At 70.1% G+C, this 55,539-nt stretch carries 64 protein-coding genes and 1 tRNA gene (1 of these 65 only partly in view); 34 read left to right on the top strand and 31 right to left on the bottom strand.

Features of this window, described 5'->3' with window-relative positions; translation table 11 throughout:
* A protein-coding gene (locus VHA73_11960; protein HVX18738.1) for a serine hydrolase domain-containing protein crosses the window boundary here: on the bottom strand, window positions 1–455 show its start. Its footprint begins 700 nt before the window's first position; only the first 455 of its 1,155 coding nucleotides appear in the window; its start codon is at window positions 453–455; its stop codon lies off the left edge, out of view.
* Between the two features lie 104 nt (window positions 456–559).
* Between VHA73_11960 and VHA73_11955 the strand changes: the two genes are divergently transcribed.
* The gene (locus VHA73_11955) at window positions 560–709 is read left to right on the top strand and encodes a hypothetical protein (GenBank protein ID HVX18737.1); all 150 of its coding nucleotides are present in this window, start codon (window positions 560–562) and stop codon (window positions 707–709) included.
* A gap of 37 nt (window positions 710–746) precedes the next feature.
* On the opposite strand, the gene VHA73_11950 is transcribed toward VHA73_11955, so the two are convergent.
* The 4 genes from VHA73_11950 to ahpC all read right to left on the bottom strand — a co-directional run bounded on the left by VHA73_11950 (window position 747) and on the right by ahpC (window position 5,338).
* Window positions 747–1,931 carry a cytochrome P450 gene (locus VHA73_11950; protein HVX18736.1) on the bottom strand — a complete coding sequence of 395 codons (1,185 nt, stop codon included), beginning with the start codon at window positions 1,929–1,931 and terminating at the stop codon, window positions 747–749.
* A gap of 189 nt (window positions 1,932–2,120) precedes the next feature.
* On the bottom strand, window positions 2,121–3,074 hold the full coding sequence (locus VHA73_11945) for a LysR substrate-binding domain-containing protein (protein ID HVX18735.1): 954 nt from the start codon (window positions 3,072–3,074) through the stop codon (window positions 2,121–2,123).
* On the bottom strand, window positions 3,058–4,665 hold the full coding sequence (gene ahpF / locus VHA73_11940) for an alkyl hydroperoxide reductase subunit F (GenBank protein ID HVX18734.1): 1,608 nt from the start codon (window positions 4,663–4,665) through the stop codon (window positions 3,058–3,060). The genes VHA73_11945 and ahpF overlap by 17 nt, the downstream gene beginning before the upstream one ends.
* A gap of 109 nt (window positions 4,666–4,774) precedes the next feature.
* On the bottom strand, window positions 4,775–5,338 hold the full coding sequence (ahpC, locus tag VHA73_11935) for an alkyl hydroperoxide reductase subunit C (GenBank protein ID HVX18733.1): 564 nt from the start codon (window positions 5,336–5,338) through the stop codon (window positions 4,775–4,777).
* Between the two features lie 149 nt (window positions 5,339–5,487).
* Between ahpC and VHA73_11930 the strand changes: the two genes are divergently transcribed.
* Genes VHA73_11930 through VHA73_11920 form a run of 3 tightly spaced genes read left to right on the top strand, consistent with a single transcriptional unit; the run spans window position 5,488 to window position 7,097 of the window.
* Window positions 5,488–6,000 carry a flavin reductase family protein gene (locus VHA73_11930; GenBank protein HVX18732.1) on the top strand — a complete coding sequence of 171 codons (513 nt, stop codon included), beginning with the start codon at window positions 5,488–5,490 and terminating at the stop codon, window positions 5,998–6,000.
* A 23-nt stretch (window positions 6,001–6,023) separates the two neighbouring features.
* Complete coding sequence (locus VHA73_11925) at window positions 6,024–6,704, top strand: nitroreductase family protein (GenBank protein ID HVX18731.1); 681 nt, start codon at window positions 6,024–6,026, stop codon at window positions 6,702–6,704.
* Between the two features lie 54 nt (window positions 6,705–6,758).
* Complete coding sequence (locus VHA73_11920; GenBank protein ID HVX18730.1) at window positions 6,759–7,097, top strand: hypothetical protein; 339 nt, start codon at window positions 6,759–6,761, stop codon at window positions 7,095–7,097.
* Here VHA73_11920 and VHA73_11915 read toward each other — a convergent pair.
* Window positions 7,018–8,016 carry a sigma-70 family RNA polymerase sigma factor gene (locus tag VHA73_11915; protein HVX18729.1) on the bottom strand — a complete coding sequence of 333 codons (999 nt, stop codon included), beginning with the start codon at window positions 8,014–8,016 and terminating at the stop codon, window positions 7,018–7,020. The genes VHA73_11920 and VHA73_11915 overlap by 80 nt on opposite strands.
* 101 nt (window positions 8,017–8,117) lie before the next feature.
* Between VHA73_11915 and VHA73_11910 the strand changes: the two genes are divergently transcribed.
* Entirely contained in the window at window positions 8,118–9,740 is a 1,623-nt protein-coding gene (locus VHA73_11910) for an alkaline phosphatase family protein (GenBank protein ID HVX18728.1), read from the top strand.
* A gap of 60 nt (window positions 9,741–9,800) precedes the next feature.
* Here VHA73_11910 and VHA73_11905 read toward each other — a convergent pair whose 3' ends face one another.
* Window positions 9,801–11,906: a CocE/NonD family hydrolase gene (locus VHA73_11905; protein ID HVX18727.1), complete on the bottom strand. Its 2,106-nt coding sequence runs from the start codon at window positions 11,904–11,906 to the stop codon at window positions 9,801–9,803.
* Window positions 11,907–12,061: 155 nt separating this feature from the next.
* Between VHA73_11905 and VHA73_11900 the strand changes: the two genes are divergently transcribed.
* Window positions 12,062–13,489: an AlkA N-terminal domain-containing protein gene (locus VHA73_11900; protein HVX18726.1), complete on the top strand. Its 1,428-nt coding sequence runs from the start codon at window positions 12,062–12,064 to the stop codon at window positions 13,487–13,489.
* A 150-nt stretch (window positions 13,490–13,639) separates the two neighbouring features.
* Here VHA73_11900 and VHA73_11895 read toward each other — a convergent pair whose 3' ends face one another.
* The gene (locus VHA73_11895) at window positions 13,640–14,266 is read right to left on the bottom strand and encodes a TetR/AcrR family transcriptional regulator (GenBank protein HVX18725.1); all 627 of its coding nucleotides are present in this window, start codon (window positions 14,264–14,266) and stop codon (window positions 13,640–13,642) included.
* A gap of 175 nt (window positions 14,267–14,441) precedes the next feature.
* On the opposite strand from VHA73_11895, the gene VHA73_11890 reads away from it, so the two are divergent.
* From VHA73_11890 to VHA73_11865, 6 genes are all read left to right on the top strand, one after another.
* Complete coding sequence (locus VHA73_11890; GenBank protein ID HVX18724.1) at window positions 14,442–15,686, top strand: amidohydrolase family protein; 1,245 nt, start codon at window positions 14,442–14,444, stop codon at window positions 15,684–15,686.
* Window positions 15,687–15,762: 76 nt separating this feature from the next.
* Window positions 15,763–16,545 (top strand): acetoacetate decarboxylase family protein, encoded by a 783-nt coding sequence (locus tag VHA73_11885; GenBank protein ID HVX18723.1) that lies wholly within the window; start codon window positions 15,763–15,765, stop codon window positions 16,543–16,545.
* A complete protein-coding gene (locus VHA73_11880; protein HVX18722.1) occupies window positions 16,545–17,441 on the top strand; it encodes an SDR family NAD(P)-dependent oxidoreductase in 897 nt (298 codons plus the stop codon). The genes VHA73_11885 and VHA73_11880 overlap by 1 nt, the downstream gene beginning before the upstream one ends.
* A 1-nt stretch (window position 17,442) precedes the next feature.
* Complete coding sequence (locus tag VHA73_11875) at window positions 17,443–18,714, top strand: amidohydrolase family protein (protein ID HVX18721.1); 1,272 nt, start codon at window positions 17,443–17,445, stop codon at window positions 18,712–18,714.
* Window position 18,715: 1 nt separating this feature from the next.
* On the top strand, window positions 18,716–19,927 hold the full coding sequence (locus tag VHA73_11870) for a cytochrome P450 (GenBank protein ID HVX18720.1): 1,212 nt from the start codon (window positions 18,716–18,718) through the stop codon (window positions 19,925–19,927).
* A gap of 253 nt (window positions 19,928–20,180) precedes the next feature.
* Window positions 20,181–20,771: a hypothetical protein gene (locus VHA73_11865; GenBank protein HVX18719.1), complete on the top strand. Its 591-nt coding sequence runs from the start codon at window positions 20,181–20,183 to the stop codon at window positions 20,769–20,771.
* A gap of 74 nt (window positions 20,772–20,845) precedes the next feature.
* On the opposite strand, the gene VHA73_11860 is transcribed toward VHA73_11865, so the two are convergent.
* Window positions 20,846–21,259 carry a VOC family protein gene (locus VHA73_11860; GenBank protein HVX18718.1) on the bottom strand — a complete coding sequence of 138 codons (414 nt, stop codon included), beginning with the start codon at window positions 21,257–21,259 and terminating at the stop codon, window positions 20,846–20,848.
* Between the two features lie 223 nt (window positions 21,260–21,482).
* Window positions 21,483–21,770 (bottom strand): EthD family reductase, encoded by a 288-nt coding sequence (locus VHA73_11855; protein HVX18717.1) that lies wholly within the window; start codon window positions 21,768–21,770, stop codon window positions 21,483–21,485.
* A gap of 118 nt (window positions 21,771–21,888) precedes the next feature.
* Here VHA73_11855 and VHA73_11850 point away from each other — a divergent pair, with 118 nt between their 5' ends.
* On the top strand, window positions 21,889–22,512 hold the full coding sequence (locus VHA73_11850) for a TMEM175 family protein (GenBank protein HVX18716.1): 624 nt from the start codon (window positions 21,889–21,891) through the stop codon (window positions 22,510–22,512).
* 149 nt (window positions 22,513–22,661) lie between these two features.
* Window positions 22,662–23,543: an aldo/keto reductase gene (locus tag VHA73_11845; GenBank protein ID HVX18715.1), complete on the top strand. Its 882-nt coding sequence runs from the start codon at window positions 22,662–22,664 to the stop codon at window positions 23,541–23,543.
* Between the two features lie 84 nt (window positions 23,544–23,627).
* Here the strand turns inward: VHA73_11845 and VHA73_11840 are convergent, their stop codons facing one another.
* From VHA73_11840 to VHA73_11805, 8 genes are read right to left on the bottom strand one after another with little or no spacing between them, the layout of a single operon-like run.
* On the bottom strand, window positions 23,628–24,812 hold the full coding sequence (locus VHA73_11840) for a cytochrome P450 (GenBank protein HVX18714.1): 1,185 nt from the start codon (window positions 24,810–24,812) through the stop codon (window positions 23,628–23,630).
* Window positions 24,813–24,836: 24 nt separating this feature from the next.
* A complete protein-coding gene (locus VHA73_11835) occupies window positions 24,837–26,024 on the bottom strand; it encodes an acyl-CoA dehydrogenase family protein (protein HVX18713.1) in 1,188 nt (395 codons plus the stop codon).
* 2 nt (window positions 26,025–26,026) lie between these two features.
* Window positions 26,027–26,419 (bottom strand): VOC family protein, encoded by a 393-nt coding sequence (locus VHA73_11830; GenBank protein HVX18712.1) that lies wholly within the window; start codon window positions 26,417–26,419, stop codon window positions 26,027–26,029.
* A gap of 3 nt (window positions 26,420–26,422) precedes the next feature.
* Entirely contained in the window at window positions 26,423–26,842 is a 420-nt protein-coding gene (locus VHA73_11825; protein ID HVX18711.1) for a nuclear transport factor 2 family protein, read from the bottom strand.
* 10 nt (window positions 26,843–26,852) lie between these two features.
* Window positions 26,853–27,284, bottom strand: coding sequence for a nuclear transport factor 2 family protein (locus VHA73_11820; GenBank protein HVX18710.1), 432 nt, complete (start codon window positions 27,282–27,284; stop codon window positions 26,853–26,855).
* Window positions 27,281–27,697 (bottom strand): nuclear transport factor 2 family protein, encoded by a 417-nt coding sequence (locus VHA73_11815; GenBank protein ID HVX18709.1) that lies wholly within the window; start codon window positions 27,695–27,697, stop codon window positions 27,281–27,283. The genes VHA73_11820 and VHA73_11815 overlap by 4 nt, the downstream gene beginning before the upstream one ends.
* A 13-nt stretch (window positions 27,698–27,710) precedes the next feature.
* Window positions 27,711–28,406, bottom strand: a complete 696-nt coding sequence (locus VHA73_11810; protein HVX18708.1) for a GntR family transcriptional regulator — start codon at window positions 28,404–28,406, stop codon at window positions 27,711–27,713.
* A complete protein-coding gene (locus VHA73_11805) occupies window positions 28,403–29,062 on the bottom strand; it encodes a carboxymuconolactone decarboxylase family protein (protein ID HVX18707.1) in 660 nt (219 codons plus the stop codon). The genes VHA73_11810 and VHA73_11805 overlap by 4 nt, the downstream gene beginning before the upstream one ends.
* A 122-nt stretch (window positions 29,063–29,184) precedes the next feature.
* Here VHA73_11805 and VHA73_11800 point away from each other — a divergent pair, with 122 nt between their 5' ends.
* Complete coding sequence (locus VHA73_11800; GenBank protein HVX18706.1) at window positions 29,185–29,760, top strand: VOC family protein; 576 nt, start codon at window positions 29,185–29,187, stop codon at window positions 29,758–29,760.
* A 52-nt stretch (window positions 29,761–29,812) separates the two neighbouring features.
* Here the strand turns inward: VHA73_11800 and VHA73_11795 are convergent, their stop codons facing one another.
* Window positions 29,813–30,907 carry a hypothetical protein gene (locus VHA73_11795; protein ID HVX18705.1) on the bottom strand — a complete coding sequence of 365 codons (1,095 nt, stop codon included), beginning with the start codon at window positions 30,905–30,907 and terminating at the stop codon, window positions 29,813–29,815.
* A 222-nt stretch (window positions 30,908–31,129) separates the two neighbouring features.
* Here VHA73_11795 and VHA73_11790 point away from each other — a divergent pair, with 222 nt between their 5' ends.
* Window positions 31,130–31,525 carry a DUF427 domain-containing protein gene (locus VHA73_11790; GenBank protein ID HVX18704.1) on the top strand — a complete coding sequence of 132 codons (396 nt, stop codon included), beginning with the start codon at window positions 31,130–31,132 and terminating at the stop codon, window positions 31,523–31,525.
* Window positions 31,526–31,547: 22 nt separating this feature from the next.
* Here VHA73_11790 and VHA73_11785 read toward each other — a convergent pair whose 3' ends face one another.
* The gene (locus VHA73_11785; GenBank protein ID HVX18703.1) at window positions 31,548–31,751 is read right to left on the bottom strand and encodes a hypothetical protein; all 204 of its coding nucleotides are present in this window, start codon (window positions 31,749–31,751) and stop codon (window positions 31,548–31,550) included.
* A gap of 115 nt (window positions 31,752–31,866) precedes the next feature.
* Between VHA73_11785 and VHA73_11780 the strand changes: the two genes are divergently transcribed.
* On the top strand, window positions 31,867–32,556 hold the full coding sequence (locus VHA73_11780) for a response regulator transcription factor (GenBank protein ID HVX18702.1): 690 nt from the start codon (window positions 31,867–31,869) through the stop codon (window positions 32,554–32,556).
* A 10-nt stretch (window positions 32,557–32,566) separates the two neighbouring features.
* Window positions 32,567–33,688, top strand: a complete 1,122-nt coding sequence (locus tag VHA73_11775; protein HVX18701.1) for a HAMP domain-containing sensor histidine kinase — start codon at window positions 32,567–32,569, stop codon at window positions 33,686–33,688.
* Here the strand turns inward: VHA73_11775 and vanX are convergent.
* The 3 genes from vanX to VHA73_11760 are packed head-to-tail and all read right to left on the bottom strand — an operon-like array spanning window position 33,681 to window position 36,333.
* On the bottom strand, window positions 33,681–34,289 hold the full coding sequence (gene vanX, locus VHA73_11770) for a D-Ala-D-Ala dipeptidase VanX (GenBank protein ID HVX18700.1): 609 nt from the start codon (window positions 34,287–34,289) through the stop codon (window positions 33,681–33,683). The genes VHA73_11775 and vanX overlap by 8 nt on opposite strands.
* Entirely contained in the window at window positions 34,286–35,338 is a 1,053-nt protein-coding gene (vanA, locus tag VHA73_11765) for a D-alanine--(R)-lactate ligase (protein HVX18699.1), read from the bottom strand. The genes vanX and vanA overlap by 4 nt, the downstream gene beginning before the upstream one ends.
* Entirely contained in the window at window positions 35,326–36,333 is a 1,008-nt protein-coding gene (locus tag VHA73_11760) for an NAD(P)-dependent oxidoreductase (GenBank protein ID HVX18698.1), read from the bottom strand. The genes vanA and VHA73_11760 overlap by 13 nt, the downstream gene beginning before the upstream one ends.
* A gap of 289 nt (window positions 36,334–36,622) precedes the next feature.
* Between VHA73_11760 and VHA73_11755 the strand changes: the two genes are divergently transcribed.
* Both VHA73_11755 and VHA73_11750 read left to right on the top strand, forming a co-directional pair.
* On the top strand, window positions 36,623–38,110 hold the full coding sequence (locus VHA73_11755; protein ID HVX18697.1) for a site-specific DNA-methyltransferase: 1,488 nt from the start codon (window positions 36,623–36,625) through the stop codon (window positions 38,108–38,110).
* A 154-nt stretch (window positions 38,111–38,264) separates the two neighbouring features.
* Window positions 38,265–38,765 (top strand): GNAT family N-acetyltransferase, encoded by a 501-nt coding sequence (locus VHA73_11750; protein HVX18696.1) that lies wholly within the window; start codon window positions 38,265–38,267, stop codon window positions 38,763–38,765.
* Between the two features lie 548 nt (window positions 38,766–39,313).
* On the opposite strand, the gene VHA73_11745 is transcribed toward VHA73_11750, so the two are convergent.
* The 3 genes from VHA73_11745 to VHA73_11735 form a co-directional block, all read right to left on the bottom strand.
* Window positions 39,314–39,715 (bottom strand): hypothetical protein, encoded by a 402-nt coding sequence (locus VHA73_11745; protein HVX18695.1) that lies wholly within the window; start codon window positions 39,713–39,715, stop codon window positions 39,314–39,316.
* An 8-nt stretch (window positions 39,716–39,723) separates the two neighbouring features.
* Complete coding sequence (locus VHA73_11740; protein HVX18694.1) at window positions 39,724–40,713, bottom strand: hypothetical protein; 990 nt, start codon at window positions 40,711–40,713, stop codon at window positions 39,724–39,726.
* 74 nt (window positions 40,714–40,787) lie between these two features.
* Entirely contained in the window at window positions 40,788–41,189 is a 402-nt protein-coding gene (locus tag VHA73_11735) for a nuclear transport factor 2 family protein (GenBank protein HVX18693.1), read from the bottom strand.
* Window positions 41,190–41,370: 181 nt separating this feature from the next.
* Between VHA73_11735 and VHA73_11730 the strand changes: the two genes are divergently transcribed.
* On the top strand, window positions 41,371–44,307 hold the full coding sequence (locus VHA73_11730; protein HVX18692.1) for an AAA family ATPase: 2,937 nt from the start codon (window positions 41,371–41,373) through the stop codon (window positions 44,305–44,307).
* Window positions 44,308–44,320: 13 nt separating this feature from the next.
* Here VHA73_11730 and VHA73_11725 read toward each other — a convergent pair whose 3' ends face one another.
* A complete protein-coding gene (locus VHA73_11725; protein HVX18691.1) occupies window positions 44,321–45,352 on the bottom strand; it encodes a YHYH protein in 1,032 nt (343 codons plus the stop codon).
* 132 nt (window positions 45,353–45,484) lie between these two features.
* On the opposite strand from VHA73_11725, the gene VHA73_11720 reads away from it, so the two are divergent.
* The 9 genes from VHA73_11720 to VHA73_11680 all read left to right on the top strand — a co-directional run bounded on the left by VHA73_11720 (window position 45,485) and on the right by VHA73_11680 (window position 49,703).
* Window positions 45,485–45,787 (top strand): hypothetical protein, encoded by a 303-nt coding sequence (locus VHA73_11720; GenBank protein HVX18690.1) that lies wholly within the window; start codon window positions 45,485–45,487, stop codon window positions 45,785–45,787.
* A complete protein-coding gene (locus VHA73_11715; protein ID HVX18689.1) occupies window positions 45,784–46,017 on the top strand; it encodes a hypothetical protein in 234 nt (77 codons plus the stop codon). The genes VHA73_11720 and VHA73_11715 overlap by 4 nt, the downstream gene beginning before the upstream one ends.
* A gap of 336 nt (window positions 46,018–46,353) precedes the next feature.
* Window positions 46,354–46,491 carry a hypothetical protein gene (locus tag VHA73_11710; protein ID HVX18688.1) on the top strand — a complete coding sequence of 46 codons (138 nt, stop codon included), beginning with the start codon at window positions 46,354–46,356 and terminating at the stop codon, window positions 46,489–46,491.
* Between the two features lie 690 nt (window positions 46,492–47,181).
* Window positions 47,182–47,535: a hypothetical protein gene (locus VHA73_11705; GenBank protein ID HVX18687.1), complete on the top strand. Its 354-nt coding sequence runs from the start codon at window positions 47,182–47,184 to the stop codon at window positions 47,533–47,535.
* Window positions 47,532–47,711 carry a hypothetical protein gene (locus VHA73_11700; protein HVX18686.1) on the top strand — a complete coding sequence of 60 codons (180 nt, stop codon included), beginning with the start codon at window positions 47,532–47,534 and terminating at the stop codon, window positions 47,709–47,711. The genes VHA73_11705 and VHA73_11700 overlap by 4 nt, the downstream gene beginning before the upstream one ends.
* Window positions 47,712–47,758: 47 nt before the next feature.
* Window positions 47,759–48,079, top strand: a complete 321-nt coding sequence (locus VHA73_11695) for a hypothetical protein (protein ID HVX18685.1) — start codon at window positions 47,759–47,761, stop codon at window positions 48,077–48,079.
* Window positions 48,072–48,716, top strand: coding sequence for a hypothetical protein (locus VHA73_11690; GenBank protein HVX18684.1), 645 nt, complete (start codon window positions 48,072–48,074; stop codon window positions 48,714–48,716). The genes VHA73_11695 and VHA73_11690 overlap by 8 nt, the downstream gene beginning before the upstream one ends.
* A complete protein-coding gene (locus tag VHA73_11685; GenBank protein HVX18683.1) occupies window positions 48,713–48,898 on the top strand; it encodes a hypothetical protein in 186 nt (61 codons plus the stop codon). The genes VHA73_11690 and VHA73_11685 overlap by 4 nt, the downstream gene beginning before the upstream one ends.
* 55 nt (window positions 48,899–48,953) lie before the next feature.
* Complete coding sequence (locus tag VHA73_11680; GenBank protein HVX18682.1) at window positions 48,954–49,703, top strand: hypothetical protein; 750 nt, start codon at window positions 48,954–48,956, stop codon at window positions 49,701–49,703.
* A 21-nt stretch (window positions 49,704–49,724) separates the two neighbouring features.
* On the opposite strand, the gene VHA73_11675 is transcribed toward VHA73_11680, so the two are convergent.
* On the bottom strand, window positions 49,725–49,949 hold the full coding sequence (locus VHA73_11675) for a hypothetical protein (GenBank protein ID HVX18681.1): 225 nt from the start codon (window positions 49,947–49,949) through the stop codon (window positions 49,725–49,727).
* Here VHA73_11675 and VHA73_11670 point away from each other — a divergent pair.
* Entirely contained in the window at window positions 49,872–50,654 is a 783-nt protein-coding gene (locus tag VHA73_11670) for an aminoglycoside phosphotransferase family protein (GenBank protein HVX18680.1), read from the top strand. The two genes, VHA73_11675 and VHA73_11670, sit on opposite strands and share 78 nt — an antisense overlap.
* Before the next feature lie 91 nt (window positions 50,655–50,745).
* Here the strand turns inward: VHA73_11670 and purD are convergent, their stop codons facing one another.
* Together purD and VHA73_11660 are read right to left on the bottom strand one after the other, a co-directional pair.
* On the bottom strand, window positions 50,746–51,921 hold the full coding sequence (purD, locus tag VHA73_11665; protein ID HVX18679.1) for a phosphoribosylamine--glycine ligase: 1,176 nt from the start codon (window positions 51,919–51,921) through the stop codon (window positions 50,746–50,748).
* A gap of 310 nt (window positions 51,922–52,231) precedes the next feature.
* A complete protein-coding gene (locus VHA73_11660; protein HVX18678.1) occupies window positions 52,232–53,140 on the bottom strand; it encodes an aminoglycoside phosphotransferase family protein in 909 nt (302 codons plus the stop codon).
* A 58-nt stretch (window positions 53,141–53,198) separates the two neighbouring features.
* Here VHA73_11660 and VHA73_11655 point away from each other — a divergent pair, with 58 nt between their 5' ends.
* Both VHA73_11655 and VHA73_11650 read left to right on the top strand, forming a co-directional pair.
* Complete coding sequence (locus tag VHA73_11655) at window positions 53,199–54,350, top strand: Fic family protein (GenBank protein ID HVX18677.1); 1,152 nt, start codon at window positions 53,199–53,201, stop codon at window positions 54,348–54,350.
* Window positions 54,351–54,420: 70 nt separating this feature from the next.
* Window positions 54,421–54,573: a hypothetical protein gene (locus tag VHA73_11650; GenBank protein HVX18676.1), complete on the top strand. Its 153-nt coding sequence runs from the start codon at window positions 54,421–54,423 to the stop codon at window positions 54,571–54,573.
* 79 nt (window positions 54,574–54,652) lie between these two features.
* Here the strand turns inward: VHA73_11650 and VHA73_11645 are convergent.
* Window positions 54,653–54,737, bottom strand: a tRNA-Ala gene (locus tag VHA73_11645).
* A 166-nt stretch (window positions 54,738–54,903) separates the two neighbouring features.
* Between VHA73_11645 and VHA73_11640 the strand changes: the two genes are divergently transcribed.
* Window positions 54,904–55,539 (top strand): hypothetical protein (locus VHA73_11640; protein HVX18675.1); only part of this gene is annotated, 636 nt, incomplete at its 3' end.

The following is a 55,539-nucleotide window of genomic DNA, read 5'->3' as shown; positions in this document are numbered from 1 at the left end:
TGGTACACGTACGTCTCGCCCGGCGTGAGGGTGAGCCGCCAGCGACCGAACGCCTCGAGCCGACTCTCGCGGGTGCCCCACTTGTTCGGGCCCAACGGGGCCATCGGGAACCCGCCGGTGTGCAACAGCACCTGCTCGACCGTCACGACCTCCTTGCCGTTCGTGGCGAACGCGGGGACGTACGACGCGACGGTGCGGCCGACGTCGAGCGCGCCGTCGCCGATCAGCCTCCACGTCGCGGCAGCGGTCAGCACCTTGGTCGCCGAGAACGGCACGAACCGGGTCGGGGGCTCCACGCCGAACGTCTCGTCGACCACCACTTCTCCGTCGACCGCGATCGCCACCTGGCACGCCGGGAGGAGACCGTCGTCGATCTCTCGTTGCACGCGGGTGAGGAGCGCGTCGACCTGCTTCGGGTCGACGCTCGGCGGAAGGGAACGAGCCTCGGTGGTCATGGTTCGGGACCGTACCGCCTCGCCCCGGTGCGGACTCAGGCGGCGAGGTTCGCCACGGGTGTCGCGGTTCGCCCTCGCCCGCCTGCCAGCCATGGACGAACCGCGTGCGGGCCCACGTCGGACTCCCGATCACCGTCGGGGGTGCCTCCACCAAGTTCCGGGCCAACGTCGCCGGCGCCGTGGGCAAGCCCGATGGGCTGGTGGTGCCCGCCGGAGAGGAGCTCGCTCGCCCCGACCCCGGGCCCGGCCCCTGACGCGACGATCAGGGGGGTCAAGCGGGGCGCCGGGCGCTCACCACGCCAAGGTCAGATCGCGGACGTGGCGCAACCCTGGCGGGTAGACGAGCTCCTCGTGGCCCGGCTTGAGCCGGTAGTCGGGAATGCGGCGGTGCCACTCCCGCAGCGCCACGCGGAGCTCGCGTCGAGCGAGGTGCGAGCCGAGGCAGCGGTGCACGCCGCCGCCGAACGCGATGTGCCGGTTCGTCTCGCGGTCGAAGCGCACGTCGTTGGCGTCGGGGTACTCCGAGGGGTCGATGTTGGCCGCGCCGTAGGAGACCGTGATGGCCGTGCCCGCCTTCACCGGGCAGCCGTTGGGCAGCTCGGTGTCGCGGGTGGCCACCCGCGGTGACCCGAACGGCACTGGTGTCTCCCAGCGGAGCAGCTCCTCGACCGCCGCCGGGATGCAGGACGGGTCGTCGACGATCTGGCGCCGGTGGTCGGGATGCGTGGCCAAGAACGCGTACATGCACGTGAGCGTGTCGCTCACCGTGTCGAGGCCGGCGATCAGGAACAGGTACAAGATGTCGAGGACTTCCTCGCGCGACAGGCGCTCCCCGTCGACTTCGTGCTGCACGAACCTGGTGATCACGTCGTCGCTCGGATGGGCGGTGCGTTCGTCGACCAGCGCCCCGAAGTAGTCGTAGATCTGCTGGCCGGTGCGACCCATCACCTCTTGGCGCTTGTCGGCGTCGAACATCACGTCCGGGTCGACCTTCTCGGCGTGCAGGATCCCGTCGCGCAGGTCGAGGAACATGCGCAGCTCCTGTTCGGGCAGCCCCATGAGCCCGAGGAACACCGAGCTCGGCAAGATCTCCGCGAACTCCTCGGTGAAGTTGCACTCGCCCTTGTCGATGAACGTGTCGATGAGCGCGTTCGTGCGCCGCACGATGTCGGGCTCCTGCTCGTCCATCCGGCGGGGCGCGAAGAGCGGATCGAGCAATTTGCGGAACTTCGAGTGCTGCGGCGGATCGATGTTCAGCGGGATCAACGGGCGGACGTTCCCCAGCTTCATCTCGACGTGGGAGGAGAAGTCGTCGTGGTTGCGCAACACGTGTTCGCACAGCTCACGGGAGAAGGTCATGACCAGACCCTCCATGGGGGTGAGTACCCCGCCGTGTTCGATCTGGTACTGGTACATGGGCTGCGGCGACGCCATGTCGAGCAGCGCCTCCATCCCGTAGCCCGACGCGTTCGGCAACGACGCAGCTTCACTCGACACCATCGACCCCCCGGGTCTCGAGCCACGTGCACCTGTCCGGGGCGTGGCGATGTCCGCGACGGTAGCGACCTCCGGCGGTCGCGCGCCCCTCGGTCGGTCGGTGGCGGTCTCGCCGTCGTGGCCGGCCGGGTCAGGCCGCCGGCGCGGCACGCCGATCCTGCCGGGGTGTCAGCGCTCGGGCGTGACGCCCCGGAGGCTCGCAGGCAAGTCGCGGAGCACGTCGGCCACGCGGGGCAGCAAGTCGCGATAGACGCTCGTGCGGCGCCACAACATGGCGATCTCGCGGCGCGGCACCGGTTCGGCGAAGCGTCGCATGGCCAGGTCGTCGGACTCGGGGACCGGCGGTTGCATCGCCAGCTCGGGCATCAGCGTGATGCCGACGCCGGCCGCCACCATCTGGCGCAACGTCTCGAGGCTGGTCGCCCGGAAGCCGATCCGCTCCGCGGCGCCGGCGAGACGGCACACGTCGAGCGCCTGGTCGCGAAGGCAGTGCCCTTCTTCGAGCAGCAACACGTCCTGGCCGGCGAGGACAGCGGGGTCGATCGGCTCGGTCAGCTCGGCGAGCGGGTGGCCAGGAGGCGCGACCAGCACGAAGTCTTCGGTGAACAGCGGCTCGACGAGCAGTTGGTCGGCATCCACCGGCAAGGCCAACACGCCGACGTCGAGATCGCCCTCGCGCAACCGCTCGAGCAACGGTTCGGTCTTCTCCTCGACCAGCAGCAGCTCGAGACGAGGGAACTGCTCGTGCAACGTGGGCACGACGTGCGGCAGCAGGTACGGCGCCAACGTCGGGATCAACGCCAACCGGATGCTGCCGGCGTCGGGGTCCTGGGCCTGTTGGGCGATGCCGCGGATCTCGTCGGCCTGGCGCAACATCACTCGGGCGCGTTCGGCCACCCGCTCCCCCGCGTTCGTCAACAAGATGCGCCCGGGGTTGCGCTCCACCAGCTCGACGCCGAGCTCACGCTCGAGCTTCTTGATCTGGGTCGACAGCGTGGGCTGGCTGACGAACGACGCTTCTGCCGCCTTCCCAAAGTGCCGGTGGTCGCCGACGGCCACCAGATACTGCAAGTCGCGCAAGTTCACCGCCACACCCTTGGCCTCGTCAGCCGGCGGTGGCAAGCGCCGCAGGGTCGGCCGCCGCCCCGCTCGGCGCCGACGTGCGGATCAGGTGCTCGAACGCCGACAGCGCTGCCGTCGACCCGGCGCCCATGGCCACCACGATCTGCTTGAACGGCACGGTCGTGCAGTCGCCCGCGGCGAACACACCGGGCGCCGACGTGCGACCGTGCTCGTCGATCACGATCTCGCCGCGCTCGGTGAGGTCGATCGCCCCATCGAGCCATTCGGTGTTGGGCAGCAGGCCGATCTGCACGAACACGCCCTCGACCCCGAGGTCGCGGGGCTCGCCGCTTCCGACGGCCTCGTACGCCAGCCCCGTGACCGCGGTGCCGTCGCCCACCACGCCGGTCGTCCGTGCGCCGAGGATCACCTCGGCGTTCGGCAGGCTGTTCAGCTTGCGCTGGAGCACGTCGTCGGCGCGGAGCCGCTCGTCGAACTCGAGCAACGTCACGCGCGACACCACGCCAGCCAGGTCGATGGCGGCCTCGACACCCGAGTTGCCGCCGCCGATCACGGCCACGCGCTTGCCTTTGAACAGCGGGCCGTCGCAGTGGGGGCAGTACGTCACGCCCTTGTTGCGGTGTTCGGCCTCGCCTGGCACCCCGAGCTGTCGCCACCGCGCGCCGGTCGACAAGATGACCGTGCGGGCCTCCAGCGTGGCGCCACTGTCGAGCACCACCCGGGCCAGGCCGCCAGGCCCGGCCGCCGGCTCGAGGCGGGTCGCCCGCTGCAAGTCGATGACCTCGACGTCGTGCTCCTTGACGTGCCGCTGAAGCGCGGCGGCGAGGGCGGGACCATCGGTGGCCGGCACCGACACGAAGTTCTCGATCGACATGGTGTCGAGCACTTGGCCACCCAACCGCTCGGCGAGCAGACCGGTGCGGATGCCCTTGCGCGCGGCGTAGATCGCGGCGGCCGCGCCGGCGGGCCCGCCACCCACGATGAGCACATCGAACGGCTCCATCGCTTCGAGCTCGCGGGCGCGACGCTCGGCTGCACCGCTGTCGAGCCGGGCGACGATCTGGTCGAGGGTCATGCGCCCCTGGTCGAACAACTCGCCGTTGCAGAACACCGTGGGGACGGCCATCACGTGGCGCTCGTCGACCTCGTGTTGGAAGGCGGCGCCGTCGATGGCGATGTGGCGGATGCGGGGGTTGACGACGCTCATCGAGTTGAGCGCCTGCACCACGTCGGGGCAGTTCTGGCACGTCGTGGAGAAGTACGTCTCGAACACGAGGTCGGTGTCGATGGCACGGACCTGGTCCAGCACTTCGTCGGCAGCAGTCGACGGGTGTCCACCCACTTGCAAGATGGCCAGCACGAGCGAGGTGAGCTCGTGGCCGACCGGCAGCCCGGCGAACGCCACCTCGACGTCGGTGCCGGAGCGCCGGACTGCGAAAGACGGGGTCCGGTCGGGTGCGGTGTCGTCCTCGACGACCTCCACCAGATCTGACGTCGACGCGATCTGGTCGAGCAGGCTGCGGAGATCGGTCGAGCGCGCGGTCTCGTCGAAGCGCGCCACCAGCTCGACGGGGGTCGAGATCTTGGCGAAGTGGCCTTCGAGCTGTGCGAGCAGGTTCGGGTCGAGCACGGGAACTCCAGAGACAGGTCGAGCGTCGGTTGGCAGGCGTCGGTGATCGCGCTCGTGCAGGTGGTCGGGGCGGGCCGGGCGGTGTGCCCTGCCCGCCCGCACCTGACGATCAGATCTTGCCGACGAGGTCGAGCGAGGGAGCGAGCGTCGCGTCGCCCTCTTCCCACTTGGCCGGGCAGACCTCGTTGGGGTGGTCAGCCACGTACTGCGCGGCCTTCACCTTGCGGAGCAGCTCGGCGGCGTTGCGCCCGACCCCTTCGGGCGTCACCTCTACGAGCTGGATCACCCCGTTCGGGTCGATGAGGAACGTCGCACGGTCGGCCAGGCCTTGGCCCTCGCGCATCACCTCGAAGTTGCGGGTGAGCTGGCCGGTCGGGTCACCCACCATGAGGTACTCGATCTTGGCGATGGTGTCGGAGCTGTCGTGCCACGCCTTGTGCGTGAAGTGGGTGTCGGTGGAGACCGAGTAGATCTCGACGCCGAGCTTCTTGAACTCGTCGTAGCGGTCGGCCAGGTCGCCGAGCTCGGTCGGACAGACGAACGTGAAGTCAGCCGGGTAGAAGAACACGATCGACCACTTGTCCTGAAGGTCCGCGTCGGTGACGTCGACGAACGAACCGTTGTGGAACGCGGTGGCCTCGAAGGGCTTGAGCTTGGTGTTGATCAGTGACATGCCGTACGCACCTCTGGGCGATCCGATGGGGGAACGATTGCGATAGTCATTGTAGATAGCAAAAGGCTATTTCGATAGTGTCTGTCGATTGATTGGGCCGATCGCGCCGATAGACGAGGTCGATCCGTCGCCGCGCCTACGGTTGGCGCATGACCGCGGACCACGCACCGCTCACCGACGAGCTCGTCAACCGGGTCACCTGGGCCATCCCGAACGCGCTGGTGCTGGTGGGCTCCCGGGCGGGCGCCGAGCGAAACGCGATGACCACCAGCTGGATCAGCCAGCTGGCCATGGAGCCGGTGCTGATCGGCGTCAGCGTCGAGGCCACTGCGCTCACCCATCGCCTCATCGCCGACGGCGGCTCGTTCACGGTGAACTTGTGGGACGCCGGGTCCACCAAGGTCTTCGTGAAGTTCTCGAAGCCGGCTGTCGACGGCGGCGCCACGCTGAACGGCTGGGCGGTCCACGACGCGCCGAGCGGCGCGCCCGTGTTCGACGACGCCGTCGCCTGGCTCGACTGCACGGTGCGCCAACGCGTCGACTTCGCCAGCCACACCCTGTTCGTGGGGGAAGTCACCGCCGCGGCGCTCGTGGATCCCGACGCGACGGTCGCGTCGATGGCCGACACCCGGATGAAGTACGGCGGCGTGAGGCGCCACTGACCTGCCGAGCCCGAGGAGGCGTTGTGGAGCTGTCCGAAGCGATGCGAACCAACGGAGCGGTGCGGAAGTTCACCGCCGAGACGGTGTCGCCCGACGTGCTGTACCGGATCCTCGATCACGCTCGGTTCGCGCCGAGCGGCGGCAACCAGCAGGGCTGGCACGTCACGGTGATCCGCGACCCGCAGCTGCGGCGCCAGCTCGCCGATCTCAGCGCCACCACGTGGAGGCGCTACCTGACGGAGCAGGCGTCGGGCTACCGGGCGTACAGCGCGACCGACCCGGCACCGGTCAACCTCCCCGAGGTCCCGAACCTCCCCACGCACGCCATGTTGGACGACATCGAGAACGTGCCCGAGGTGTTGGTGGTGTCCACCGATCTGCGCACGCTCGCGGTGATGGACCGCGACCTCGACCGGATCTCGATCATCGGGGGCGCGTCGATCTACCCGTTCGTGCAGAACCTGCTGCTCGCGGCCCGGGCCGAGGGCCTCGGCAGCGTGTTGACGACCTTCCTCGCCGCGTCGGAGCACGAGGCCCGTCCCCTCCTGCACCTGCCCGCCGACCACGCGCTGGTGGCACTGATCGGCCTCGGCACACCGGTCAAGCGCGCCACGCGGCTGTCACGCCGGCCGGTCGAGGCGTTCACCACCATCGACCACGTCGACGGCCCTCCCCTGAGCCCTCCGCTGGTGTCACCGCGATGAGTTCTCCTCCGCGGCTGCGTCTCCACCGACGACAGTTGGGGACAGGAGGCGGCCGTGGAGGAGCGCGCCGACGCCACGATCATCGTGGTCGCGGACGGCGACTGCGACTTCGCGCGCTGGCTGGTCGAGGGCGTCGAGCCAGCTGACCTCGCGGTCGTCGACCGTCTGGCGCGCCTGCAGCTCGCCGCCCGGCGCGTCGGCCTCACGATCCAGGTCCGCGAGCCAAGCGGGAAGCTACGTGGCCTCCTCGATCTGGTCGGCCTCGACCGCGTGCTGTCGTCCGCGTCGACGCCCCAGCCCGACGAGGCGACGATCAGCCCTCCGGCTCGAGGTACGTCGGCAGGCCCATCGCCGGGAACAGCTCCGGATACAAGAAGTGGTGCAAGCCAGTGATCGCCCCGCCCTCGGTCTCGATGACCTGGATGGCGAACGGGTGGTGGCCACCGCGCTCGTCACGTTTGTAGGCCCCGAACCCGCGTCGCCCGTTGACCGAGATCGGCACCAGACGTGACCCCTCGCATGCGGCTCCCTGCCCGCGGTACCAGCGACTGATGTCGGGCGTCCCTCGCAGCCACAACGCGAACGGCGGCATGGTCATGGTGGCGTCCTCACGGACCAAGGACACCAGCGCCGGGATGTCGTAGGCCTCGAACGCCGCGAGATACCGGCCCAGCAACCGCTCGTGCTCGGCGTCGAGCGCCACCGGCGGCGCCGCGAGCAGATCGTCGCCCGAGAGCGTGGCCCGCGCGCGCTGCAGCGCACTGTTCACCGATGCCACCGAGGTGTCGAGAAGCTCGGCCACCTCGTCGGCCTTCCAGTGCAACACCTCGCGCAGCACGAGGACCGCCCGTTGGCGAGGCGGGAGCTTCTGCAGCGCAGCGATGAACGCCAGGCGGATCGACTCGCGCGCTTCCACCGCCGCGGCCGGGTCGCCGTCTCCGGCCAACACCTTGGCGTCGGCGATCGGCTGCACCCATGCGTGCTCGGGCACGTGCGGCCCGAGCGGCGACTCGGCCGACACGGCGGGACCCATGTCCATGGGTCGGGCACGGCGCTGCGGGCCCCGGAGCATGTCGAGGCACACGTTGGTGGCGATCCGATACAGCCACGACCGCACCGACGACCGGCCCTCGAACGAGTCGTAGCCCTTCCAGGCCTTGACCATCGTCTCCTGGACGGCATCCTCTGCTTCGAACCCGGACCCCAGCATCCGGTAGCAGTAGCCGGTGAGCTCCCTCCGGTAGGTCTCGAACTCGGGCTGGAGGTCGCCGGCGGGCCGGTCGGCGACGGAACTGGCGCGACGTCGTGGCACGGGCTTCACGCTAGTGGTGGGTCGCCGGACGGCGAGCGGGGTCGGCGCAGAATCCGTTGCTGGGACAGGAACTCCGGCCCGTGCCGTCGTACCCATCTGCCATGAGCGAACCGTCCGCGTCGCGCCGGCGTCTCCTCCAGGCGGGCAGCGCGCTTGCCATCGGGGGCTTCGCCGGATCGTTCAACCGCCGCCACCCGGCCGTGGCCGCCACCCTCGATGGCAACCGCGTCGCCGCCCGCGCACGGGTGACCCGACACGCCGGCTCGCGGCCGCATCCCGACCGGGCGGTCGGCACCCCCGACCCCTCCCTGCCGTTCGACCACATCGTGATCGTGATGCAGGAGAACCACTCCTTCGACAACTACTTCGGCATGCTGCCGGTACGGGGCCAGCCGGCCGCCGACGGCTTCCGGTTCGACCATTTCGGGCGGGCGCTCGACGTGAACCCGGTGCAGCCCGGACAGCCGGCCAGGGGCTACATCCGATCGTTCCGCAACGACGGGCCGTGCCAGGAAGACGGCATCACGCAGGCCTGGAACGCCACGCACCACCAGATCGACGGCGGGCGGATGGACGGGTTCATCGCCACCAGCGGGCCACCCGCGATGAGCTACCTCGACGAGCCTGACATCCCCTTCTATTACTCGCTCGCCAAGACGTTCACGCTGGCCAACCGGTGGTTCTGCTCGGCGCCGTGCCAGACGTATCCGAACCGGCGCTTCCTCATGGCGGGCACGGCGTACGGCCTGGTGTCAACCGACGTCGGCAGCATCTTGGATCCGCCGCCACCGAACGGCACCATCTGGGACCGGCTGAGCGCCGCGGGGTTGTCCTGGCGCAACTACTTCACCGACCTGCCGTCCACCGGGATCATCGCCAACACCATCGAGCGGCACCCGCTCAACTTGGCGCCGCTTGCGCAGTTCCACGCCGACTGCGCAGCCGGCACGCTTCCCGCGGTCTCGCTGGTCGACCCCGACTTCAACGCCGGTGCCACGGTGCTCGGCGAAGCTCAATCGTTGCCGGGCGTCGACGACGTGGCGAAGGCGCTCGGGCCAGGGCTGGCCGGGGTCCTCGACTTCGTTCGTGCGCAAGGCGCCAGCGAGGAGAACCCCGATCACGTGACGTTCGGCGAAGCGTTCGTCCACGGCGTGGTGCAGTCGGTCCTGCACGGGCCGGCCTGGCACCGCACGCTGCTGGTGTGGACGTACGACGAGCACGGTGGTTACTACGACCACGTGCCGCCGCCGGCCGCGATCGTGCCAGACAAGATCCGGCCGGTCCTCCAGCCCACCGACGTGCAGGGCAACTACGACATCTATGGGCCCCGCGTGCCCGCGGTGGTCGTGTCGCCGTACTCACGCCCGCACGGGGTCACCAACGAGGTGTACGACCACACGTCGATCCTGGCCACGATCGAGGCCAAGTGGAACTTGCCGGCGCTGACCGCTCGCGACGCCAACGCCAACACCCTGGCGGGGTTCCTCGGCTCGACACCTCGGCTGTTGCGGCCGCCGAAGCTGGCCGCACCCGCGGATCTCGTGGCCGGCGACCTCGACTGCCAGCGCACCCAGCACCCGCCCGTGATCTCGTCGCCGACCGCGCCGTTCCCGGCCGGCCACACCGCCGAGGCGGGCAAGCGTGCCACCCTCCCCGCACCGCTCAGCCCGCTGGGCGCGGTCACCGAGGCGACCACCGAGGTCCTCGGCAAGCTCGGCTTCTGACCCGCCCCGACCCAGCCACCCACGACCCGGAACGGTGGGCCGGGATCGGCGGGCGGTGGGTCAGAGGGGTCGGGTGTGGCGGCGACGTCGACTGGCCAGCACCAGCGCGGCGGCCAGCAGCACCGCGCCGACGACCAGGCGCCAGGTGTCGTCGGACCCCGTGCGCGCCAGCTGCCCGCCGGAGCGCCGGCCGGCCGATGAGCCGGCCGCGTGGCGGGCGCCCGACGCGGCGCTCGGGGTCACCTCCGCAGCGGACACTTCCGCCCGTACCGCGGGAGCAGCGCCGACCACCGGGAACACCACGCTCGAGGGGTGCTGCGGGTCGTCGAGCAGCGTCACCAAGCCTTGTGCGGGCAGCGTGTCGGTCACGGTCGAGATCGCGTGCGGGAAATCGCTCGGCGCCACCGTGATCCGCAGCTGATGGCCTGCGGGGACCACCGCGCTGGTGGGGAACACCTCCACCGGCAGCAACGTCGGCGTGTTCGCGGGCACCGCTCGTTGCGACGCTTTCGTGAACGGGTGCCACGGTTGGATCGACTGGCCGTCGAGCAGCCGCGCACGGCCCGGTACCACCGCGCGGAACGACGCGTCGAGCAGGCCGTTCGTGAGCCCCCGGCTGGTGCCGTCCGGCGCGACGTCGCTCACCGCGACGGACACCACGCCACTGCCGGCCCGCGTCTTCAACCAGATGTCGGCCTCGATCGGACCGTTGATCGACAACGGCTTGGTCAGCACCGGCGACGTGTACGTCAATGCGCCGAGCTCGCCGAGCCGGTTGTCGGTCGGGCACGGCGTCCCGCTCAACGCGCCGATCAGCCACTGGTTCGTGGAGCGCGAGCACATCCCCACCACCGGGATCGCCACCATCGACCGGTCCTTGCCCGCCGTGGCCGGGGCGACGGTGTCCGTGCTGCCGGAGCCGTGGAGGTACCAGCGGCTGGCCTGCAGGTCGTGACGCGGCCAGTCCGAGGAGATCTCGAAGCGATCGTGGCCGGCGCCTCGCACGTACTGGGTGACGCGCGGCATGCACTCGACGTGGGCCGACGCCATCCCCAACAAGTGGCCGTCGAACCAGCGCAACGCCAGGTAGTCGAGGTCGGGGATCCCGCTCGCGGCGAGGTCCTGCTTCGAGGTCGTGCCCACGTCGCCGTGCGTCCAAGGACCGATCAGCAGCCGCGCATCGGCGTGGCGGTTCACTGCCTCGTACAGCAACGGCTCGCCGCGCTGGAAGATGTCATCGAGGCCGCCCACCACGAACGTGGGCACGTTCGACTTCGCGTTGATCGTGTTGATCGGCGAGCGGACCTGCCAGAACGGCCCGTCGTAGGCCGGTGCGCTGCCCAAGACGGCCTCCAACGAAGTCGGAACTTGGAACTGTGTGGCGCCGGCGAGGTGGTCGAGCAACGCCTGCAACGCCGCCGCCGGATCGGTTTGCAGACCCGCCGGCACGGCACCGAGCACCGACACCAGCCCCAACCACAACGGGATGAACGCGGCGTTGACCTGGCCCCCGGAGAGCACGACGTCGCGGTAGGCGTCGGCCATCGGCACCATCGCGAACGACGCCTTCACCCGCGGATCGTGCTGGTTCTGCACGAAGAACTGGTCGAGTCCCATGTAGCTGCCGCCGTACGTGCCGATGTCGCCGGCCCATGGTTGCGCCTCGATCCACCGCAGCACGTCGCCGTAGTCGGCTTGCGTGCGGGCGCTCCACGCGTCCCACTCCCCGCCGGATTCGCCCGTGCCACGGTCGTCGACCACCACCGCGGCGTAGCCGTGGCGGATCAACAGCCCCGACGCGGTGGAGAACAGCCCACTCTCGAGGCCCTTGTTGTAACCAGTGATGGTGAGCAGGACCGGCAGCTTGCCTGGCTCCCTCACCCCCGATGCGTCGGCCGGCAGGTACACGTCCGCGCTGAGCCGCACTCCATCGCTGGTCATGATCGGTTGGTCGACCAGGTGCACTTGGCCGGGCCACTTCGCGAGCCGGTCGTACGCCGTCCACTTCGACCCACAGGTCGACGCGCTCGAAGCCTGACCCGCCGATTCGACGGCGGGCACCCGGCGGGCGTCGGTGTCGCGGGTGCTGGCCGTCGCCGGCACCGCCACGAGGGTCCCGACTCCGACCAGCACGATCATGAACAGGCCCAAGAGTCGTCGGTGCATGGGCTCGAACCGTACAAATCGTCACGTCATCGCACCCAACCCGCCGCCCTCCCACCCCGTCGGGCCCCACCCGTTCAGGGTGGTCTCGCCGCCCGCCGACGTCGTGTCCGGATGTGACGAGTCAACCAGTCACCGCATTCGGTAGAGATGGATCCATGACCCAGTACTCCGCGGTCCGCACCACCGGGATCTACTGCCGTCCGGGATGCCCGGCCCGCCCGGATCCCCGCAACGTCCGCCACTTCGACCAACCTGCTGCAGCCGAGGCGGCCGGCTTCCGGGCCTGTCTCCGCTGCCGGCCGTACCGGACGGCACCCGGCGTCAGCTGGTCCGGCCCCGAGCTGGTCTGCCGCGCGGTGCAGCTCGTGCTCGACGGCGCGCTCGACCACGGCAACGAAGACGGCCTGGGCGCCCGTATCGGCGTGTCCGCCCGCCACCTGCGGCGCCTCTTCCACGAGCACGTGGGCGCCACACCCGACCAGCTCGCACGCTCCCGCCGCACCCATTTCGCCCGCCGGCTGCTCGACGACACCGACCTGACCGTCACCGACATCGCCCACGCCGCTGGCTTCGGCAGCGTGCGCCAGCTCAACCGGGCGTGCGTCGAGATCTTCTGCGCGACGCCGCGCGAGCTGCGAGCGCGGCGCCGCCGCGCCGACCGCCTGGTGGCCGACGGCGGTCTCGCCCTCCGCCTCCCGCATCCCGGCGAGCTCGACTGGCCGACCGTCCTCGCGTTCCTCGCACCGCGCGCCATCCCCGGGGTGGAGCACGTCGACCTCACGGCGGCGACGTACCGCCGCACGATCGAGGTCGACGGCGACGCCGGCGTCCTCGAGCTGCAACCGTGCGACGACGAGCACCTCCTGCTTCGATTGCACTTGCCGCACTGGGAGGAGCTGATCCACCTGGTCCAGCGTGCGCGTCGCATCGTGAACCTCGACCTCGACCTTCACGCCGCACGGGTGCACCTCGCCGGCGATCCGCTCCTCGGCCCGCTCGTGCGCGCGCACCCCGGCCGCGCCGTGCCGGGCACGTGGGACCCGTTCGAGACCGGCGTGCGGGCCATCGCCGGCCAGCAGGTGAGCGTGGCCGGCGCGACCACGCTCACGGGCAGGATCGCGACCGAGCTCGGCCGGCCCGTGCCCGGTCTCGAACCGCTCGGCCTGACCCATCTGTTCCCCTCCGCCGACTGCCTCGCCGGCACCGACTTGTCGGGTCTCGGGTTCACCGCGGCGCGCGCTTCGGCGATCGCCGGGTTCGCCACCGCCGTCCGCGACGACCGCATCCGCTTGGACCGCAGCGCGCCGCTCGACGAGTTCGTCGCCTCCGTCACGGCCGTCGCGGGGCTCGGCCCGTGGACGGCGCACTACCTCGCCTACCGCCTCGGCGAGCCCGACGCCTTCCCTGCCGGCGACCTCGGCCTGCGCCGGGCGGTCACCCCGCCGGGGGCGGAGCGGATGGCGACCGAGCGCGACCTCACCGCGCGCGCCGACAGTTGGCGCCCGTGGCGCGCGCTTGCCGCGACCCACTTGTGGACATCGGCTGCGGCTGCGCCGACGGCTGCGCTCCGCCCGGCGAGCTGACCCACCTGTCAGCCGGCGGCGCGGCGCGCTGGGCGGAGGCCCGCCTCAGCCACGCTGCTGACGGCCGCGGCGCGCGACGGACTCGAATCCAGGCACTGCCGGACCCTCGAGGTCGCGGGCGGCGTCGCCGCTGACGACCGGCTCTTGCGTTCAGGTGGACGATGGGGCGAGCAGCGCGTACGCCACGAACTTGCGCAACATGTCGGCGGTCTGGTGGCGACCTCGGTGCGGGAACACCGGGTTCAACAGCCCGAGGTGCACACCGATCAGCCACTCGGTCGCCTCGGCGAGCGTGATGTCGTGACGGAGCGCACCGCGGGCGTCGATGCGGGCGAGGAAGGGCGCGACCAGCGGCTCGGCCAGCGCGACGAGCGCTTCGGGACCGCCGCCGACCCGGGCGACGGCGGCCGCGGCACCTTGGCGCTGAAGGGCCTGGAACCACGGCTCGGCACGCACGGCTTCGGCGTGGCGGAGCAGCCCCTCGACGATCCAGTCGGCAGGGTCGCCGTCTTCGTCGACGCGGTCTTCGAGCGCGGCCGCGATGGCTGACGAGCGTCCCACCAAGACGGTGCGGACGAGCTCGTCCTTGTCGGCCACGTAGCGGTAGACGGTGGCGCGCGAGCAGCCGGCGAGACGCGCCACTTCATCGACCCGGACCGCGAGCGGCCCGTCGCTGGCGATGATCTGGGCGGTGGCCGCGATGAGCCTCGACCGCAGGTCGTCGTCGGTCGCGACGGCTTCACCGGTGTCGGCGGAGTTCGCCGTTGTGGGGGGCACGTCGCCATGTTACGTTCGCGCCTGAGACAAATTCACGACTTGTCTTAGGCGGCGAGCCGGCCGGTGAGCCGATCCAGCAACACGTGACCTGTCCGCCAGGCGCAGCCTGGCGGATCGAACGGCGAGGCGCGATCTGGGCGACCGGTCGGCGAACGTCCTCAGGGGGAGGAGCGCCATGGAGCGCTACACGGTGATCTCGGCGGACTGCCACGGGGGCGGTGCCATCGGTGACTACCGGCCGTACCTTCCAGCGCGGTTGTTGCCGGAGTTCGACGCGTGGGTCGCTGCGTTCGAGAACCCCTACCCCGACCTCGACGGCGCCGCGGGCGGGCGCAACTGGGACAGCGATCGCCGCTTGGCCGAGCTGGAAGCCGACGGCGTGGCCGCCGAGGTGATCTTCCCGAACACCGTGCCCCCCTTCTTCCCGCAGGCATCGCTGGTGCACCAGCCGCCTGCGGCGACCGCGGGCGACTTGGCGCTGCGGTGGGAAGGTCTCCGCGCGCACAACCGCTGGCTGGCCGACTTCTGCGCGGCCGCGCCGGGGCGACGGGCCGGCATCGCCCAGATCCTGCTCCACGACGTCGACGCCGCGGTCGACGAGATTCGGTGGGCGGCGGGTGCCGGGCTGACGGGCGGCGTGCTCCTTCCGGGCACGCCGCCCGGCTCGGGCCTCGCCCCGCTGTACGCGCCCGACTACGAGCCGATCTGGGACGCGTGTGACGAGCTCGGCCTCCCGATCAACCACCACACGGGCAGCGCCTCGCCCGACTATGGCGACTACCCCGAAGCCAAGGTCATGTTCTTGGTGGAGGCCACCTGGTGGGCGCACCGGGCGCTGTGGCAGCTGATCTTCAGTGGGGTGTTGGAGCGCCACCCGAGTCTGCGCTTCGTGTTCACCGAGCAAGGCACCGCGTGGGTCCCCGAACAGCTCGCCACGCTCGACAGCTTCGCCCGTCGGATGTCGGCGTCAGTCGGCTCACAAGAAGCGGCCTGGGGCAAGGAGCTGATGGCCAAGCTCTCACTGCTGCCGAGCGAGTACTGGGCGCGGCAGTGCCATGTCGGCGCCAGCTTCATCCGGCCCGCCGAGGTCGACATCCGCCACCGGGTGGGTGTCGAGCGGATCATGTGGGGCAGCGACTTCCCGCACCGGGAGGGGTGCTGGCCGTTCAGCACCGAGCATCTCCGCCTGTCGTTCGCTGGGGTGCCCTCCGACGAAGTCGCCGCCATGGTCGGCGCCAACGCGGCACGCGTCTACGGGTTCGACCTCGACGCGTTGGGCGCCGTCGCGGCGCGCATCGGCCCCGCGGTCGACGAGGTTGCCCGACCCCTCGACTCGTCCGACATCCCCACCGAAGCCTTGCGCTGCCCGACGTTCGCGATGGCCGCCGCTGATCCCGCCACCGCGCCCGCCAGGCCATGAGCAAGGCGCCAACACCCGACCGAGGACCCGAGCCCGATCCCAAGAGCCCGTAGTGGACCACGAGGGAGGAACGCCGATGGGACGAATCCGCTATGGCGCACGCACGCCCGAACAGCTGCGCAACCGGGAGGTGCAGGCCACATCCGTCGGCGCGTGGGCGACGTCGCTCGTGGCCGTGTACGAGACCGACCCGGAGATCATCGCCGCGGTGCTGCCGCCGCCGATCGAGGCCGGCGACGAGCCGCTGGTGAAGGTCACGATCGCGTCCGTCGACCTGGGTCGGCCCGGGCTACCGGTCTTCGGCGCCGGGTCCTTCTCGGTGGCGGCCCGCCACGAGGGGACGGCCGGCTGGTACGCGCTGGTGATGCCGATGACCACCGAGCAGTCCGTGATCGGGGGACGCGAGACGTTCGGTGAGCCCAAGAAGCTCGGGCAGGTGGAACTGGCGCGCGACGGCGAGCGGGTGACCGGCACGATCGCGCGGCTCGGCACCACGTTCATCGAGGTGGGTGGCACGGTGGGCGACCCGGTCGACGTGATCGACGGCACGCGCACCGACTTCTACTTCAAGTTCCTGCCGGCCCCCGACGGCAAGGGCTTCGACGACGAGGCGTCGCTGGTGTACTGCCACCGGGAGGAGCAGACGCGCGAAGCACGCTCGGTCGACGGAACGGTGACGTTGCGGGAGTCCCGCTTCGACCCAGTGGCCGACTTGCCGGTTCGCCGCGTCCACCGGATCACCTTGGCCGAGCGCCAGAGCCGCCAGTGGGGCGAGATCGTCGGGCGGGTACCCGCCGAGTGGCTGGTCCCGTACGCACATCAGCGCTATGACGACTTGTCGCCGGTGGGCGACGACTGATGCCGGTCCCCGAACTGACCGGGCGGGTGGCCGTGGTGACCGGCGGCGCGAGCGGCGTCGGGCGCGGCATGGGCGAGGCGTTCCTCGCCGAAGGGATGAAGGTCGTGCTCGCCGACATCGAGGAGCCGGTGCTGGCCGCTGCAGTCGCGGAGATCCACGCCGCGCATCCCGACGCGGAGGTGAGCGGGTTCGTCACCGACGTCACCGACTTCGAATCCGTCGAGGCGCTCCGCGACGAGGTCCTGGCGCGGCACGGGGCCGTCCACCTCGTGTGCAACAACGCCGGGGTCGGTGCGGGCGCCGCCGGCCAGATGTGGGACCACACGCTGTTCGACTGGCGCTGGGCGCTCGAGGTGAACGTGTGGGGGATCATCCACGGCATCAAGGCGTTCGTGCCCGCCATGTTGGAGGGCGGCGCCCCAGGTCATGTGGTCAACACCAGCTCCGGCAACGGCGGCGTGGCTCCCCTCCCGAGCACGCCGATCTACGCGCTCAGCAAGTCGTCGATCGTCACGTTGAGCGAGTCGCTGTACGCGCAACTCGAGCAGACCGCACCCGGGCGCGTCGGCGCATCGGTGCTGTTCCCCGGCCCGAGCGTGCTGCGCACCGGTCTGTTCACGTCGGCCCGCAACCGGCCCGGGCGCTACCTGAACCCAGGCGCCCCGGCCCGTCCGCCCAGCAGCATCGAGGCGTTCGAGAAGTCACTGGCCGACCGCGGCATCGTCCTCGACTACACGCCGGTCGAGGAAGTGGCGGCGCGGGTGGTCGACGCGGTGCGCGCCGGGACGTTCTGGATCCTCCCGCCGAGCGAGCGCACCGACCAACAGATCCGAGCCCGCGCCGACTCGATGCTCGGGCGGACCAACCCCACGTACATCAAGGAAATCGGAGCCTGACGTGTCCGACCGCTACCTGATCATCTCCAGCGACTGCCACGCCGGCCTGCCCAACGAGCAGTACCGCGAGTGGCTCGACCCGGAGTTCCGCGACGTGTTCGACAAGGCCTTGGCGGAACGGGCCCGCCTCCGCGAGCTGGCCACCCGCGGGATCCTCAACGAGGACTTTGCCGAGCAATGGGAGCAGGAGAACCACGAAGGCCTGCGCGGCGGATGGGACGCCACCCGGCGCGACAAGGAGCTCGACGCCGACGGCGTGGTCGGCGAAGTCATCTTCCCGGACGCCGACGCCGTCTCGGGCGGCGCGTCAGCCCCGTTCGGGGCGGGGCTGTCGGCCGGCAGCGATGTCCCCACCGAACTGTTGATGGCGGGAGCCCGCGCTCACAACCGCTGGTTGGCCGAGTTGTGCCACGAGTCGCCCGAGCGCCGGGCCGGTGTGGCGATCGTGCCGATCTACGACCCCGACGCAGCCGTCGCCGAGATCACCCGAGCCCGCGACGCGGGGTTGCGGGGCGGCATCTTGATCCCGTCGATGTGGGGCTCGCACGCGCCGTATCACGACGCGCGATACGAGCCGGTGTGGGCTGCGTGCGCCGACTTCGGCATGCCGGTCCACGTCCACTCCGGCTCGGCCGACAAGGAGGCGTACGGCGCGTACGTCGGCATGTATGTGACCGAAGTGCGGTGGTGGTCAGCCCGCCCGTTGCACTTCCTGTTGTGGTCGGGCGTGTTCGAACGGCACCCGACCTTGCGGTTCGTGGTCACCGAATGCGGGGCGTTCTGGGCGGCCGACCTGCTGTGGACGATGGACGCCGTGTACGACCGCGAGCACGGCGCCCGCAAGCTCGGCGAGCAGCTCACTGCCGGGCTGTCGATGCGGCCAAGTGAGTACTTCGACCGCAACTGCGCGATCGGCGCGTCGAACACCCGGCGCCGCGAGCTCGCCCGGCGCTACGAGATCGGCGTCGGGAACCTCATGTGGGGCAATGACTTCCCGCACCCCGAAGGCACCTGGCCGCACACCCGCGAGTGGCTGCGCAACGCCTTCCACGACATCCCGGTCGACGAGACCGCCGCCATGCTCGGCGCCAACTGCGCCGAGCTGTACGGGTTCGACCAGGTCGCGCTCCGGCCGCTCGCCGACCGCATCGGCCCATCGCCTGCCGACCTCGGCCAGACCGGCGACGACCTTTCCAAGTGGGACGACTCGAGAGCTGCCGGGCGACCTTGGCTCAGCGGCGCCGAGGCGACCCCGATCCCGATGGGGACCTGACATGGGTGATCCGCAGTTCGACCCGTTCGAGCCGGGCTTCGATGCCTGGCCCTACGACCAGTACCGGCGGCTCCGGGAGGCCGGGACCGTGCAGTGGTCGGAGTTGCTGTGCGGCTGGCTGCTCACCGGCTACGACGACGTCACCCGGATCTTGCGCGACAAGACCGTCAGCAGCGACCTCAACAAGGCCAAGCCGTCAGCCGTCGTCGACCTGCTCCGCTCCCGGGGCGGCGACGAACCGAGCGAGCCCACGTCGCTGGTCCTCACCGACGAGCCGGCGCACGGCCGGCTCCGCAAGGCGTTGGCCGCACCGTTCACCGCCCGCTCGATCGAGCGGCTGCGCCGGTCGATCGCGGCGCGGGTCGACGACCACCTCGACCGCTTGGTCGCCCTCGACCGCTTCGAGCTGATCGACGACTTCGCCTACCCGCTTCCGGTCGAGGTCTTCTGCGAGATGCTCGGCATCCCGGCCGAGGCGGGTGCCCAGTTCCGGCGCTGGACCGCGGCGGTCGCTCGCAGCCTCGATCTGGTGATCAGCGAGGAGGACTACGACGCCTGCATGGCCGAGCTCGACGAGATGGAGGCGTACCTCACCACGCTCGCCGATCAGCGGAGGGCCGAGCCCACTGACGACCTGCTGTCCGCGCTGGTCCACACCGACACGGGCGAGGGACCGCTCACCCCTGACGAGCTCGTCGCGCAGCTCATGACGCTGTACGTGGCGGGCCATGAACCGACCACCGCCTTGATCGGCAACGGCATGGCGGCGCTGTTCCAGCACCCCGACCAGCTCGCCCGCCTCCAGGCCGCCCCGTCGCTCGTCCCGGCCGCCGTGCAGGAGTTCCTGCGCTACGACGGGCCCAACCAGTTCGTGCGCCGGATCGCCATCGAGCCGCTGGCATGGGGCGAGCACACCATCGATGCCGGCGACGTGATCTACGTCGGGGTCGGCGCCGCCAACCACGACCCGGCCCAGTGGGGCGCCGACGCCGACGCGCTGCGCATCGACCGGCCCGACGCGGCGCAACACGTGCAGTTCGGCGGCGGCATCCACCACTGTCTCGGCCACCACTTGGCCCGCGCCCAGGCCGAGGTCGCGCTGACCGCCTTGCTCACCCGGCTGCCCGACCTCCGGCCGGACGGCGACGTCACCTGGTCCGGCCGCATGACGCTGCGCAGCGTGGCCCACGTCCCCCTCGCCTTCGGCCCCTGACCGAGGCGCCACCCCCCTTGCCATCCGGCGCGGCCTCCGGGGCCGACCTGCCCTCCCTTGCCCCAACGGGGCGGGGACCCGGCCGACCCGGCCTGATTTCACTCGAGCCCCCCCTTCCTCCCCCCAACGGGGCGGGGACCCGGCCGACCCGGCGCGGCGGGAAGGCGGTCGCGCCGGGTGAACCCGGCGCGCGAGCGGGCGAACCCGGGACGCGAGTTGTGGATGACGGGTCCGTGGTTGCACTCTGGTGCACGTGGCTCAGCCCCGATACGACACGGTCGAACCCGACACGCTCGGAGACCCGACCGGCGCCGCTGGTCCCCGCGGCTGCCCGGTGCACCACGCGCTGCAGGTGACCGAACCCCTTCCCACTGCCGGCTGCCCGGTCGCGCACCACGGCGCAACCAGCCACGGCGCCCCGGTCGCTCAGCACGGGACCACCACCGACGGCGCAACCAGCCACGGCGCCGCGGCGGCCACCACCACCGGGCCGTGCATCGACGACACCATGCGCAAGCTGCTGCGCATCAAGCCGACCACCCCGAACGACGACGCGGGTGCGCACCGCATCTTCGAGGTGTCGATCCTGATCTCCGCGGCTCGCTGCCTGCTGACCTACGTCTTCTTCCCGATCGTGGCCCCCGCGGCCGGTGCCGCCACGGGGATCGGCCCCGCCATCGGCCTCCCGGTCGGGATCATCGCGCTGGTCTTCGACGTGCTCGGCATCCGGCGCTTTTGGGCTGCCAACCACAAGTGGCGCAAGGAGATCACGCTCCTGTACCTGGTCGTGATCGCGTTCGTGTCGGTCCTGCTGGTCCGCGACATCGTCCACCTGCTCACCTGAACAGGTCGGCCGAGCAGCGCGCCTACGGCGGAGGGAGGCGGACCGGTCACCCGATCCGCCCGCTCATCGCCGGGTCAACCCTGCGGCTGGTTGGTGCTGATCATCCATGGGACGCCGAAGCGGTCCTTGGTGACGCCGAAGCCCGGCGAGAAGAACGTCTGCCCGAACGGCACTTCCACGTCGCCACCCTCGGCCAAGGCGTCGAACACGCGGTTGGCATCGGCGACCTCGTCTGTCGTGTAGCTGACGTACATCCACTGCACGGGTCCGAAGTTCTCGGCGCCGGTGTCCGACGCCATCAGGAAGTCGTCGCCGACCTCGAGCGCGGCGTGGATGATCAGATCGCGGAACTCGGCGGGCGGAGCATCCGCGCCAGGCGGCACGTCATTGCCGGTCAGCAGCACCAGGTTGCCGCCAAAGATCTCGTGGTAGCGGGTGAACGCCTCGCGGGCGTTGTCGCGGAAGTTGAGGTAGGGCTGGAATGCCATCAGTGGCTCCTCGGGATGGGGATGGACCGTCGCACGTTCCGACGCCGCCCCTCACCGGAACTCATCGCGCCCGAACAAGACCGCTGCCGGCCTGGCCCATCCAGCGCGCCCTCAACACGGCCACGACCGTCGCGCTCGACCCGTCGCGCCCCGAACAAGACCGCTGCCGGCCTGATCCACCCAGCGCGCCCTCAACACGGCCACGACCGTCGCGCTCGACCCGTCAGGCGACGATCTCGCTCGTCTGCATGACGGGGGCGATGGTCGTGTAGTTGGCGACGTCGGCCATGACATCGGCCGTCCCGGGCGCGCTCATCGCCGACTGGATGGCCTCGACTGAGTCGAACTCGAAGTGGACCGCCGCTTCGTAAGGCCCGTCGAGCCCCTTGTCGATGGCGGCCGACGGCAAGCCCCACGTCTTGCAGGCCAGCGGGACGTGGTTGTTCTTGTAGTAGTCGTGGTCGAACTTCGCGCCCTCGGTCTTCGGGTAGAACACGCTGAGTCGGATCATCGGAGCACCTCTCGGTTCGTCGTGGTTCGTCTCGTCGGCTGCGGGGCCCGCCACCGGAGTGGACGGCGACCGTACCGGCAGGACGCTAACCGCCTGCCGCGACTGCAAGGATGCGCCCGTGAACACCAGCCGGCTCGAGGCGTTCAGCGACGGCGTCCTCGCCATCATCATCACGATCATGGTCCTCGAGCTGAAAGTGCCCGAGGGCCACACCTTCACCGCCTTACGTCACGCCGCCGGCACCGGGATCCTCACGTACCTGCTGAGCTTCGTGTACATCGGGATCTACTGGAACAACCACCACCACATGTTCCAACTCACCGAGCGGGTCACCGGTGCGGCCATGTGGGCGAACCTCAACCTCCTGTTTTGGTTGTCGCTGTATCCGTTCACCACCGGGTGGATGGACGAGAGCAAGTTCGCCGGCACGCCCGTGGTCGTCTACGGCGTGAACCTCCTCGCCGCCGCGGTGGCGTGGAAGATCCTCCAGACCGCCATCGTGCGGGGCCAGCCCGCCAACGCGCGCTTGGCCGAGGCGCTCGGGCGCGACGTGAAGGGCCTGCTGTCGCCGGTGTTGTACGTGGCCGGGATCGTGGCCGGCGCCTTCAGCGGCCCCGACGCCCGCGCCGTCACGTGGATCGCGATGGCGTTCTACGTCGCCGTCGCGGTGATGTGGCTGGTGCCCGACCGTCGCTTCGAGCGCGCCGTCACCGCGACCAACGCCCCCCACACCACCCCCTGACCCCCAGCCGCACCGCCCACCGCTCCGGCCGCGCGGCCAACCGCCAAGATCTTCCGATTCGCGCAATTTTGGCGGCATAGCAGCCACTTCTGCACGAATCGCCGGATTGTGGTCGCCAGCGGCGGGTCCGGCGGCAGTACGGTCGGCGCGTGATCGAGCGGCGACCGTTTGGCCGGACCGGCCACGACAGCACGAGGCTCATCTTCGGGGCCGCCGCCCTGAGCAGGATGCGCCAGGACAAGGCCGACGAAGTGCTCGCCACCGTACGTGCGAGCGGCATCAACCACCTCGACACGGCCGCGTCGTACGGCGACGCCGAGCTGCGCCTCGCTCCGCTGCTCTCGGAGCACCGCGCCGACTTCTTCTTGGCCACCAAGACGGGCGAACGGACCGGCGACGGGGCCCGGGCCGAGCTCGAGCGCTCGCTCACCCGGCTCGGCGTCGACCACGTCGACCTGGTCCAACTGCACAACCTGGTCGAGCCCGACGAGTTCGACGTCGCACACGGGCCGGGTGGCGCGGTCGAGGCGCTGGCGAGGGCCCGAGACGAAGGACTGGTCGGCGCGGTCGGGGTGACCGGTCACGGCCTGCGCATCGTCGATCGGCACCTGGCGAGCTTGGAGCTCTTCGACTTTGCCTCGGTGCTGTTCCCCTACAGCTACGTGCTGCTCCGCGACGCCGGCTACCGAGCCTCGGTCGAGCAGTTGCTGGGCGTGTGCGCCGACCGTGGCGTGGCGGTGCAGACGATCAAATCCGTGGCTCGTCGCCGTTGGGCGGCCGATGCCAGCTCGCCTCGGTACTCCTGGTACGAACCGCTTCCGGTCGGCGCTGCGCTCACCCGGGCGGTGGCGTGGGTGTTGTCGAACCCGCAGGTGTTCCTGAACACCTCGAGCGACGCGACGTTGCTCGAGGCCACCATCGCCGCTGCGCAGGGGCAGCCGACCGCGCCATCCACCGCCGAGCTCCATGCCGACGTGGCGGCCGAGGACATGTCACCCCTGTTCGACGGCGACGCGCGCGAGCGCATCTGACCCCCCGCCGACGACCCCGACCCACGACCCACGGCCGGCGACCAGCGACCAGCGACCAGCGACCAGCGACCAGCGAGACGGCGGTCAGCGGGGAGTGAACGCCATGCGGAGGGAGCGGACGGCGCCGGCGAAGATGTTCGGCTCGATGTCGGGGCCTTCGAGCACGCGCAAGTCGGCGAGCCGGCTCGTGAGCTCGGCCAGCAGGAGTCGCAGCTCGAGCCGGGCGAGCGAGGAGCCGAGACAGAAGTGGGTGCCGAACCCGAACGACACGTGCGGGTTCGGGCTGCGGGTGATGTCGAAGCGATACGGGTCGTCGAAGATCCGCTCGTCGCGGTTGGCCGACGGGTACAGGAGGATCACCCGGTCGCCCGCCGCCACTGCCACATCCCCGATGTGTCCGTCACGGGTGGCGGTGCGGAAGAAGTTGTTGAGCGGCGTCACCCAGCGGATCAGCTCCTCGACGGCACCGGCCACCAGCGACGGGTCCGCGGCGATCGCTTCCCACTGATCAGGGTGGCGCGCCAGTTCCGCGAGGCCCCGCGCGATCACCGTGCGGGTGGTCTCGGAGCCGCCGGAGATGAACAGGCCCGTCTCTTGCACGATCACGTCGTCGCGCATGGGACAGCCGTCGAGCTCGGCGTGGGCCCAGACCGACGCGAGGTCGTCGGCCGGCTCGGCACGGCGCGCCTCCACGATGGGTCCGATGCGGGGCGCGAACTCCATGATCGCCGCCATGAAGTCCTGCATCACCGCGGGGTCGGCCATGATCTGGTCGATGCGCATCAAGCGCTCCGACCAGGTGCGCAGCGCGGGTGCATCGGCCTCGTCGAACCCGATCAGGTGCGCGGTGAGCCGGGCGGGCAGCACGGCGGCCAGCTGGTCGACCACCTCGAGCTCGCCCGCACCGATGAACGAGTCGACCAACTCGGTGATCGTGGCCCGCAAATGGGGCTCGAGTCGTTGCACCGACTTGGGCGTGAAGCGCCGCGAGACCAGGCTGCGCTGCGCGGCGTGGTCGGGGTCGTCGAGAGCGATCATGTCCTGCTCTCGGTACGCGTCGGTCGACGCCAGCGCGCGATAACCGCCTCCGCTGCAGAACAGGTCGTCTTGGCGTTCGACGCTGATGACCTCGTCGTGGCCGAGCACCGCCCACAAGCCATTGGCCTCGTCGCGCCATACGGGCCCCTCGGCGCGGAGCTCCCGCAACGTGTCGTGCATCTTGTCGAGGTCGGCGTAGAACGCCGGGTCGAGCAAATCAGGCGTGGTCATCGGTCTCCTCTTGCCAACTCGCCGTCAGCCCTCGCCACCGGCCGCGGGTGTCGTGCGCTCGGCCACGATGGCCTTGCCGACCCCTTCGGCGACCAGGTCGACGTCGAACACCGTGTGCGCGCAGATCATGTGGATGTCGCGGTGCAACCGCTGGAGCTCGTTGTCGAGGTAGTGGACTGACGCGCCGCTCGACTGCATGATCTCGCGCACCACCTCGCGGCAACGCCGGACGACGTGCGCGATCGCCAAGCGCAGCTCGAGTTGCGCGAGCAGGTCGAGGTCGATGGTGCCGTCGACGTGGTCCTGCATGCGGGCGACGATGCCGCTCATGAGCAGCTCGATGGCGTCGACCTCCACGCGGAGGTTGGCGAGCCGCACTTGGGTCGGCACGCGGTGGCTCTGTGTGCGCTTGGTGCCGAACATGACCCGGTCGAACAGCCGGGACTCGAACAGCACCAGCGCCCGCTTGGCCGCGCCCACCGCAGGCATGGCGGCGGTGAGCGACAGGAACGGGGCCACCGGGATGCGGTGCAGGTACGGGTCGCCGGGCCGGGCAGTGAGATGCGGCGGCGGGAACAGCGAAACCCGTCGCTCGGGCACGAGCACGTGGTCGGCATGGATGTCGCGGCTTCCGGTGGCGGCCATGCCGTCGACGTGCCAGGTGTCCTTCACCTCGACATCGCCGACCCGGGCGAGGAAGTTGCGAGCGACGTCGTCGTCGCCGATCTTCCCGCTGAGCAGCACCCAGTCGGCGTGGCAGATGCCGGTGCCGAACGTCCAGTGCCCCGACAGCGAGTACGTACCGTCGCCGTTGTCAATGGCACGACCCGTCGGGTTGACGCTGCCGGGCGCGAGCACAAACGGCTGCCCCCCGAAGACCTCGTCCTGCAACTCGTCGGCGAACATGGTGAGCAGCCAGTTGTGCTCCATGTAGAAGGTGGTGATCCACCCCATCGACGGGTCGGCTTCGGCCACGGCGACGCCGATGTCGAGGTACGTGGCCAGGTCGATCTCGTAACCGCCGTAGCGGGCGGGGACGAACGAGCGGAACACGCCCGTGGCCTTCAGGGCCTCGATCACCTCGTCGAGCGGCCGTCGTTGCGCCTCGGCCTCGAAGGAGGTGGCGGCGATGGTGGGCACGACGGCGCGCACGCGCTCGACGAGCCCTTCAGCCGGTGGCCCGCCGTGGTCGACCCCGCCCTCGGCAGCCATGGTCAGGACTTCTGCTCGAGGAACTCGACGACGTTGCCTTCGGGATCTTCGACCATGGCGATGCGGATACCGGGCATCAGTTGCAGCGGCGGCAGGGGGATCGGCGCACCGGCGGCTTCGCACCGGGCAACTGCCGCGTCGATGTCATCGACGCCCATCGTCCAGTACCGCAGGCCAGTGCCTCCGGCCGACCCGCCAGGCGGGTTGGCGGCTTCGGGGGTCGACGCGTGGGTCACCAACTTGACCACGCACTCGCCGACGGCGAGCTGCCACATGTGCGACCCGCCGGGGATGTCGAAGTCGAACAGCTGCTGCAGCCCGAGCGCCTCGGAGTAGAAGGGCAGGCAGGCGTCGATGTCGCGCACGACGATCCCGATGTCGATGTGGGTGCCCATGGTTCAGGTGTCCTTCCCGTTGGTTGGCGCCGCGCCGGGGCGCGGTCCGATGAACTTGTCGACTTGGCCGGTGTCGAAGTACTCGTACGCCCGGCTGATCATCCCGTTGCGCACGTAAGCCACGAAGCAGACCTCCATATGGCCTTCGAAGCCGTCGGCGCGGGTGACGTAGATGGTGTGCTGCTGCACGAAGCCGCCCTCGAACACCCGCACCCGGCGATCACGAAAGCGCGTCTTCGGGTTGGTGGCCATGCCCTGCTTCAGCATGGCGAGGTTGTCGGCACGGCTCTGGTACAGGCAGTCGTGGGAGTGCCAGATCATGGCCTCGGGCGCGTAGCAGGACTGCAGCGTGTCATAGTCACGCTGCTCGAGGGCGTCGAAGAACCGGTCGCACAAGGCGAGGGTCTCGGAGTCCTTCCTCATCGGGCTCGCCTCATGTGGGTCCTCTCGCGTCGGGCCGTGGCCCGCCCATCCAAGCCGCGAACTTCGACGTGTCCATGTACTCGTCGATGCGGGTGATCTTGCCGTCGTGCACTCGACCGACGATGCAGATCCACAGCGCGCCGACATGCCCGGTGTGCATCACGCCGCGCAGCGTGTACTGGATCACGAAGCCGTCGGCGAAGGCGTTGACGATGCGGTCGTCGTACGTGCGGCGGCGCTGGCCGGCGTAGCTGTCGGCGTACTTGGCGAGGTTCTCGGCCTTGGTGGTCTCCCGGCCGAACACGTTGTGCCAGATCACGCAGTCATCGCTCATGATCTCGTCGAGCACGTCGACTCGACCGTCCTGGTACGCGTCGAAGAACCGGTGGCACAGCTCCCGTACGTCGTCCTCGTCCGTCACGCCGGCGGCTCGGTGGCTCATGACGGCGACCCTTCGCGCGGCGCACGTGGGCGCGTGTAGTGGGTCGAGTCGAGGTACTCCCACAACCTCGTGATCAGCCCGTCGTGGACTTCGGCCACGAGGCAGGCGGTGAGCGGCACCTTCGCGCCGTCGTGCGCCACGACCTCGCACGTGTACTGGGCCATGAACCCGTCGTCGAAGGTGTGGATCTGGCGGTCGTCGTAGTTGCGGCGACGGTGGAGCGCTTTGCCCTTGTCGATCGCCGCGAGGCTGTCGGCCCGGCTGATCACCTGGTTGGTGACGTTGAACCACATCGTCATGTCCGGCGCGTACAGCGCGTCGATCGCGGCCACGTTGCCTTCCTCGAGCGCGTCGAACAGGGCGTGGCACACGCGTCGGTGGACCCGGTCGGTGGGGACGGTGGTTGGTGGCATGACGGCTGGCCGATCACCCGCGCGAGGTCGACTGGGCGGACAGTTGGTGCTCGGTGCGAGCCAGCGCATCGAGCACCGAGTCGCGCCCTTGCGCGATGTGCTCGGCCATCAGCCCGGCCGCGCGGGCGGCGTCGCGTCGACACATGGCCTCGGCGATGAGGTGGTGGAAGGTGTCGGACCGGGCGACCTCGGCGGGACCGAAGTTGGAAAAGGCCTGGAACACCAGCGGGATGTCGACCGTGCGGGCGAGCATCGTGGCGAGCCGATCATGGCGGGCGGCGGTGAGGATCACGTCGTGGAAGCCGCGGTTGGCCTCGTGCATGCGGCGGATGCCCGCCAGCGTCTCCGCGTCGCCCTTCGCGACGGCCTCGCTGAAGCGGTCGGCCGCGGCGACGAGCTCGCCGAGCTCGCCTTCGGTGGCCCGCTCGGTGGCGACTTCGACCGCGTAGGACTCGAGCCGGATCCGCAACCCGTAGAGGTCGACGACTTCGGTCTCGGAGATCGGCCGGACCATCGCGCCGCGGTTGCGCACACTGACCACGAGTCCTTCGGCCTCGAGCATGCGCAAGGCCTCGCGCACCGGCGTGCGCGACAGACCGAGCTCGGCCGCGAGCCGCTGCTCGACCAGGCGGTGGCCCGGCGGGTAGCGGTTCTCGACGATCGCTTCGCGGACCTGTGCGTACGCGTGCGCCGCCCCGGCGTCACTCAACCCTCGGCCCCGGACTGGTCGTACGCGATCTGTCGACCGAGGTTCTCGGGTTGGTAGTCGTCGGGCGCGGCGATCTCGACGATTGGATCGGCGCGCTCGTCGTACTCCAACCGCAGCGCCACGGAGATCACCGCGTGCATCGTGTACATCATCGTGATGTACGTGAACTCGAGGATCTGCTCGTCGGTGAAGTGCTCGTGCAACACGTCGAACAGCGCGTCGTCGACGCGCCCGAAACCGTGGACCAGTGCGTCGGTGTAGGCCAGCAGGGCGCGCTCGGGCGCGTCGAACAGGTCGGAGGTCGACCACGCCTTGATGGCCGCGATCTTGTCCTCGGGGAAGCCGAGCGCCCGGCAGGACTTGCAGTGCTGGGAGAACACGAACTGGCTGCCGACCAGCCAGCCCGCGCGCGTCTGTCCGAGCTCCCGGTGGCGGGGCTTCATCTTGCGGTTGGGGCTGGCGTACAGCCCGAAGCCGCGGCAAGCGTGCTCGAGCACGTCGGGCGAGTTGGCGAACACGGTCCACCAGTCGCCCGGGGTGCCGGTTGCCGTACCCGGCTCCTTCACCGGGTCGCGGTCGCCGAACAGGCGCTGGTACATGGCGAGGACGATCGGCGCATCGGTGTCGTCGCGGGAGATCTGCTGAAGTCGAGGCATCGCCTGTTGTATACAAAGCCTGGCCCTTCTTGGCAAGGGCCTGTGCATTTGCCCGGGTTCTCTTGACCACTCCGCACAGATGGTGTGCAATGAGGGCGTCAGCGATGCTCCGGGGGGATCACATGGCCGCTGCCGAGCAGCACACCAACACCGAGTTCGAGTTGCGTGGGTTCAACCACTTGGCGCTCGTCTGCCGTGACATGGCCGAGACGGTCGAGTGGTATGAGGACAAGCTCGGGATGAAGCTCGTGAAGACCCTCGAGTTGCCGGGTGGCCACGGCCAGCACTTCTTCCTCGACATGGGCAACGGCCGCGACGGTGTGGCGTTCTTCTGGTTCCCGAACGCGCCCGAGGGCGAGCGTGGCGTGGTCTTGCAGGACCAGTTCGGTGTGACCGCGATCGGCTCCACCAACCACATCGCGTTCGACGTCCCACCCGAGAAGTTCGACGAGTACCGCGCCAAGCTCAAGGCCAAAGGCGTGCCGGTCACCCCGATCATCAACCACGCCAACTCCCTCGACGGCGGCCACAAGCCCGACTACGACGCGGCCACCGACGACGGCGACGTGTTCATCCGCTCGATGTACTTCACCGACCCCAACGGCGTGCGCCTCGAGTTCGCCTGCTGGACCAAGGTCCTCGACGACTCCGACGTACGCCACGCCCCCGCGACCGCCCGCACCGAAGCACTGGCCTGACAGCGGGGCGGCGGCCGGAGCCCGCCCCGACCGCGTCGGCAGACGGCGGCGCTCAGACCGCGACGTGGAGCGTGGCGACCATGCCCGACGTGACGTTGCCGGTGACCGTGGCGAGCTCCGTCGACCAGCCGTCGCCGAAGACCATGTCCTGGGAGATCGGGGTCTGCGGGTAGTTGCGGGCGCTGGCCTCATAACCGGAGGTGGCATAGACCGCCTCGCAGGCCGCAGTGGGCAGCGCGAGCTGCGACGTGCGGAGCTTGTGCCCTGCCTTCGTTGCGGAGGCGACGCTGTCGTAGACCTCGAAGTGGATGTGGGGATAGCGGCCCGAGTACGCGCCGGGGAAGACGGTCGCGAACGACACCTTCCCGTCCTTGTCGCTGGCCTGCACGCCGCGCAGGTAGTTCTCGTTCTGCGCCGAGCCGGTGTACAGGGAGTACTCACCGCCGGGCGTGCAGTGCCAGACATAGATCGCCGCGCCAGCTTTCGCGGCCCCGCCGTTCGCCAGGTCGATCAGCCGGAACTCGACCGTGAGCGGCACCCCCGTGACCGAGCCGGACGCGTCGCCGAAGCTGCGGCGGATGTCGCGGCGGACGATGCCCGACTGGGTGAGCGCGTTCGGGCCGTTCGACCCGTCGCCGGGGTACGGGCCGGCGGTCTCCTCGGCGACCTCGGTCGAGGTCGACCCACCGGTGGCACCTTGGTCCTCGTCGACCGACCCTCCCGACGATCCGGATCCCGTGCCCCCGCTGGGGCCGCCGTTGGGAGCACCCGGGGGTGCGGCGGGGTCGCCACTACGTCTGGTGGTCGATGTGGTGGTGGCGTCCGAGGACTTCTGCGACGACCCACACGCGGCCAGGCCAGCGGTAGCCAACCCGGCGGCCAGCAGGCTGAGCGCTCGCCGCCGGCCGACGAAGCGCGGCAGGTCGCGGGCCAGCCCACCGAAGTCGTCGCCCGCGTCACCGGCGTCGTGGGCGTGGCCGGGGTCGTAGGCCCCACCCACGAGGTGGGCGTCGTCGGAGTCGTGGCTCGACCGCGCCGCCGCGCGCGCTCGTGGCGGCCGACCCGCCCCAAACGCACACGGCTCGGGGGATGGCGGCGTGTCGGGATCGGCGATGTCGAGGTCGGTCGGGTTGCGGTGGTGGGGCACGGGTCCTCCTGGGTCGCCAACAGCGTCGCGGCTGAACCTGGGCGTTCGCTGGACGCCAGCGGACAGACCGCGGGGTGCCGGCGTGGCGGGCGGGGTGGTCTGCGAGACGCCACGGCGCGACGCCAACACCGCCGGCGACGCCCGCGTACCGGCCCGCGACGGTGGAGACGGCAACCCGGCGCGGCACGATGGTGGCGGTCCCGCTGGCCCGAGGAGGACACGATGGAACCATCTGGCTACGTGGAACGGCCCGACTACCGCGTCGACCTGCTGGTCCGGCGCAACGAGGTCACGGCCTGGCTCGGCGACACGTTGCTGGCCCGCACCACCTCGCCGCTGCTCGTCGACGAGCAGGACCACGGCCTGGTGGTCTACTTCCCGCGCGACGACGTGGAGGTGGCACTCACACTGGATCCCGACACCACGTCACGCTGCCCGTACAAGGGCCAGGCCTCGTACTGGCGCTTCGCCGGCGACGGCGACGCGCCGGTGTGTTGGAGCTACGACGAGCCGTACCCGCAAGTGCGACAGATCGCCGGGCACGTGGCCTTCTACCAGGACCGGGTCCGCGTGCAGTTGGGTGTGGCCACGCCGGCAGTGGTCGGTTACCCGCGCTGACCGCGGCGCCGCGGCGCCGACTTCAGGCCGCGACCGCCCGACGGTGAGCCGGCGCCCACCAGCGGCCGCAGTGCACGCACAGCCCCGGGTCGACCGATGACCACTCGTGGCCCCGCCGGGCGCAGTCGTCGGCGCAGTCGGCCATCACCCGGTCGCAGTCGTCGTCGGCGGCGCAGTGCCCCGGCAGGAACTCGGCGTCGGGCGATCCGAGCCGCTCGATCTCCATGCCCACGATGCTACGAACGTCCTGTGACCGTGACGCGGACCCGTGCGCGCTCGTGCAACCGGCGTCGGCGTTTTCGTTATGGCGACGATATGCACCGGTTCGTAGCCTCGCCCGGGTGCGCGTGCTGGTGGTCGAGGACGAACCGTTCCTTGCCGAGGCCGTCCGTGACGGGCTGCGACTCGAGGCGATCGCAGCTGACATCGCCCTCGACGGCGACGCGGCGCTCGAGCTGCTGCGCGTCAACGCGTACGACATCGCAGTGCTCGACCGCGACATCCCGGGCCCGTCCGGCGACGAGATCGCGGCTCACATCGTGGCATCCGGCAGCGGACTCCCGATCCTCATGCTGACGGCCGCCGACCGGCTCGACGACAAGGCATCGGGCTTCGAGCTCGGCGCCGACGACTACCTCACCAAGCCGTTCGAGCTCAGGGAGCTGGTGCTGCGTCTCCGGGCACTCGACCGTCGCCGTGCACACAACCGGCCACCGGTGCAGGAGATCGCGGGGCTCCGCCTGGACCCGTTCCGCCGCGAGGTCTACCGCGACGGGCGCTACGTCGCCCTCACCCGCAAACAGTTCGCGGTGCTCGAAGTGCTGGTCGCCGCAGAGGGCGGGGTGGTCAGCTCCGAGGAGCTGTTGGAACGGGCCTGGGACGAGCACGCCGACCCGTTCACGAACGCGGTGCGCATCACGGTCTCGGCGCTGCGCAAGCGGCTCGGCGAGCCGTGGTTCATCGCCACCGTGGCCGGCGTCGGCTACCGCATCGACACGGGCCAGCCACAGGAACGACACCGCCGTGGATAGGGAGCCGGGCATGAGCGTCCGCATGAAGCTCACGCTCAGCTACGCGGGGTTCCTGATGCTGGCAGGCGCCGTGCTGCTGGTGGCCGTGTGGCTGTTCCTGCTGCGCTACGTGCCCGATCAGGCGATGCTCGTGACGCCCGGCCTCGAGCTCCCCGGCGTCTTCCCGGTGCGCTCGCGCCTGCTGCGCGAGTTCGCGCCGCGGGCCGCGGCGGTCATGGGTGGCCTGCTCGTGTTCGGCTTGGCCGGCGGGTGGATTCTGGCGGGCCGCATGCTCGCCCCGCTCTCGCGCATCACGGCTGCCACCCGTTTGGCGGCCAAGGGATCGCTCGCCCATCGCATCGAGCTCGAGGGGCACGACGACGAGTTCCGAGAGCTGGCCGACTCGTTCGACGTCATGCTCGAGCGGCTCGAGGCGCACGTGGCGGAGCAGCAGCGGTTCGCCGCCAACGCATCGCACGAGCTGCGCACCCCGCTCGCGATCACGCAGACCTTGCTCGACGTGGCACGCAACGACCCCGACCGCCCGAGCAACGAGCTCGACGAGCGCCTGCGGAGCGTCAATGCCCGGGCGATCGACCTCATGGAAGCGATGCTGCTGCTCAGTCGCACCGAGCAAGGATCGTTCGTGCGCGAACCCGTCGACCTCTCTCTCGTCGCCGACGAAGCCGCGGAGACCATCGCCCCACTCGCGACCGACCACGGCGTGACCATCGAGACCAGCGGCGACCTCTCGTACACGATGGGCTCGCACCCGCTGCTGTTGCAGCTCGCCACCAACCTGGTGCACAACGCGATCGTCCACAACGTGCCCGAGCACGGATCCGTGTGGGTGGCCACCTCGGCAGGCCCCGACTCGGTGGTGCTGTCGGTCGAGAACACCGGTGCCGTGCTGTCGCCGCAGCTGGTGTCGACCTTGACCGAGCCGTTCCAGCGCGGCAGCGGCCGCATGCGAAGCGACCACGTCGGCGCCGGCCTCGGGCTGGCCATCGTCGACAGCATCGCCCGCGCCCACGACGGCACCCTCACGCTCACGCCGCGCGCAGACGGCGGCCTGCACGTGGCGGTGCGACTGCCGCTCGCACCGCCGAAGCAGGTGGAGCGCCATCGCCAACCCCCGCGGACGTCTACGTGATCGGGAAGTCGTAGTACGTGGCCGGATGTGGCTCGCGCTCGAGCGTGTAGTGCCACCACTCGCACTCGTACGCGCTGAACCCGCTGGCCGCCATGATCGTCCGCAAGTGCCGGCGGTTGCCGGCGGCTGCCGCCGACAGCCCCGCGGCCTCGTGGTGGGAGATCCGGTCCATCAAGTCGTGGTCGCCGCCCATCCCGACGAGGTCGCCAGTGGCCAGCTCGTACAACGTGAGGTCGACGGTGCTGCCCCGGCTGTGGCCCGACCGAGCGGCCACGTACCCCTGCTCGAACATGTCCGGACGTTCGATGTTGGGGTAGTGCCGCGACTTGGTCCGTCCATCCTCGGGCTCGGCCGCCCAGCGCAAGAACCGGTCGACGGCGCGCTGGGGGCGGTAGCCGTCCCAGACCAGCAAACCGAATCCGAGCGTCGCCGCCCGATCCCGTGCCCTCTCGAGGCCGGCGCACAATGCGGTGGTGCCCACGATCCGGTTCACGAGGTACCCGTCGACCGGCCGGCCGGTGAAGTTGTCCCATGTGGCGTACTTGGCGTCCCAGCGGATCCCCGGCACCCATTCGTCGACGAAGACGAAGTCGTCGATCACCGCAGCGCTCCGACCCGCCGCCCGACCAGGGCCAAGGACACCACCCGGTCGAGCACCTCGCCGAGCGGGATGCCAGCGGCCGCCATCATCCGCGGATAGCGGCTGTAGGAGGTCAGGCCCGGCATCGTGTTGACCTCGTTCAGCACGACCGATCCGTCGTCCCGGAGGAACAGGTCGACGCGGGCCAGGCCTCGGCAACCGAGCGCGCGGTAGACCGCCTTGGCCGTGTCCTGCACGCGGGCACGCGAGGCAGCCGGGATGTCGGCGGGCACGATCGGCGTCGAGTTCTCCGACCCGGTCTCGGGGCTGTCCTCCTGGTGGATCCGGAAGAACCCGTGCGACAGCGCGATGTGGTCGACCTCGCCCACGACGAGGTCGCCGCCGTTGCCGAGGATCGCGCATCCCACTTCGCTGCCGACGACCGCTTGTTCGATCAAGACCTTGCCGTCGTACTGCCGGGCCACCTCGAGCGCCCCCATGAGCCCGTCGCTGTGCTCGACCTTGCTGACGCCAAACGACGACCCCGACCGGGCGGGCTTCACGAACACCGGGTAGGCAAGCTTGGTCGGGTCGACCTGCTCGCCCGGCCGGAGGCTGCGGAAGTCGGGCGTGGCGATCCCCGCGCTGCGCACCACCGTGTACGCGAGCGACTTGTCCATGCACAGCGCGGAGCTCTGCACGTCGCAACCGACGTAGGGGATGCCGGCGAGCTCGAACAAACCCTGCATCGCGCCGTCCTCGCCGAGCTTGCCGTGCAGCACCGGCAGCGCCACGTCGAGCGGGATCGTGTCGACGCGCTCACCGTCGAAGACCACCAGGCCGTGCGTGCCCCGGTCCGGCGAGACGACGGCCGGCCGGCACACGCCCTCCGCCCAGCTGGGGTCGGGGCCATCGCACAAGTTCCACCTGCCGTCCTTGGCGATGCCGACCCAGAACGGCTCATACCGCTCGGGATCGAGGTGCCGGGCGACTTCCTGCGCGGACTTCACCGAGATGGGGTGCTCCTCGGAGCAGCCACCGAACAAGACACCGATCCTCAAGCGAGCCATGCGGCATCTCCGATCCCGAAGTTCAAGCAGCTGACGATGCTGTGTTCGACCATGTCGCGAAGCGCGTGGTCGGTGCGGTACGCGGTGTGCGGGCTCACGACCACGTTCGGCATGGCTTGCAGCCGCGCCACCAGATCGCGCCCGCGCGGAACACCGCCGGCGTCACGGACCTGCCCGCCCCCTCCTGGACCGTCGACGTGAAACGCGCCCTGCTCGCCTTCGATCACATCGAGCGCGGCCCCTCCCAAGTGCCCACAGTCGAGGGCGTCGACGAGCGCCGCCGTGTCGACCAGGCCTCCACGACTGGTGTTGACAACGATCGCGCCCGGTTTCAGCTGGGCGATGCGGTCGCCGTCGAGGAGGTGCCGGGTCGACGGGTCGAGCGGAACGTGCAGGGTGACGACATCGCTCTGCGACAGCAGAGCCTCGAGCGCGACATACGTCGCGTCGGCGCCCGGAAGGGTGTCGTGCGCGAGGACCCGGCACCCGAAACCCCGCAGGCGGGCGATGACCGCCGAGCCGATGCGGCCGGTGCCGATCACACCCACCGTCAAGTCGCGCAGCTCCCGGCCCGGCCGGTCGCGGAGCGCGTAGTCGTGGAGGTCGGCCCGACGCAGCAGCGACTTGGCGTCGCGCAGCGCCATCAGCATCAACATGAGCGTGTAGTCCGCGACGCTGTCGGGTGAGTACGCGACGTTGCCCACCGTGATACCGATGCGCTCCGCGTACGCGACGTCGAGATGGTTCTGCCCGATGCTGCGCGTCGACAAGAACCCCACGCCGGCGCGCCGCAGCGCGAGGAGCGCCGCGTCGTCGATCGGCGACCTGTGGCTGACGCTGATGCAGCGGTTCCCGGCAGCCAGCTCGGCGTTGGCGACCGACGGTGGCTCCTCGGTGACCCTCACGGCGACCCCGAGGCGCGGCGCGAGCTCGCGAAACAGCGCGGCTTCGTCCTCCACGCATCCGTAGGCCGTGATGCCTTGCGCCGGGGTGATCGCGGTGGCCAGGGCCCCCATGGAGCGGACCCGACGGGCTGCCGCTCGAGCTGTCATGCGTCCGAGTCAACGAAACCGGCTGTTGCCGACGCGTACGCGGTTTTCGATATGTCACCGATACGTCGGAGTGCGGCTGCCCGCGCAGCGACGAAGACGGCCGCGCGTGTGTTCGGAGTGCAGGTGGCGCGAGGTACGATCGAGGCGGCGACGGCGCCTGCCGAGCCACCGACCGCGAGCCCGTGGAGGAGCCGTGGCCCGACGGCGTGGAACCACAACCTCCAACTTCGGGGTGGGAGCGCGCGAGAACCACGACGCCAGCGCGTTCTACGGCCGCTTCCGGCCGCCCGAGCTGTCGACCGAGACTGACGTGCCCCCGCCCGCTCCGGTCGCCAACCCCTTCGTGCACGGCGACTCGCGGTCGATGGATCAGGTCGCCGACGGCTCGGTGGCGCTCGTCGTGACGTCGCCCCCCTACTTCGCCGGCAAGCAGTACGAGGAAGAGCTCGACCGAGAGGGCGTGCCGAGCTCTTACCTCGAGTACCTCGGGCTGCTCACCGATGTGTTCGCCGAGTGCGCCCGCAAGCTCGAGCCCGGAGGCCGAATCGCGGTCAACGTGGCGAACCTCGGCCGACGCCCGTACCGGAGCCTGTCAGCCGACGTGATCCGCATTCTCGAGCACGACCTCGGCCTGCTGCTGCGAGGCGAGCTGGTGTGGCAAAAGGGCGAAGGCGCGAGCGGCTCGTGCGCGTGGGGGTCGTTCCGCAGCGCCGCCAACCCGGTGCTGCGCGACCTCACCGAGCGGGTGATCGTGGCGAGCAAGGGCCGGTTCGACCGTGCGCAGACGACCAAGGCTCGCGCCGCCAAGGGCCTCCCCCACCGCAGCACGTTGGGCGCCGACGACTTCATGGCGCTCACGCTCGACTTGTGGGAGATCCCGCCCGAGAGCGCCCGGCGGGTGGGCCACCCTGCGCCGTTCCCGGTCGAGCTGCCCGAGCAGCTCATCTCGCTGTACACGTTCGAGGACGACCTCGTGCTCGACCCGTTCATGGGCAGCGGATCGACGTTGGTGGCCGCTGCGATGCTCGGACGCCGGTACGTCGGCTACGACCTCGACCCGTCCTATGTCGCGCTCGCCGAACAACGAGTGGCCGATGCCCTGGCAGCCACCGCCCCGGGCCCGACGCGCGGCGGCGACCGGGTCGGCGACGGACAGGTCGACGGCGGACAGGTCGACGACAGCCAGGTCGACGACAGCCAGGTCGACGACAGGCAGGTCGACGACAGGCAGGTCGACGGCGGGCTGATCGACGGCGGGCTGTCGGCCCGCAAGCTCGCCGAGGCTGCCGTGACCGAAGCCGGCTTCACGATCGAGCGCACGAACCGACCGCTCGCGGGCACGGCGGTGGCCGTGTCGATCGTTGCCACCGACGCGCGCGGATCCAGTTGGTACTTCGACGTGGCCGGTCCCCACACCCGGCGCCGCGGCGGGCTGGCGCGCGCCGAGCAGGTCTGGCGCACGATCGGACGGGCCGCCGCGGTGCGTGGCCGCGACCCCGCCGCGCCACCGTTCGTCGTGTTGACCACCGAGCTCCCCCGCCGCCGCACCGACGGCGACACGGCGTTGCGCGCGGCGGGACCAGGCCTGTTGTTCGACGTGGTCGACCTGCGTAGCCACGACGCGCGCGCACGGCTGGCGGCGTACGCCGCCGCGCCGGGATCACCGGATCCGCTGGCCGGCTTCTGGACGACCGGCGACCTCGACGGGCGACACACCTGAAACAACCTCGTGCTGTGAGCACTTGGCCACCTGATACGTGGCCAGGTGCTCACAGCGGCATCGCGAGCTGCTCGCCACCGTCGAGGATCGGCGCCCGCCGGACCCCCCTACCGGCAGCGCTGCCACCGGCCAGCCGCGTCGGTAGGGTCGGGCGATGCCCGAGCTCGTACCACTGGACGCCGCGCACGCGCGGGCCGTGCTGGCCTTCGAGCTCGCCAACCGCGCGTACTTCGCCCGCGCGATCTCCGATCGGGGCGACCAGTACTTCGCGGACTTCCACCACGAGCTCGACGAGCGGTTGGCCGAGCAGGCCGCCGGCGGCGCGGCGTTCTACGTCCTCGTCGACGACGACGGTTCGGTGCTCGGACGCTTCAACCTGAACCGCATCCACGATGGAGTCGCCGAGTTGGGGTACCGGGTCGCGGAACGCGCCGCCGGCAAGGGCGTGGCGACCCGCACGGTCGTGCAGTTGGGCGACATCGCGACGGCTGAGCACGGGCTGCACCGGCTGCGCGCGGCGTGCTCCGACGCGAACGTCGCGTCGCGAAAGGTGCTGACCAACGCCGGCTTCACCGAAGTGGGCCGAGCGGACCCGTCCGACATCGGCGGCAAACAGGGCAGCTGGTTCGAGCGTGACCTACGCGCCGATCCGTGAGCACCCGGCGGTCTCCGGATCTTGGTGGTCGTGTGGCGCCCACGAGTTTCCGGAGATCCGACGGGCCCACCCGAACCTCGCGACAGGGCAACCTCGTTGCGACCCGGCATCAGCCGACCGACCGCCACATCGTCGCTGCGCGGCGTCAGGGCCAGCCGACCTCCCGGTCGTCGAGGGTCGGGTCGCGGTCGAAGATCGCCCGTTCGAGGACTGCGGCCCGCGGCGGGAGACGTTGGCCAGAAAGCACCCACTGCCGCCGCCACCTCTCGAGCGTCCGCAGCGCGTCCGCTCGCCGACCGTTTCTGTACTCGGCTTGCGCGAGCTGGCACCAGAGCCGTTCCCGTTCAGGGTGTTCGGCGACGAGTGCCCGAAGCCGCGCGACCAAGAAGTAGTCGACCTGTCCACCGAATGCCAGGAACGTGGCCCAAAGCCCATCCTCCGTAGTCGGGCAGCCTAGCCACCCTCAGTGGCGCGCTGCAGCACAAACTTCACTCAGTGTCACATTTCCGACAGCCTGGCGCGACCGAGCGCGCGCAGTCGGCCGGGGATCACCCCGTGGCCGGAGCGGCCGGGGCAGCGGGAGCCGGCGTGGCCGATGCGGTGTCGCCGTTGGCCTTGTCGAGGATGCCGTACGCGACGCGGCTGATCCAGATGTGCTCGGTGCCGATCGCGACCTTGGACCAGCCGTGCGCGGTGTGCTCGAGCCGGGTCCCTCGCGGCAGGCTGTACAGCAGTTGCTTGGGGACGCCGCGGGCCCACCGGGCCTGGCCGGCCTTGAACACCGCGATGCGCCGATCGGTGATCGCGATCAGACGAGGACCGTTGGCGACGACCGCCCAGAAGGTCAGGAATCGCCAGCGTGGGTTCACACCGGTCTGGCCGGTGACGGCGTACTGGAGCGTTTCACCGGGCTCGAGTGCGGGACGGATCTTGTCGAGATCGAGGGACATCGTTCCTCCTACTGGGTTGCGGTGCTGAGGGCTTGCATGAGGTCGCGCATGGCGGTGTCTTGTGCCGGGCCGGACTGAGCGCCGGCCTGGTCGATCTGGTGGAGCCCGGACAAGCTCGAGGCCTGCGACTCCTTTGTGTCGAGGCGCAAGACCGCCTGGGTGGCGGTCCTGTAGGCAGCGACTTGTTGGGCCACCTGCGGCGGGAACGCGATCTGGTCGAGGCGGCGCAGCAGCGTCTGCTCCAAGTCGCCTTGTTGGGAAGCGACGTCCTTGATCGCCGAGAGGTCGCCCTGCCGGTCGGCGTCCTGGTAACGGGTGGCCAGCGGGTTGTATGCAGCCGCCTCGGTGTCGACGGCTTCGCTCAGGCTGGCGTAAGCGAGTTGGGCGCGATCCACCGAGAGGGCATGCGCGCTCTGCGGGTGCCCCAGCGCGGTGTCGAGGACGTGGCTGGCGATGAGGCCGTCGGCGTCCGCGACACCCACCTGATCCGCCGCGACCAGCAGCCCGTCGAGGTTGGTGACCGTCTGCACCCGATCGAGGGCGGCGATCTCCTTGCCGTTGGCGGTGAGCACTTGGTTCACCTGGCCTTGCACCGCCGCAGGGAAGCGGACTTCCCGAACCAGGGCGTCCCAGGCGTAGAGGTTGTCGCGCCAGCTCGATGCCAGCGGCTTGGCGTTCGCGAGGATCTGGTCGCCGGCGGACACACCGACGCTCGGCTGGTGGGCGGCGGACTCGAACGCACTGAACTTCGTGCTGTCGAGTTGGTCCACGGTGTGCTGGTAGTCGCGATAGGCGGTCTCGAGCTCGGCAGGGCTCGCCTTCGCGATCGGCTTGGTGACCGGGGCGGCCGTCACTTTGGTGGTCGGCTTCGTCGCCGCATGCGACGAGCTCGAGCAGGCGGACGCCACCAGCGACGCGGCCGCGAGGCCCGCGACTGCGACGGCGAGTGAGTGGCGCCGACGCCGCTTGCTCGTCGGAACCCTCGATGTTTGGCTCATGGTGTACTCCGCTCGGAAGGGACCGTTGGTTGCCACATCGTCCGGTGCCGCACCCGGCCCGCGCATCCGGGGATCTACGGATTCTCGGTACGGTGCGCGGCCGAAAACGTCACGATCCTCGACATGGCGGCGCGGCCTTCGATGCGCACGAGCGCGGTCGTGGCTGGGTCCGCGCCCGCTTCGTCGGGCTCCTCCTGCACGACGATCACCGAGCCGTCGCCGCCGCAGAACACCTCGACTGCGCGGGCCGTGAAGGTGCCACCGCTGTCGTTGATGCGCCGCGCGAGGTGGGTGAGGATCTCGTGGCGGCCGTGCAGGGACATGCCGGGCGGCGGGCCGGTCGCGGCGATCCAGACGGCGTCGTCGTCGAGCAGCTGGCCCAGGCGGGCCAGGTCACGCAGCTCCAAGTACCGGTAGAACCGCAGGACCGAGGCCAACAGCGGGTGGGTCTCGTCCATCCGCGCCGGGAGGGCCACCGCTCAGCCCCACCGTCGCCGGCGCCGGCAAGATCCCTCCGCCGGGACCACTGCCGTCACAAGCAACATCGGGACTGCCCTCTCTGGCGCGGATGGACGTCCCGATCGTGCGCAGCCCACGGCACCCGCCGCACCAGGGAAACTACGCAAATCGCGTCGAACACCGATCGGAGGTGAGGGGGTGTCGCGCTCGGGGTCGGAGCTGGACCGTCTGACGGCACGAGAGCGCGCCGTGGTCGAAGCGGCCGCGTCGGGCCTGTCGTCGCGAGACATCGCGGCGGAGCTGTATGTCAGCCCCCGAACGGTCGAGAGCCACCTCGGCTCGGTGTACCGCAAGCTCGGGGTCAAGAGCCGTGCGGAGCTGCTCGCCTTCTTGGCCAGGTCGGGAGCGACGGCGGGGCACGCGCCGGCCGGCGAGGCGCGGCTGGCGCTGCCCGGAGGTCTGCACGAACCGGGCTCGTTCGTCGGGCGCGATGGCGAGCTGGCGAGGTTGGCACACGTGATCGCCGAGGCCGGCGACCACGGCCCCGTCACGGCGATCGTCGGCGGCGAAGCAGGCATCGGCAAGTCGGCGCTGATCGCCCGGGCGGCGCACCGGGCGTGGACCGACGGCGCGACCGTGCTCGCCGGACGATGCAGCCCGGACTTCGGCTCCCCGCTCCAGCCCGTGGCCGACGCCTTGCGGCCGCTGATCGCGCAGGTCGGGTTCGATGCCGGTGACATAGGACCGATCGCCGGCTCGCTGGCGGCCATCGTTCCGGATCTGGCCCACTGCCTGCCCGAACCGCTCGTGGCCGGGGAGCCGTCCGCAGGTCGACGCCTCCTGGTCGACGCCGTGTTCGCGACCTTGGCCCACGCCGCGCGCGGGGGCCCTGCCATCCTCGTCATCGAGGACCTGCACTGGGCCGACCACACGACCCTTGCCCTCCTCCGGGAGCTGATCACGGCTTCGCGGCCGCAGAACCTGGTGGTGATGGCCAGCTTCCGCGACACCGAGCTGACCCGGCGCCACCCTCTCCCCGGCCTGCTGGCCGACCTCTGGCGCGAGCCGCGCGCTTCACGCCTGGAGCTCGCCGGCTTGCCGTTGGCCGACGCGGTGTCCTTGGCCGAGCACGTGCGCGGCGCCGCGCGCGATCCCGAGGAGATCGGCCAGCTGCACGGCCGCACTCGCGGCAACCCGTTCTTCTTGTTGCAGATGCTGAGCCAGCCTGCCGGCGCTCGGCCTTCGCTACCGCCGGCGGTCACCGACGTCGTCTTGGCGCGCGTCGGCGGCGTCGACGAGCACGCCCTCGAAGTGCTCACCGCCGCCGCCGTGCTCGGCGATCGGTTCGACACGAGCACCCTCGCTGTTGCGCTGCAGGAGTTGCACGCGCCCCGCGCGGTCGTCGACGGCTTGGGCGTCACCCTCGAGCGCGCCACCCAGGCGCAGCTGCTCGACGAGTCGTCCACCGTCCTCGGCCGCTATCGGTTCAGCCACGACCTGGTGTGGGAGACGCTCGTCGGCGAGCTGGGCGTGAACCGTCGGGCGCAACAGCACTTGGCGGCCGCGGCTGCCATCGTTGCGGTCCGCGGCGACGGCGACGACCAGGTGCAAGCCCTCGCCGCCCATCTCGACGCTGCCGGTGACCTCGCGCCGGTCGGGCGGGCGGCGGAGCTCGCCTTGCGCGCGGCCCAGGCTGCGGCACACCGCCATGCCCCCGACGACGCGCTGGGCCACGTCGAGCGCGGGCTGGCCCGCCTCCCCGCCACGACGGAACACGACGAAGTGCGCTTCGGTCTGCTGCTGGTGCAAGCCGACGCGCATGCCACCCGCATGGATCTCACGGCCCATCGCAGCGCGGTGCTCGACGCGGTCGCGGTCGCTCGCCGGTTGCCGCGACGATCCGCGTTGGCCGAAGCGCTGGCACGCAACACCGTCTTGCCGCCGATGGGCATCATCGACCGCGAGCTGCTCGACGCGAAGTACGAAGCGATCGAGGCGCTCGCGCCCGGTCCGGATCCACGTCGCGTCGACCTGCTCGTGAGCGCGTCCTACCAACGGGCGATCGGGGGCGACGGCTGGGCCGCCGCGCACGACGCGCACCTGGCGGTCGACGAAGCGCGGGCGCTGGGTGAGTCGAAGCCGCTGGCTGCTGCGCTGTACGGAGTGGCGGCCGCGGCGCTCGGCCAACCCGACTTGGCGGCGCAGGCAGCTGTGGTGGACGAGCTCACGGCGCACGGACTCGACCGCACGGATCTGCCGTTCGAGTACGACCCGCGTCGCTTCCGGGCGCTGGTGCGCCTGGCCACCGGCGACCGGCCGGGGTTCGAGGCCGACGCGGACGGTCTCGGTCGTTTCGGTGAGAGCCTCGACTCGACGTTCCTGCGCAGCTTGGCGGCGGAGTGGCGCACTCTCACAGCGCTGCTCGATGCCCGACTCGACGACGCGGAAGCGCTGGCGACCGAAGTGCTCGCCGTCGCCGGCGACGACCCCAACTTCCTGCTCGGCTTCTTGGTGCACCTGGCCGCGATCCGAGCAGAGCAGGACCGGGCCGCCGAGGTGCTCCCGATGGTGCACGACGCGCTCGGCGACCACCCCGACCTCGCCGTGCTGCGGGTGCTCGGCGGGTGGCTGTACGCCGCTGCCGGCGACCACGACGCGGCGCTCGGCCTCGCCGGCGACGTGCTCGACCACGATCTGGCGGCGGTACCGGGCGACTGGCTGCGCCCGGCCACGTTGGCGTGGCTCACGCCTATCGCGCTCGCGGCCGGGCCGGCGGCCGCGGCAGACCTCGCCCGCCACTTGGAGCCGTACCGGGGTCAGCTGCTGATCGTCGGGGCGGGGACCATCGTCGTGGGTGCCGCAGACCGGTTCCGCGGATCGCTCCTCGGCGCAACCGGCGCCGTCGACGCGGCCGTGGCGGCCTTGACCGCCGCTGCGGCGCTGAGCGAGCGCGTGCAGGCTCCGGCCCTCACCGCCCATACGCAGCTCGACCACGCGGAGCTCGTGCTCGGTGGCGACGATCCGTCCGCCGGCCACCAAGCGACGGAGATGATCGATCACGCCGACGCCACCGGCCGGCGCCACCGTCTGGCGTGGGTGCGCCAGCGCGCCCGTGAGCTGCGCCAGCAGCTCTGAGGACGGCGGCCTGTCACGGCGCGCCCGCGCCACCACCTTGGCCGCTGGCACGATCGGGCGGCGTGATCGGCGCGCCACGGAAGCACGACACGGAGTAGGGGAAGTCGGCGGTCATCACGTAGTGGTACGTGCGCACGGTCTTGCCGTCGAGCTGCACGTCGCTGGTGATGCCGTGGCACTCGTCGAGGTCGTCGGTCGTGAGCACGTCGCCTTTGCGCACCTGGGGGCCGGTGATCGGGAAGCCGTCGAGCGCGAAGCCGATCACGTCGCCGACGCCGACGTCGGTGATGCACGTCGACAGCGAGTGGTAGTGGTACACGCCTTCCATCTGCGGGTGCCCGTCGCAGGAGTCCTGCACCTCCCAGGCCCCGGCGTCGCGCCCACCGGCGTCGAACCCGTCGAACAGCAGGACCCCGGTCAGCATCACGCCCGCTTCCCCGCTCATGCACTGCGGGTCGCCGTACGTGGGTGATGCGGGCAGCGAGAACGTGAACGTGTGACCGGAGATCGAGTTGGGGTTGTGGTCGTACGCGTATGCGGGATCGATCGAGGCGATCGGGAACGTGCCGGTCGGGTGCTTGGGCAGGTCGTTGGTGACGATGGTCCGGGTGCCGCCGGAGGTCTTCATGGAGAAGTCGGCCGTCCACATGACATGGCCCTGCACGTGGATCTTGGCGTTGAGGTCGTAGTCCTTGTCGTCGTTCACGAACCAGGGGCCACGCGCCTGCGCGCCACCGCGGTCGCCCGACAGGTTGTGGACGTACTGGGTGCAGGCGTCGACGTAGCCGACCTTGGCCTGGTTCGCCTGATAGTGGCCGTCGCCGACCGGCAAGATGCCGTTCGCGTACTTGTCGCCGTGGTCCTTGGCGGCGTCGAGCACGAGCGGACCGGTGGCTGCCCCCGACGCGCCCGTCGATGCCGCCGACGTGATCGACGCCGACGTCGTCGCGGTGCCCGACGACGATCCCGTGCCACACCCCGCGGCCACCCCCAGGCAGCACCCGACCAGCACTGCCATGCCCGTGCGCCAACCCGCCCGTCGCATCACGCACCGACGCTACGCCAGCGCGCCGTCCCGCGTCGGTCGGAGTGGTCAGTTGCGGGGCCGCCGCACGCGACACAGCGGCTGCGGGCCGCCGCGGGAGGTCACTTCCGTCTCCCGGGCCTGCCGCCGGCGGTGGCGCTCGGCGAGGTGCTGGTGCACGGGTGCGATGCGTTGCGCGCCGTCGGACACGACATCGACACCGACCCCGAGACGGTGGTCCCGGTGCTCGACATCTACCAGCGGATCGGCCGGGCGGCCTTCGGCACTGCCCCGGCCCGCACGACGCGACTGGTGGCAACCGACACCGCCTGGTCGGCCGGCAGCGGCCCCGAGGTCACTGGCCGGGCGATCGACCTCGCCCTGCTGCTCGCCCGCCGACCCCAAGTGCTCGACGCGCTGTCAGGCCCCGGCGTCCCCCAACTGGCGAGGCGGTGAGCGCCAAGGCCACACCTCCTCCCGAGGAAGAGACTTCCGTTCCGGCTCGGCAGGGTATCCGGGAGTCACGTGCGGATGTGACGGATGCCAACCGAGGCGCGTCGAAGTTGATACCGGGTAGCAGACAGCCGTCCGGCACCGAGATCGAGGCCGGTCCGAGCGGCGATCAGTTCGACCACCTCATCGACCGACAGCTCGTCGGTCTCGATGTGTTCGGCAAACTCTGGTGAGCTCGACGACTGGTGGAAGGCCCTCAAGGCATCACCCGAGGTGCAGCGACTCCGCGAGATCACGCAGCTGTCGCCAGAGCCTGAGCTTGCCGAGTTCGTCTGATACCCGCTCCATCCCTATGAGCTGTGGGCACGCTCCTATGCCCAGTGGATCGCCACACCAGCCAACGACACGAAGAGGGTCGGCGAACTCGCGGAACTCGTCGAGCGAGAGATTCCCCCGAGCCTCTCAGCCGACCTCGCGGGCACAGAGATCTCGATCCAGTGGTCAGCCAAATCGTTCGCGTCGATTGCCGAGACGCTCGATGCTGTGTTCGCGAAATTAGGCTGGCTGAAGTGATCATCCCAGCCGACCTGCTTCCCGATGATGACCGCGAGACGCAGATCGCCAAGTTCATGGCGATCGGGTACGACCGCGATCAGGCGGAGTTCTTCATCGACCACGGCGAAGGCTTCCCGCTCCCGATCCTGTAGCACCGTGAATCCCGGCCGGTAGCGCCGTCTCGGCGCACGGTCGCGGGTATGACCCGCTTCCCTCTCGACCTCGCCCCGTGTCGGGGAGTGCGCCGCGCAGACGCTGAGCCACCTGCGATGCGCCCGCAGCTTCGGGCCGCGCCCCGACGTTCGCACCGCCGAGCAAGCGACTGCGGCACGACGCTTCTCGCCCGAGCGCCAGGCGAGGTTGGCGACTGCGGAGCGGGAACGCGCCGCCGGTAGCACCGTCACCGGCCGGTCGTTCTCGACGCGTGGGCCGCGGAAGGCGCGCGTGCCACGAGTGCCACGACGAATCGGGGCGGGTGTGGTCGATGAGAGTCGGGCGTCGTTCGACCCGAAGGAACGGGCGATCGCCGAGTACCTGGCCGGCTGGGGCCACACCGTTGAGGCCCAACCCGTTCGAGCGGGTGGACGCACCGCCGATGCGCTGGTCGATGGGACTCACATCGAGTTCAAGACGCTTGGCAAGCCGACAGTGAACTCCGTCGCTCAGAACCTTCGGCGGGCGAAGGGGCAGTCTGCGGTTGTCGTGGTCGACGGGCGAGCCGTCGGGATCCCCCCGGGACGTTGCCGTGCCGGGCCTCGAGCAGGCGTTCCGGAACTACGGCCACCGCCTGTCCAAAGTCTCGCTGATCGGGAACGGGTTCCTCCTACAATGGCCGCCGGAGGGTGCGTGAGATGGCTCATTGCGAAACGGTGCTCATCGGCACGAGCGACACCACTGACCAGGTCGTGGCGAGGTTGCGCGAGGTGCTAGGCGGGGACCTACGCCCGGAAAACGACTGGCTCGCGGGCGAGCTCGCCGGCTACGCCGTCGACCTCGAAGCCGACGACCTGTGGCCCGGGTACACGCACGCGCTCGACGTGTACGGCCTCGACGACCAGACAGCGCTCGCAAACACAGCTGTCCTTGCCCGCAAGCTCCGGGCCGCATCTGTGCCGTGGCGGCTGGCCGTGACGGTGGGGGATGAGCCCGTGACAGACCTCGACGCAATAGCCGTGAGGCAGACGCGATCACTGTGAGCTCCGCGGAGGAGCAGGATCGGATCCTTGGTCCCGCCGGCTTCGCCGGCATGCGAGCTGCACTGACACCCGATGAGCGAGCGCTGTACGACCGCTTCCTGCAAGCGTTGGCCGATGATGACACCGCCACAGTCGACGCGATCCTTGCTCAACGTCAGCAGCGTCAGCCCGCTTAGCCCGCTGCATCCCGGCCGCTAGCGCCACCTCGGCGCACCGTCGCGGCATGACTCGCTTCCGTCTCGACCTCGCCCCTGTCGCCGGCACCATTGAGATCGACGGCGTCGACGTCACCAGCCTGGTCGAGGCTGTCGAGGTGTTCAGCGCCGTCAACCAGCCCACGCGCCTCGTCGTCCACCGCACCGCGCAGGGCAGCGTCGAGGGCGACGGCGTCGTGCAGGTGATCGACCCGATGGGCGCCGCCGACAAGTTGCGCAGTCTCGACGCGAGCGAGGTCGAGCGCCTCGCCTTGACCCGTGCCGGGCCAGGGACCAACCACACGCGTCTCGTGCTCGACGTCGTCGCGGAGCTGATCGGCGATGCTTGAAGCCGCGCGCGCAGCTGCCCGCAGCCGCATGACCGCCAGCGTCGTCATCGACCGCGCCGGTGCGCCGACCTTCGACCCGGTCACCGCAGTCGACGACGACGCCGACCCTGTGGTGCTCCACCGTGTGCCGACGGGGCTGGCGGCGATTCTTGTGCACGTTGGCGATGCATTCGGCGCTGAGGGCTACTTCGATTTCCCGCCGGGCGCCTCCCAGATTCGAGTCGATCCCCACGGCGCCAACCCTCGGTTCGCCGAGACGCACAAATTCGGCCACGATCTCGATCGCCGCGGACTTGGACTGGATGAGTTTGCATCCGAAATGCCTGGAGGTCGCACGACCGCAGGGCTTCAGGCGTGGTGGATCGCAGCGCACGCCAGCAAGGCGATCCGCGCGCCTGACACATTGAAGCTTCAATCACTGACATCGCGCGAGCGCGCCCAGGTCAAATACCTTCTCGACCCGTCCGAGATATGGGCACGCAGCTACTCGCAGTGGATCGCTGGGCATGATTCCGCCCTCGCGACAGAGCTGGCGAGGTTCCAGGCGGACTCGGGAATACAGTGGGATGAGGAAGGCTTTGGTCCAATCGCTGAAGCGTTGCGTGCGTCGTTCGAGAAGCGAGGGTGGTTGCGGTGATCGTGCCAGGTGACTTGCACGGCGACGATGACGCGACCGCGCTCGCGAAGATCATGGCGGCTGGGTACAACGAGGATGCGGCACGATTCGTGCTCAGCTGCGTTCGTGGCGAGGTCAACGAGATGGACGCCTACGCGAGTGTCCGTGATCGACTAGCCGCGGCCCGCGTCGATCTCGACTGACCCCATCTGCCCTGCATCCCGGCCGGTAGCGCCGCCTCGGCGCACGGTCGCGGGCATGACCCGCTTCCGTCTCGACCTCGCCCCTGTCGCCGGCACCATTGAGATCGACGGCGTCGACGTCACCAGCCTGGTCGAGGCCGTCGAGGCGTTCAGCGCCCGCGACCAGCCCACGCGCCTCGTCGTCTATCGCACCGCGCAGGGCAGCATCGATGGCGACTGCGTCGTGCACGTCGTCGACCCGATGGGCGCCGCCGACAAGTTCCGCAGCCTCGACGCCAGCGAGGTCGAGCGCGCCGCCTTGAACCGCGCCGTCGTCCCGAAATGGCGTTCCAACGGGCCGCGAGGTTCGCGGAGGGCGATTGTGGGTGCCGAGCGGGCATCAGCGGCGCTCACAGCGCCACAGATGCTCAGCGCTCCCCGCGTACCTGATCGTTTCCGATGTCACCGGGGCGCCCGCCACCGTCGCGCCGGATCGCCTGCTCCACGCCGTCACCGACCTCGAGTGCCGGCTCGAAGGCTGGCCCGGGTGAGCGCCACAGGCAGCAGGCCGCCGGGGCACGCCGTGGTCATCGTGTCCGGCGGCGATCCGCACCGCCTCGATTACCTACCTGGCGGGGAGCACGGTGCTTGGCGACCCGGCGACGTGATGTTGAAAGCATCGTCCGCCGACCGCGCCGTTGCCGGGCTTGCAGCGCTGCGCAAGCCCTTGCACATCACCCGGTCATGGGCGCGCTGCAATCGCTTTGAGCACCGCGCGGCCTCCGGGGCCCGACCCCGAACCGCCCTGACAAGGGTCCGCCCCTGACACCAGTCCGTCAACGAACGGTCAGGACCGTTCAGCCCGGGCGATCGGCACAGGTCTTGGCATGATCTGGCGGTGGTCGTAGAGCGCCGGATCCGTGATTGGGTTGCCGAGGCGTGCGGCGAACCGGTGCGCGATGCCGAACCCGTCTCGGGTGGAGCGGCCTCGCTCATCGACTTCGTTCACCTCGCCAGTGGTCGCACCGTCGTGCTGCGACGCGTGCCAGTCGAGGGGGAGGTGCCAAACCATGACCCGGCAGCGGAGATCCGCAACGAGGCGTCGGCGCTTCGCCTCTTGCAGGGACACAGCTGGGTGCCCACCTTGCTGGCAGCCGATCCTGATGGCGAGCGTTGTGGCGTGGCGGCGTCGCTCCAGACACTGCTCCCCGGTCGCGTCTGGGTGGAGCCGAGTGAGGCTTGGCTCGACAGCCTCGAGAGTGCGATTCGAGCAGTCGCCGACCTCGCTGTCGCGCCGACGGATCTCGCTTCGTTCAAGCCTTGGTTATCGCAGGACCTTCGTCCCCCTTCGTGGGCATCTAACCCAGCTCCCTGGAAAGCGCTGCAAGAACGCCTTCGAGGCTGGGAACCCGCAGGTGATCGTCTGATCCACCGCGACCTGCACTCGGGCAACATCTTGCGCGACGGTGCCGAGTTCAGTGGCGTCGTCGACTGGGTGCACGGCTGTCGAGGACCTCTTGAAGCCGACTTCTCGCGTTGCTGCGTCGAGGTGCACGTCATCGCGGGCGCGCCGTTCGCGAACGCGCTGCGGGAGCGTTGCGTCGATCTGTTTCCCGACTACGACCATCGATGGGATCTGCTCGTCGCGGCCGAGCTCGCCCCGTGGGCGTCGACGCTGCTCGGATTCAACGCGAGCGGCGCCCGGCTCGATCTCCCCGACGTCCACCAACGCCTGCAGGAAGTTGTCGAGCAGGCCCTCGTACGGCTCGACGCTTGATGGGCGCTCGCTGGTGCGGCCACCGCTTCGCTGCAGGATCGGCCACGCATGGCACCACAACGCACGTCTTCGCCCGCTGACGGGGCCGAGTTCAAGCCATCGCGGTGAGTCCGATGTCGGTGCGGTGGTGCATCCCGGGCCAGTCGATCAGTCCGACGGCTTCGTAGGCACGGGTGCGGGCGGCTGCGACGTCGTCGCCCAGCGCGGTCGCGTTGAGGACGCGCCCGCCGTTGGTGGTGCCGTCGGGGCCGAGGCCTGCGGAGAAGACCAGCACCTCCGGCAAGGCGCTCGCCGCATCAATGCCTTCGACGCGGTCGCCGAGCCGGGGTGCCTCCGGGTAGCCCTCGCTCGCCAAAGCGATCGTCACGGCGGCACGGCCCGAGAACCGGGGTTCGGCGGTGATCGCGCCTGCTGCCGCTTCGGACATCAACTCGAACGGGTCCGACGCGAACAGCGGCAGCAACACCTGCGCCTCGGGGTCGCCCCAGCGGGCGTTCCACTCAACCACCTTCACCCCTGCGTTGGTCAACATGAGCGGCCCTCCGTACAGCACCCCTCGGTAGTCGATGCCCCGGGCGCGCAACGCCTGAAGGGTCGGCTCGACGCACGACTCGAACGCCTCACGAGTGGCGGCTTCGTTGAGCCGTGGCACCGGAGCAACCGCCCCCATCCCGCCGGTGTTCGGCCCGACGTTCCCGTCGAAGACGCGCTTGTGGTCCATCGCGGGCGGCAACAGCACCGCCCGTTCACCGTCGCACACCGCGTGAACCGAGAACTCGATGCCGTCAAGCCGTTCCTCGATCACCACCGCTCCGTGCTCCAGCTTGGCGCGGGCATCGGCGAGCGCCTCGTCGAAGTCGTCAGTGACCAGCACGCCCTTGCCGAGCGCCAGGTAGTCGGTCTTGACCACATAGCCACCCGGCAGCGTGCGCAAGAAGCGCTCCGCCGCATCCGATGTCGTCACCGTGGCGTGACGAGCAGTCGGGATCCCCGCTTCGGCGAGCAACTCCTTCATCCATTGCTTCGAACCTTCGAGCTGGCCACCGTCGCGGTTCGGGCCGAAGACCAGATGCCCCGCCGCCCGCAGGCGATCGCCCTGGCCAGAGCACACCGAATCGTCGGTGCCGAGCACGTACAGGTCGGCGTCGTCGGGCTCCGCGTCAGTGGCCCACGGAATGCCGGCGTTGCCAGGCACCACCACAGGTTCATGCCCGAACCGGTCGGCCGCCCATGCCAACGCGTGCTCCCGGCCACCACCCCCGAGCACGCACACCCTCACGGCCCCAGCATGTCAGGCCTCCTAGGCCGTCACGGTCACCCGCCGCGTGCGACTGGTCAGGAGGCTTGAGGCGCGTCGAACCATCGTCATGCCGGACTCGCGGGTCTCGACGGTGCGGAAGCCAACCGATGCATAGAGCCGACGCGCCGGGTTGGCGACGTTGACGCTGAGGCTCAGCGCCGCATGCCCCTCAGGCTCGCTGGCCTCGACGAGACGGGCCAGAAGCAGCCGGCCGATTCCCTCGCGACCGGCAACGCGATGGTGCGTCGATCTGCAACGACCGACGCACACGTCGCGTCTACGGGATCCCTGCTCGGCGCATCACGGTGTTGAGCGCCGGCCAGGGTGGGCCGCTGCGCAGCGCGCCCACGAGTGCGCGTTCGGCTCGCTGGCCATTCGGGAGCTCGTCAGAGGGGTCCCAGCGCCACGCTGCTGCAACTGCGAGCACCAAGCCTCGACACTGGGCGAGCAGGTTCTCGTTGACGTCTGGATAGTGCGCACTGACCGGCTCGGGTGTGTGGGCCACGTCGAACTCGACCGGGCCTCGGCAACACGTTTCGAGATCGATGAACCGCATGCCGTCGGCCGTGGCCAGCACGTTGCCGGGATGCGGCTCACCGTGCACCAGCTGCTCCGGCGACCCGCTGCCTGCGACCCGATCGCCGAGATCGCGCAACGTGGAAGCCAGGAACTCCCGGTCGTCGTCGACGCCGGGTCCCGTGCGGTGGCTGTGCATCACGGTCTCGATCGCCGATGCGACCCGGTCGGTGACGTGCCGCGCCGCCACGTCCACCTGCGCCAAGCCGAGGTGCAACCCGTGGAGGGCCGACGCGTAGTCACGCGGCACCTCGTCGCTCGGCCGGACTGACTCGTAGTAGGTCCACAGCGTCATCGCGAACCCGTCACGCTCGTACACCCAAGGCTCAACCCGAGGGTCCAGAGCCGCGACCGGTGCGCCCACGCGCGCGAGCTGTTGTGCCAGATCGACCTCGAACGGCAAGACCGCGCGAGATCCGACGCGTCCAACGCGCGCGAACACGTCGCACGGGAGCAGCCGCAGCGCGAGCAGGTTCGAGTTGTGCACCACGACCGCTTCGTCAACCGGCAGGTCGAGCGCCGAAGCGACCGCCGCAGCCGCGCCCGTCGCACGCGAAACCTCCGTCGACCGCATCAGGCGCGGCGACCGTTGCGCATCGTTGTCGGTCACCCATCGACCCTTAATGAAACGACGAATTACTTTAGGGTCGAGCGGTAGTCTCTCCCGCATGGACAGCGACCGGTTCAGCGACACGCAATTCGGCGTCGCCCGCCGGACGCGCGGCCAACACGGCTACGTCGCCTACTTCCCCCGCCCAATCCCACGGGTGGTCTCGATCTCGCCAGACAACCTGATGCGGCTGGCTGACGCCGAAGCAGCCCTCGGCCGACTCGCGGGTGCCGGGCGGCTCCTCCCCAATCCTCAGTTGATCGTCGGGCCCTATCTGCGACGCGAGGCCGTCGCGTCAACGCGGATTGAGGGGACGCAAGCATCGCTCGCCGAGGTCTTCGACGCCGAGGCCAGTGACCTGCCGCTTGGACCTGACGTCGAGGAAGTCATCAACTACGTGCAGGCGATGGAGACCGGACTCCAACGGCTCCAGTGGCTCCCGGTGAGCACGCGCCTGATCCGTGAAATGCACGCGGTGATCCTCGCTGGCGTACGGGGGCGCGAACGACAGCCAGGCGAATTGCGCGCCACCCAGAACTGGATTGGCGCCCCAGGCGCCACGATCAACACCGCGACCTTCGTCCCCCCACCGCCCGTCGAGCTCGGAGCGCTGTTGGACGACCTCGAGGCCTTCGTGCATGAGGAGCCGCGCATGCCCCCGCTCGTGCAGGCCGCCCTTCTGCACTACCAGTTCGAGACCATTCACCCGTTCCTCGATGGCAACGGACGGCTCGGACGTCTGCTCGTCGTCTTCTTCCTCGTCGTGCGCGGACGCCTCCCCCAACCACTCTTGTATCTCTCGCCGTTCTTCGAAACGCGACGCGACCAGTACTACAGGGCCTTGCAGGGGGTCCGCGAACGAGGCGACGTGGATGGCTGGCTGGCCTTGTTCCTCAGCGGCGTCTGCGAGCAGGCCACCGACGCTGTCGTGCGAGCGGAGCGCCTGACAGACCTCCGTGAGCGATATCGGACCGAAGTGCAGGCCTCCACCCGCGGCGCTGCCAACCAGCTCGTCGACCTCGCCTTCGAGCAACCTGTCCTCAATTCCCGAGCGGTGGAACGACGGCTACACATAAGCCGCCCAGCCGCGCTCAAGGCGCTCCGCCAGCTCGCCGCGCTTGGGATTCTCGGCGAGGTCCAGGGCGGACCCCGCGGTCAGATCCGCTGGCGTGGCCACGAGATCCTCAGCGTGTTGACCGCCGAAGGCTGACGGTCAGCGGACCGGCCACCAGTCGCGACGGCTCGATAGAGCCTTCGGCTGCCTCGGTCTTCCACGCATCGTGGCCCGCTACCAACCAGCCAACGTCGCTTCCGGTCAGATCATCGAGCGCACCGGCATGCGCTTCGAGCGGGACTCGGTAGGCCGTCACGGCGAGACGGTGCGCATCTGCACCCTCCAACGCGACGAGTGGCTCGTCGCCAGCATTCTCTGAGCGATTTTGGCTCTCCAGCGACCACAATCGTTCAGAGAATCGGCGAGGCCACCTGGCTCAGGACGGGCCAGGCCCGCGGTGGAGACGATGGGAATCGAACCCACGACCCCCTGCTTGCAAAGCAGGTATCCGTGGCCCGCCTGCCAGGGCCTTTCGGGATATCCCGCACTTGACCTGCGGTTCTAGCGCCACCCTCCGACACCCGCCGCCAGCTGCCGCCGCTCTCGCGTGGCCTGTGTGTGTCCTGGCGGGCACGCCGTGGGAATGCCGTGGGCACGGCTCGACATCCCGAGGGGACCGCCTCGACCTGTGCAACACTACGGTCGACTTATGCCCGGTCCGTTGTTCTCCTCAGAGCTTGACCTGGCTGGTGTGGCGGTCGCCCTGGGCGCTGACACCGTCGGGGAGCTGACGGCTCCTGAAGCCGCCCTGGCGGCGAGTGCGCCCAAGGCTGACCAGGCCACGGTCAGCACGGTGCGGGACATGATCGAGGCTCGGAGTGACCCGCTCGGCGACGTGTTCTGTGGCCTCCGTTCCCCCGACGCCCGCCGTCCGCTCGGGGCGACGTACACGCCCTACGAGATCGTCAACGCGATGATGGAGTGGGCCGAGGCACAAGGCGCACCGGATCGTGTCGTTGACCCCGGTGCTGGCTCCGCTCGGTTCACCATCGCGGCCGGGCACACGTTCCCGAAGGCCCGTCTCATCGCAGTGGAGGTGGACCCACTCGCTGCCCTGTGTGCCAGAGCCAACATCGCCGTGTCGGGGCTCGCCGACCGAGCCGACGTGGTGCTCGACGACTTTCGTGCGCTGCCGCCGCAGACCGACGGTCGCACGCTCTGGCTCGGCAACCCGCCCTACGTGCGGCACCACCAGATCGCGCCGGACTGGAAGGACTGGCTCGGGCGCGAGGCGTCACGGCGGAAGCTGTCGGCGTCCAAGCTCGCCGGACTGCACGTCCACTTC

This window comes from Acidimicrobiales bacterium, assembly GCA_035547835.1.
In the GTDB taxonomy this organism is placed as follows: domain Bacteria; phylum Actinomycetota; class Acidimicrobiia; order Acidimicrobiales; family Iamiaceae; genus DASZTW01.
Note: the sequence above shows the minus strand (reverse complement) of the source record. Positions and strands in the feature narration are given on the sequence as shown.

Bases quoted from the DNA above. Each gene is read 5' to 3' on its own strand.
- ahpC (HVX18733.1), bottom strand. From the start codon at position 5,338: ATGTCACTGATCAACACCAAGCTCAAGCCCTTCGAGGCCACCGCGTTC.
- VHA73_11930 (HVX18732.1), top strand. From the start codon at position 5,488: ATGACCGCGGACCACGCACCGCTCACCGACGAGCTCGTCAACCGGGTC.
- VHA73_11910 (HVX18728.1), top strand. From the start codon at position 8,118: ATGAGCGAACCGTCCGCGTCGCGCCGGCGTCTCCTCCAGGCGGGCAGC.
- VHA73_11905 (HVX18727.1), bottom strand. From the start codon at position 11,906: ATGCACCGACGACTCTTGGGCCTGTTCATGATCGTGCTGGTCGGAGTC.
- VHA73_11900 (HVX18726.1), top strand. From the start codon at position 12,062: ATGACCCAGTACTCCGCGGTCCGCACCACCGGGATCTACTGCCGTCCG.
- VHA73_11890 (HVX18724.1), top strand. From the start codon at position 14,442: ATGGAGCGCTACACGGTGATCTCGGCGGACTGCCACGGGGGCGGTGCC.
- VHA73_11885 (HVX18723.1), top strand. From the start codon at position 15,763: ATGGGACGAATCCGCTATGGCGCACGCACGCCCGAACAGCTGCGCAAC.
- VHA73_11880 (HVX18722.1), top strand. From the start codon at position 16,545: ATGCCGGTCCCCGAACTGACCGGGCGGGTGGCCGTGGTGACCGGCGGC.
- VHA73_11870 (HVX18720.1), top strand. From the start codon at position 18,716: ATGGGTGATCCGCAGTTCGACCCGTTCGAGCCGGGCTTCGATGCCTGG.
- VHA73_11860 (HVX18718.1), bottom strand. From the start codon at position 21,259: ATGGCATTCCAGCCCTACCTCAACTTCCGCGACAACGCCCGCGAGGCG.
- VHA73_11855 (HVX18717.1), bottom strand. From the start codon at position 21,770: ATGATCCGACTCAGCGTGTTCTACCCGAAGACCGAGGGCGCGAAGTTC.
- VHA73_11840 (HVX18714.1), bottom strand. From the start codon at position 24,812: ATGACCACGCCTGATTTGCTCGACCCGGCGTTCTACGCCGACCTCGAC.
- VHA73_11835 (HVX18713.1), bottom strand. From the start codon at position 26,024: ATGGCTGCCGAGGGCGGGGTCGACCACGGCGGGCCACCGGCTGAAGGG.
- VHA73_11830 (HVX18712.1), bottom strand. From the start codon at position 26,419: ATGGGCACCCACATCGACATCGGGATCGTCGTGCGCGACATCGACGCC.
- VHA73_11825 (HVX18711.1), bottom strand. From the start codon at position 26,842: ATGAGGAAGGACTCCGAGACCCTCGCCTTGTGCGACCGGTTCTTCGAC.
- VHA73_11820 (HVX18710.1), bottom strand. From the start codon at position 27,284: ATGAGCCACCGAGCCGCCGGCGTGACGGACGAGGACGACGTACGGGAG.
- VHA73_11815 (HVX18709.1), bottom strand. From the start codon at position 27,697: ATGCCACCAACCACCGTCCCCACCGACCGGGTCCACCGACGCGTGTGC.
- VHA73_11805 (HVX18707.1), bottom strand. From the start codon at position 29,062: ATGCCTCGACTTCAGCAGATCTCCCGCGACGACACCGATGCGCCGATC.
- VHA73_11800 (HVX18706.1), top strand. From the start codon at position 29,185: ATGGCCGCTGCCGAGCAGCACACCAACACCGAGTTCGAGTTGCGTGGG.
- VHA73_11790 (HVX18704.1), top strand. From the start codon at position 31,130: ATGGAACCATCTGGCTACGTGGAACGGCCCGACTACCGCGTCGACCTG.
- VHA73_11785 (HVX18703.1), bottom strand. From the start codon at position 31,751: ATGGAGATCGAGCGGCTCGGATCGCCCGACGCCGAGTTCCTGCCGGGG.
- VHA73_11775 (HVX18701.1), top strand. From the start codon at position 32,567: ATGAGCGTCCGCATGAAGCTCACGCTCAGCTACGCGGGGTTCCTGATG.
- vanA (HVX18699.1), bottom strand. From the start codon at position 35,338: ATGGCTCGCTTGAGGATCGGTGTCTTGTTCGGTGGCTGCTCCGAGGAG.
- VHA73_11750 (HVX18696.1), top strand. From the start codon at position 38,265: ATGCCCGAGCTCGTACCACTGGACGCCGCGCACGCGCGGGCCGTGCTG.
- VHA73_11745 (HVX18695.1), bottom strand. From the start codon at position 39,715: ATGTCCCTCGATCTCGACAAGATCCGTCCCGCACTCGAGCCCGGTGAA.
- VHA73_11740 (HVX18694.1), bottom strand. From the start codon at position 40,713: ATGAGCCAAACATCGAGGGTTCCGACGAGCAAGCGGCGTCGGCGCCAC.
- VHA73_11725 (HVX18691.1), bottom strand. From the start codon at position 45,352: ATGCGACGGGCGGGTTGGCGCACGGGCATGGCAGTGCTGGTCGGGTGC.
- VHA73_11695 (HVX18685.1), top strand. From the start codon at position 47,759: ATGACTCGCTTCCGTCTCGACCTCGCCCCTGTCGCCGGCACCATTGAG.
- VHA73_11690 (HVX18684.1), top strand. From the start codon at position 48,072: ATGCTTGAAGCCGCGCGCGCAGCTGCCCGCAGCCGCATGACCGCCAGC.
- VHA73_11680 (HVX18682.1), top strand. From the start codon at position 48,954: ATGACCCGCTTCCGTCTCGACCTCGCCCCTGTCGCCGGCACCATTGAG.
- VHA73_11675 (HVX18681.1), bottom strand. From the start codon at position 49,949: ATGGTTTGGCACCTCCCCCTCGACTGGCACGCGTCGCAGCACGACGGT.
- VHA73_11655 (HVX18677.1), top strand. From the start codon at position 53,199: ATGGACAGCGACCGGTTCAGCGACACGCAATTCGGCGTCGCCCGCCGG.